Raw genomic sequence first — 57,671 nt, 5'->3', positions numbered from 1 at the left:
GGCACTGTTGGCCCTTCAAGGAAATAAGCATGCTGGAGCAGAATATGTCCCTCCTGAGCCGGGACTGGAGACGAAGCTGATGGATATCTGGCAGGATGTATTGGGACTGCAGCAGTTCAGTGTTTTAGATAGCTTTGTCGACCTCGGTGGACATTCTATTCATGCGCTTACATTAATGTCAAGGATGGAGTGGGCAGGATATCACGTCACTTTAGCAGACATTTATCACTATAAAACGATTCGGGCCCTCGCTGATTACCTTCGTTCAACACAGAATAGTGTTATCGGGTCCCAACAGCAGCAGGGCATCATTAAAACAAGACATCAGCTGATGTCTTGGCTTCACCAAGAAACGGATGGTGTTTTTGAGTGGGTGAAATACCAAGTAAGGGATTTTATTCACGAAGTTAGAGATATTCAGGTGCTTTACTCCGACATGGTGTCTGACGTTAACCATATCTTGCGGATTATGGACGGAAAAGTAGCTCCAGAGCTACTGCCTCACTATATTGTACCACTGCATCTAAGAGCTGAAATGGCTGATCAATACTGGACGATGGATGAAGAGGAATTTTTCCAGCGTCTAGGCTTAAAGAGCATGAATTCGGATCCAGTGGAAAGTTTACGCAAGCAATTGAAAGATGATTATTTGAAAAAAGATCAGTCTCTTAAAAGAGGAGAAGTGGCACAAGAATATCCACTAAGTGGAATTCAACAAATGCAAATTTCGTTTCAAACACCACCAAGTTTAGGTGTATTTAGGCTGGATGAGTGTGTAAATTATAATTTTTTGAATCAGGCCTACAATCATTTTGTCCAAAGTCAAGGATTACTGAGGAGTGTTCCGACCCAAAGAGATGGATGGACTTATTGGAGGGAATACGTACTGCCTAGTGATAATGTGCCAAGACTTAACATTATTGATGTGTCAGCTTACAATCCATGTGGCCCCCTCATGGAAATGATAAATGATTATGTTACAAATACCCGATTCGCCGGAGAGCAAATGTTATTCCACATGTTTGTGCTGAAACGGAACCTGCGTGAACATTATGTCATTACTATTTATCATCATGCGATATGCGACCGGGTGACCTCGGAAGTAGCTGAGCGACAGCTGATTGCTAGCTACAGGAGTCTACTTCAAAATCGCTCCCTTCCTACGGATGAAGTGAAGCCCTATGTGGAGTATGTTAGACAAATCCAAAGTGGACCAAAAGGAATCACGGAACCAGAATTAATATCATCTTTTAATTTGGAAGCGTTCCAAAAAAGCAAGCAATACATCTTCCAAGCCCCGAAGCTTCGAACGAGCACAGAAGCCTACCTGTTTAACGTATGCATTCCCGCTGCAAATCCTTCTTTAGAGCTGGCGCTTTATGTCTATACAAGGGGCCTGCAAACATATTTAGGTATGGATAAGCTGCCATTGTTATTTTTATATGATGGAAGAAGATACGACGAGGAAGCTTATTATAACACGACCGGTGAATTTATTGATTTTGTGCCTATGCTGTTGGATCTGAAGCAAAATCCAGATGAAATGATGCAGTCTGTCAGAAGCAGACTGGATTTATTAAAATACCATACGATCAATTTTATGCATCTTCTTACAAGCCCTGATTACGAAGACAAGTGGAAGCGGACCAGAACACTTGCACAGTTGGGGAAGCAGTATGAGCAACTGGATTTATTCATGTTTAACTATTTAGGAAACAGCACGAAGGCAGGCTCAAAATACAGCAATTATTATGATGATACCGTTATAAAGCAACCGAATCCACTGCCGATCCATTCACTGTTCAATTGCATTGCTTCTTCCTACACGGATGGTCTTATCTTTTCTATACGATGCAGTTACGAGATAGAAGTAGAGGAAGTCAGGACCGCTTTTTATCAAGCTGCTGGTATAGCATCCCGGATAGGGGAGGTACAATAAGTGATAGAGTCATCCACTATACCTAGTCAGAGTGGGTCTGATAGACCACGACGTTATTTGCCTTTATTTTCTCACTCCAGTAGAAATATCTCACAGCCTGCAGGCCACAATCAAGTGCTTTACGGCATTCGTTTGGAGACAAGACAGGTCCAAGCGATTATAGGATTTGTCCAGGATCATCAGATAGGCATGCCTTCCTTTATAATAGCCATATGGTCCGTACTGGTATCCCATTACGCCAATCAATATACTTTGCCTGTTGTATATTCTATGATATCCGACAAAGAAGAAAAAGGAGATCGTCTGGATTATCCGCTACTCATTCATATACAAAGGGAAGATGATCTTTTCTCTTTGATACAAAGGATACAATTGGATTGGAACAAACGACATACCAGCGGCGATTGGAGAGAGGATTCTTCGCAGCAGACTAAAGTCGATCCTCGATCAGGGGGAGAGAAGGATTTCTTCAATGTGGGTATCACAGAAATGTATGATCATTTCCTATCTCCAAGTTCAAATGTGAAAGCACAGGCTCTTTTACAAAGTATAGATCAGCTAGAAATCGCACTCTGCTACCATTATGATGCGGATGTATTGGAGTGCGCAATACAGTATGATGGCAATCGTTTTGGAGAAAGACAAATCGCTAGCTTCGCAGGCCATTTTCAAACATTGCTGGAAAATGCACTCCTTTTTCCGCAGAAAAAGATACTATTTCACCCCATGCTGACCACGGAAGAACGCGAACAGATGCAACAATGGAATGATACAGAACAAGCCTATCCTTTGGATAAAACGGTGGTTCAATTGATCGAGGAGCAAGCTGATCGAACACCCAATGCGATCGCTTTGGAGTTTGGTGAGCAGAAGCTGACTTATTATGAGTTAAATCACCGGGCAAATCAAATCAGCCACATGATTATAGAGTCGCATTTGCTGCAAGGACATGGCTCTCTGCCGGCTGGCACGCTGATTGCTATCATTATGGACAGGAGCGCAGATGTGATCCCGTCAATGCTCGGAGTTATGAAAGCAGGAGCTGCTTACCTTCCGGTCGATCCCCAATATCCTGGAGAGCGGTTGCGATTTATTTTAGAAGATGCACAGGTCCAAATGATTATAACGCACAGTCAATTAGTAAGTAGAATAAATCCATATATTTCTCAACTGGGTATGAAACCACATACGCTGATTTGTGTGGATGAATGCTCGGAGCAACAGGACTGCTATCCTTACGAAAATTTGCAGATCGGGCTGAAACAGAATGATCTGGCTTATGTCATCTACACATCCGGGTCTACCGGAAAACCGAAGGGAACTCTCATTGAACATGCTGGCTTGGTTACGTTGATCCCTTATCTTGTTGAAAAGTTTGGTATTACGTCCGACTCAAGAGTCATGCAATTCGCCTCCATGAGTTTCGACGCTTCGGTCTACGAATGGATCGGCACGTTATCAGTAGGCGGGACTTTGGTTGTCCTTTCAGACGATGAACTACCACCTTATGCAGACATTTCAGATATTCTGGCAGAGAAGAAGATCCATATTGCCATGCTGACGCCATCGGTGCTCCGAACAATGAAACATAGAGAATTGCCCAAATTGCGTACACTTATATCTGCTGGAGAACCCTGTACACCTGATATTGTCGACTATTGGGGAAGAGGAAGACGATTTGTGAACGCTTACGGGCCGACCGAAGTAACGATTATTTGTGCTACTTCTGTCTGCCAGCCAGGAAAAGAAATTACGATTGGCAAACCCGTTTATAACAAACATTTATTCGTCTTGAACTCATTCGGCAATCCTGTGCCTGTCGGCGTTCCCGGCGAACTATGGGTAGGGGGCATTGGGCTTGCCAGAGGATATTTGAATCGTGAGGAACTGACTCGAGAACGATTCGTTCACAAAGAGATTGCAGTCAGCAGTAAATATCCGTCACACAGTGAGCGGTTATATAAAACCGGGGACATTGTGAAATGGACGCCGGATGGAGAACTGGTATTTATAGGGCGTAGTGATGAACAGATTAAAATCAGAGGGTATCGTATCGAACTGGGTGAAATAGAATATCAGCTACGCCAACATCCTGACATCGGTCAATGTGTCGTTCAAATCTGGAAGGACGGGTCATACCATAAACTGGTAGCTTATTATACTGCTCTAGAAGAACTAGAAGAGGCGGAATTGACGCAGCACTTAGGTGCTGTATTACCAGCTTATATGCTTCCTTCATATTTCTGCCATTTGGATTCGTTTCCAGTAAATACTAACGGGAAAATCGACCGCGGGGCTCTCCCTGATCCGAAGAGCATCTTATTTCTTCAAGCTGATGAAGTTGTGGAAGCAGACGAGGATGATCTTGAAAAGCGTCTGCTTAGGATTTGGCGACAGATTTTAAAAAGGGGAGATATCGGAGTTAACGACCATTTTTACGCTGTTGGGGGAGATTCAATTCTTGCCATTCAGGTCGTATCTATGGCCAGAGATCACGGTATGATACTTACTCCAAGACTAGTGGCAGAGCATCCAACTATTAAGAAATTAGCTACTGTTGTTACTTGGACAAACAGTAATCAAACGGAAGAGCTTATGGTTGATTGGTCAGGCGAATTTGGCTTGACACCGATTCAGCAGTGGTTTTTCGAGCAACAGTTTGTAGAGCCGCATTATTTCAATCAATCCCAGCTGTTTGTGCTCCGTGATTTTGATCCTGTGAGATTGGAAACTGCCATTAATCAATTGATTCGATTACATCCAGAGCTTTCGATGGAGATTGTGGTCAGGGAACATGTGTATTCGCAGCGCTATCGAACGGATGCCTCCATTCAACTGGCTAGCTATACCCTTCAACAAATTGATTATCCTGAATCCGAAATTTTAAGCATATGTGATGCGTGGAACAGACAATTGAATTATGAGACCGGCGCTATGATATATGCAGGAGTAATCCAAGGTCATCCTGATGGTAAAGCTCGTTTATTTATGACTATACATCATCTGGTCATTGATGGAGTTTCCTGGAGAATATTGGTTCAGGAATTGTGTCAATTGTATCAGGGGACTGCACTGCCGCCCGTTTTGAATCCATACAAAAAGTGGCACTCTGTATTGATGAGTTATTCTGAACATAAGGATACGTTAAGTCATATTGAGTATTGGAAAATAGTACAGCACCAAGCTGCAGCATTTGTGCTGCCAGTAGACCATTATCCGGCTCATAAAAAGAGCAGTGCATCGTCGGAATTGGTTACGATGCTTACTTTCGACGATACGGAGCTGCTTTTGCACCATTGCTCCCAGGCTTACCATACTGAGATCAACGATGTGCTGCTTACAGCTTGGTCCTTGGCACTCTCCGATTGGTCTGGACAGACAACGATTGCATTTCGCTTAGAAGGTCATGGACGTGAGCATTTTGTATCCGATATAGACCTTACAAGAACTATCGGTTGGTTTACCTCTATGTTTCCGGTATGCATTCGGATTCTGGATAGCGGCTCTTTGGGAGCAACGATTAAATCTGTCAAAGAGCAATTGCGCTATATTCCTCACCGTGGTATGTCATATGGTGCTTTGAGATACTGTCACCCGCACGAAGAAGTCCGTTCCGAGTTAGCAGCTTCTGAACCTCAGGCTCTTTTTAATTACTTGGGCCAATTTGATCAGGGTAATATGAACGAGTCAAAAGAGTGGCTAGAGTTTACACGTGACGCAGCACAGGATTATAGCTCACCGCTTAATCATGGAACAAGCCTATTGGAACTCAATTGTTCCATAGTTCATGGCAAGCTGCATCTGTTTATGAAATATAGCAAATGTCACTATGAAGAAGTAACTATAACTCAATTGCTAGAAGCTTTTGTAACACGTCTGCTTGCTATTATCGAGCATTGCAGCCAGGCTGAACACGAAGAATTCACGCCTAGTGATTTTCCATCCGTGTCCCTGGAACAGCATTCGCTCGATCAGATCGTAAAGACATATCATTTGAAACATGGTCTAGATAAAATGCTGTATCTAAGTCCCTTACAGGAAGGACTACTGTTCCATTACTTGGACCATCCCGCCTCCGATCAATATTTCGTGCAGGTTCATTGGAAATATCATGGCAGGCTAGAGGTAGATCGTTACCGGGAAGCCTGGAACAGCGTCATTGCCGAAAATGATAGCTTGCGGACTTGCTACATTTGGGAGACGTTGGACAAGCCCATACAATGTATTGTCCGAAATGCAGAATTGGAATGGACGTTTTTGGATTTTGAAGCAGAGCAACCAGAGCGGCAACAAGAGCATATCGAACGCTGGATGACAATGGATCGTAATCGCCGTTTTGATCTAACTCAGCCTGCGTTCCGCCTAACCCTAATTCAGATTGCTTCGAACGAATGGACGATGATTTGGAGTTACCACCATATTTTGCTGGACGGTTGGAGCCTGCCGCTACTACTGAATCGGGTACATGAGCTCTATGCTTGCAGCCTGCAAAATCGGATACCTCAACGTAACTTGAACCGTTCTTTTGAATCTTATATTCGTTGGCTAAATAATAAGGATCGCACGGAGGCCGAGACATTCTGGAGGGCATATTTGGCCGACGTAACGGAGCCGACACGACCACCGATAGAAAAAGGTACACTTCCCGATGTACATCAACCGATAGAGAACCAGCAGATCGAAACGCTTATTATCGATTCAAGACGAACCAAGCAGATCGCTGATTTTGTACAGCAAGTACAAGTTTCGCTAAATACACTGGTACAGTTCGCATGGGGCAAAATGCTACAAGTCTATCATGATGCCGATACAACCATTTTTGGCATGGTGGTATCCGGGAGAGGATCGGATCTTGCACAAGCGGATCGGATCACAGGTATGCTGATTAATACGCTGCCTTTAGTCATGCACTGGAATGTGGAGCAAACCATCACGGAGTATGTACAACAGCTGCACCAAACCATTCAGAAACTAAACGACCACAGTTATGTGAGTCTGAACGAATTGAAGAGCTGGTCTGGTATTCAAGGACATGCCATGTTTTATAGCATCGTGGCATTCGAAAATTATTTAAGCGACTATCGGCAACCTGAAAATGAATTGAAGATGTCAGCTATGGAGGAACGAGAGAAAACGAATTATCCAATAACGATCACCGTGGCTCATGACGGGGAACAGATCATCATCAAGTTTATATATGATGCAGATCGACTGAAGCAAGAAACGGTTAGCCGATTGGCAGAACAACTGCAAAATACGGTGCAATATGTGCTGGATTATCCGAATCACACCGTCGGAGACGTTTGCTTCATGAATAAGGATGAATATGATCGAATCGTCTATGACTGGAATAATACGTATACAGCATATCCCAGAGATCGTTCGATTGTTGACTTATTTCAGGAGCAAGCAAAGCTGCGGTCTTCACAGCCAGCAGTAATCGCGCACAATCAGGTTATGTCCTACCAAAGCCTAAACCTCATGTCTCAGCACATTGCCAACAGGTTAGCGGATGATGCTAATGCCAGTAATCATGGAAAGTTTATTGGAGTTTACTTGCCGCGTTCTCTTGAATTCATTGTCTCCATCCTGGCGATCATGAAAGCGGGATATGCCTATGTTCCTATTGATCCTGATTTTCCGGCAGAAAGAACCCGAGAATTAATCAAGGATGCTGGACTGGACACTATCCTCACTTCACAGGAAGGAACAAAACGTATCGCGGAAGCTTGTAAGGGAATCCGTTTAACATTGATTGATACAGAACATTTTGACCAAATTGGAGTTGTACAACAGGAAAAGAAGGAAAATAGGGTTGCTCCCTATGATCTTGCTTATCTCATGTATACTTCTGGATCGACGGGAAAACCGAAAGGCGTTATGGTGGAACATCGCAATGTCATTCGCTTGGTCAAAAACAATTGTTATTTCCCATTTTCCTCTGACATCAGATTACTCTATACGGGTTCGCCTGTTTTTGACGCTTCTACGTTTGAAATTTGGGGGACGTTGCTGAATGGCGGCCAGCTGTTTGTAATTTCCAAAGACGATCTTCTAAATATCCATGTGCTGGAGCAGCGGATAAAGGAGTGGAGAATTAATACCCTATGGTTAAGTTCTGCCCTGTGTAATCACTGGATTGAAGAAAATGAAAAGCTGTTTGCTGGGCTTCAATGGTTGGTCGTAGGTGGGGAAATTTTGTCGGTTAAACATATCAATCGTATCCGGCTCGCCTATCCGCAACTCTCGATTCTCAATGCATACGGTCCTACGGAGAACACCACTTTTTCGACGAGCTACCGGATCGAAAAGCCATTTGAGCAGAATATTCCTATCGGTAAGCCCATAAGTAATTCAACTTGTTATATTTTGGACAAACGGAGCCGTGTTCAGCCTGTCGGAGCAGTCGGGGAATTATACGTGGGAGGAGACGGGGTGGCGAGGGGTTATTGGCAGCAAAACCAATTGACACAGCATGCGTTTACTCCAAATCCACACCGCTCTGCCAAAGATCGTGAAAGAGGCACAAATTTAGTATTATATCGTACGGGAGATCGTGTGAGATGGTTGCCAGACGGGAATATCGAGTATATCGGACGGGCTGATGATCAGGTAAAACTCCGCGGATATCGAATCGAACTCGGAGAAGTCGAGTTCCGTTTAAGTAGCTATCCAGTGGTAAAAGAATGCCTGATCCTTGTCCGGGAGGTTCATGGCGATCTCCGAATGTTCGCTTACTATACAGCGGGAGAGGAAGAACGAGAGGAACAGCTTCATGCTTTTATGGCTGACGTTCTGCCATCATATATGCTGCCGTTTCGTTACATTTGGCTAAAATCGTTCCCATTAACGATTAACGGGAAAATTGATCGCAAAAAGCTTCCTTTGCCTGAAATCCATAGCGATAAAGAAGCAAATGCTGGACCGTGGACTGAATTGGAGCAAACCATAGAAGAAGTTTGGAGCATGGTCCTGAAGCTAGATTACATTGGCAAGAATGAAGACTTTCACACGTTGGGAGGACATTCACTCCATGCATTGCGCATAGCCAGCCTGCTGCAAAAAAGCGGATATCCGGTTACGGTTAACCAGATATTTCGCGAACAGACGATCGAACGTTTGGCACTTTCGTTGAGCAATGCAATGACGGATACAGCGGCTGCCCTCTTTCCAAACATGGATAACCCGTATATTCAGTCTATAAGAAAAACATACCCGTATGACGGATTTCCACTGTCTGCTGTACAAAAACGTTTTTTCCAAAGAGATCTTGTGAATCGCAACATGTTTAATGTACCTTACCTGGCTCTGCTCAAAAATTACATTCCTACAGAATTGCTGAACACGTCGATTGAACAACTATTGAGCAAACATGCGGCGTTACGGCTGTCATTTGCTCAACTGGAGGATGATGAATGGTATCAATTTGAGCAGAAAATAAGTGTACAACAGGTGGTTTCTTACGTGGATTTGCGCATGGTTTCGGTATCTCATGACGCCTATATTTCGGACTACTGCTCGAAAGTGCAGCATGAATTCGATATCAAGGAAGGACCTTTATGGAAGGTTGTATGGTTTGAGCACTATTACGACGAGAGCCAACAGGTGATATTGCTTCTGTTCCATCATTTAATTTTTGACGGAATCTCTATAAACATTTTTTTAGAGGATTTGAGACATCTTCTCTTGCCGGGACAAGGGAGTAATCTGGCGCTACATGTAGAGGAGGGAAGCAGTTATCGGGATTGGTGCATGGCGTTGACGCAATATGCGGCGAAAGACACTTTTTCTAAAGTATTCACTTTTTGGAACAGGATTGTAGAAGGCGGACAATCTTTGCAGGTTGACACGGAATTTGAGGCACAGCCTCTCCATCGCCACATGAAAACTATAACGCTTGATTTACTTGAAGGAGAAGAGCATCTTCAGCTATTAAAGGCATTGGCTGTAAAGCATCAAACTACACCACTGAGCATCCTACTAACGGCATTATCACAGGCTTGTTTTCAATTAAAAAACCAATCGGATTTGCTGCTGCATGTCATGTCTTATCAACGTGAGTCCTTTTTGCCGGGTATTGTGATTGATCGTACTATTGGTTTTTTTGCTGGAGCATATCCCCTTCGTATTCAGATCCCGGCAGGAGATCAGTCGGACAATTGGGAAATGGCACTGAGACATGTCATACACATGTTGCAGCATGTTCCATCTGAAGGCATGGATTACTTTATTTTACGTTATATGATACAGGATGTTTATCCAAATACGAAACCACTGAGAGACGGAACGCACATGCTTTTCCATTACCAATCAGAGGAAATGAACGGAATAGCTGATGATTTGTATGAGCCTTTATCGATTTCTCACGGAAGCACGAATGCGGCGGACAACCCCTCTGCTTACAAGTTAAATATGACGGCAGACCTTAGACGAGATAGATTAAGTTTAACCTGCTATTATAGTTCACTGCATTATAAAGATCAGACGATCGCAGAGCTAATACGCTTTATATCCGAATATCTGTATCGAAGCATTGGTATTCGAACATATAGCATGATAATGGAGGGAGCCTCAGATTATGAAAATATATGAATTTTGCCCTTTTTTCAATGAAAATCGCATTGCAGAGATTAAAATAAAAGAAAATGCCAGCTGGATCGACGAAATGCACGTAATCGAGGCCAACAAGACATTCAGCTATTTGAATAAGCCCTGCAACTTTAATCCAGATTATATAGGTCCCAAGGTCATTCACCATCCATTTCATGCGGATGAACTGTTTCGCGCACCTGAAGAGCATTCATTGTATTTTGATGTGGATCGCTGCGGCGCAGATCACTTTGACCACTGGTACTGGAGTCTGCTCAGTCATAACAGTGCGTTTCACAATGAAGCTTGCCAAAGAAACAGGAGCACCTTTATTTTGCAGGAAAAGGTTGAGGATGATGATGTGATCATCTTGGCTGATTTCGATGAGATCATTGACAGCCGGATGGCGGATCGTATTGTTGCGGAAGTGAAGAAACATCATATTATTACGATAAAAATGCACTATTCTGTATTTTTCCTGAATCTTTTTTGCCAATCTAATCATGGTGCTCCTCATTGGAGCTATCGCGTGTTTGCTATGACCGGACGCTACTTCAAAAGTATGCCTTTCTCACCCGATTATCTCAGGAAAAAGGGGATTGCTGAAGCGTTGTATCATGACATTTATTGTCTGGAGGAGCCGGCTGGATTCCATCATTCGTGGCTTGAATATCAGAAAACTGCACTTCCCAAACTGCAAGCATTTGCCGCCAATGTAGAAGATAAAAGTATTTTGAATGTAGAGTATATTGATCAATGCTTACAAGATAAAAAGCTGTACTATATCGACACCGAACTTTATGTTGATAACTCAAAATCGTTTTTGAGCAGCCTACAGGAGCTCGAAACCGATGATCTTTGGTACAAGTAAAGTGAAAGAGATCAAATAAAAAAACTGCCGACAGGATCGGCAGTTTAGTTTAAAGCCTTCTGATGGTTCAGATTGATTCATCGGAAGGTTATTTTGCTATGTACTTGAAATCAATAGTAGCTGCTGGAGTTCAATGAGCTTATAATAGCAGGCAATAGAGCAACAGCCATAATGATATAGATCACAATTACAATAGCAGCCCAAAGAAGACCTGCCTTAGCGTAGTTCGCTTTGCTCGGATTCGTCGAGCCGCTAAAAGCCCACACAAACAGCATAACAAGCCCAACTACCGGTATAGCCATCAGGAGTAAACTGATCATCCACTCCTTGAATGAAACAGGTGGCGGGTAAACAGGGGCTGGTCTGGATGGTGCTCCTTGTTGATTGTGTTGCGGATTAAACTGGTTAGACAATTGAATCTTCTCCCTACGTGTTTAGTATGTTGTGTTTCCTATATTGACCAAAACATCATACATGATATGACAATAAGCAACAAGCAAAATTCAGTAAACAGTCTAATAGTACTATCATATGATCAAAAATAGGTCTATACACCCTATTGACGAAGCATTATTTATATATTATTGTATTGATATTAACATTTTGTTTTTATCAATTGATTCAAATTAAAATTTACATAAAGCATTCGTTGCTTGCTTGTGAAGCAAAAGCGAGGATGCCCCAAATATGAGCAGGTGGGTGACACAAATGAAAGATAAATTGAAACACAATCACAGTGGCTTGACGGAAGAGCAATTTCTGGCCCTTTATGATGCGAATCAATATGAACGCCCATCCGTAACGGTAGATATGCTGCTATTTACTGTAATGGATCAGCTCCAGCAAAATTACCGTAAGCTACCGGAGAAGACACTTCAGCTTCTATTGATCCAAAGAGGAGAGCACCCTTTTATAGGACAATGGGCGTTGCCTGGTGGTTTTGTAGACATGAATGAAAGCCTCGAAGAAGCTGCACGACGCGAGCTTAAAACCGAAACCAATGTCGATCAGATTTATATGGAGCAGCTGTATACTTGGGGAGATGTGGCACGTGATCCGCGTATGCGGGTGATCAGTTGCGCTTATATGGCGTTAGTTGATCATGAATCCTTGGAGGTACAGGCAGGGGATGATGCCGCAGATGCTCAATGGTTTGAACTGGATTACAGTGTGGCTCAGGAGACGCGGACGAATCAACCGGAAGGTTATACATGGGAGCAAAACATTGACATTACATTGAAGCATGCGGACATCCTCCTGTCAGCCAAAGTGAAAGTAACTGAAATTCTTAAGGGGAAAACCATAGAAATCAAGCGAGAAGTGCTGGAGTCACAGGGAATTGCTTTTGATCATGCCAAAATTATTGCCTATGGTATTGAGCGTCTGCGCAGCAAAATTGAATATACAGATATTGCGTTTCACCTGATGCCAGCTCTGTTTACACTGAGTGAACTTCAGCAGGTGTATGAAATTATTTTAGGTAAGGAGCTGTTGGCCGCAGCTTTTCGTCGCAAAATAGCAGATCTCGTGGAAGAAACCAATGAATACAGGAAGGCGGCCGGACATCGTCCGTCCAAATTATACCGATTTAAGCCACGGTCACGTTTTATATAGCATAAAAGAAAGAAGAAGTGAGGAATATTTATGGAAAATTTTACATTTTTTTATCGCAGTCATTCGCCATTTTCGCAATGGTACCCTTGTGAATTTGTCGTGGATGGGTTGGAGTTTAACTGTGCCGAGCAATATATGATGCTAAAAAAAGCGCAGCTTTTTGGAGACGAAGAGGCAGCCCTGAAAATTATGCAAGCCCCCACCCCAAGGGAGCAAAAAGCCCGTGGTCGCAGTGTGCGCGGATTTGACCAATCCTTGTGGGAAGCAAATTGCCAGCAAATCGTGTATGACGGAAATTATGCCAAGTTCACCCAAAATCAGAATTTGCTCAAGCACCTGCTTAAAACGAAGGGAACTACTCTGGTTGAGGCTAGTCCGACGGACACCATTTGGGGTGTAGGCTTAGCTGAAAATGATGCTCGTATACGGCACCGGAAGCTATGGCGGGGTACGAACTGGCTGGGGGAAATATTGACGAATTTACGTGAGGATCTATTGCAAAAGGAGGATTAGTCACCATGAAAAACACAATGAATTCCCGGAGTAATCGGGATGTTCGATCATATATGGCGCATGAAACACTGTCCATTTTGGAAAATGGGCATTATACGAATACCAAACAGGTACAAGTAAATATAGCAAAAGAGGTAGAAAATGCGGTCACAGGCTCGAAGCTATATAGACCTTCTCAACTGGTAGCCATAAAGCAAGAGGCAGAGCAAAGAATAAAAACTATATGGGTAGATTCTTCCGATGTAGGCGCACAGGCGATCATTGGAAAGCTGGAAGTTACGGGAGAAAGTACGTTGCAGGCCGCACATAGACTCCAGGTCGAGGAGAAGCGGGAACACGTAGCATGTTTGAATTTTGCATCAGCCAAAAACCCAGGAGGTGGATTCCTCGGAGGCAGCCAGGCTCAAGAGGAAAGCTTGGCTCGTTCGTCCGCGCTGTATCCTTGCATTTCACAAATGGAGGAAATGTATCAACATAATCGGAAGCTGCGGAGCTGTTTTTATTCAGATTATATGATTTATTCTCCCCAAGTTCCTGTTTTTCGGGATGATCAGGGAACATTGCTGGAAAATCCGTATTTAGTCGATTTCCTGACCGCGCCTGCTGTGAATGCTGGAGTCGTGCGTGAACGGGAGCCAGAGCAGGTCAATCGGATTGGAGAAGTCATGTTGGAGCGTATCCGTTATATTTTGGGAATGGCCATGCAAAATGGTGTAGAACATCTTGTGCTTGGTGCTTATGGTTGTGGGGTATTCCGCAATAAGCCGGAAGAGGTTGCCGACTGGTTTAAGCAAGTGCTTGTAGCTGAAGGATATGGACTGCTGTTTGAACAGATTGTTTTTGCAGTATTGGACCACAAAACAGAGCAGCGTACTTTAAACAGTTTTAAAAATGCTCTATCCTGATATCAGAGACATATTAACCATTAATACTGATGAAATAGGAGAGTGCTGAATGAACCCATCTTCCAACATTACCTGGCATGTATCAGAAGTGGATAAGCAAGCTCGACAGCTTCTGAACGGACATAAGAGTCCGGTGCTTTGGTTTACGGGGCTGTCTGGCTCGGGAAAGTCAACGGTATCCTCCACACTCGAAAAAGCATTATATGCACGAGGGATACGTACGTTTATTTTGGATGGGGATAATGTTCGGCATGGTTTGAATCGCAATTTGGGTTTCCTACCCGCTGACCGCAAAGAAAATATTCGTCGTATAGCGGAAGTGTCCAAGCTAATGGCACATGCGGGTGTTCTAACAATTTGCGCTACCATTTCGCCTTATCGCGAGGATCGTGAAATGGTAAAGGGCATTTTACAACAGGAAGGCTGCTACGAGATTTATATCCAATGCAGTCTAGAGGAATGTGAACGTCGTGATCCAAAAGGAATGTACAAGAAAGCACGAGCCGGAGAAATTCATCATTTTACGGGGATTGATGCTCCATATGAAGTACCGCTGGAACCTGATTTAATCATATCCACTGAAGGTCGGGAGGTAAGTCAGTCGGTACAGGATATTCTGGACTTTCTCGATAGAAAGCAGCTCCTATTATGATTTTATGATGAATTCCATATGAACATTGTCTGAAAGTCTCCATAACAAAACCTAAGAAGTGATCAATGTAATTATTACAGAACGTAAAAAATTCAAGTCATTTTATTGTAAATAAATAGAGCATTGTACTACGGCAAGCCTTATGGGGCTTGCTTTTTCTTTTTTAAGTTAAACTAATTCTAAATCCTAGATTATAATAATTATAAAAAAGTATTGATTTTTATTTGTGCACAATTTATAGTGAAAAGCACATGGTCAACCAATTCATTCAAGAGGTGATTTCAATTATGAGTAACCAACCAACGAACCTGACTACAAGCTGGGGCGCTCCTGTTGGAGATAATCAGAATTCGATTACAGCAGGCTCACGTGGTCCCACATTAATTCAGGATGTGCATCTGCTGGAGAAACTGGCGCATTTTAACCGGGAGCGTGTGCCGGAACGCGTTGTTCATGCTAAAGGTGCCGGGGCGCACGGATATTTTGAAGTCACTAATGATTTGTCTTCATATACAAAAGCAAGCTTCTTGTCCGAAGTGGGCAAGCGTACACCGATGTTTATCCGTTTTTCTACTGTGGCAGGTGAGTTAGGCTCGTCCGATACTGTACGTGATCCACGTGGATTTGCGGTAAAGTTTTATACAGAAGACGGAAACTATGATCTCGTGGGCAATAATACGCCTGTTTTCTTTATTCGAGATGCCATTAAATTTCCTGACTTTATTCATACGCAAAAACGTCATCCCCAAACGCATCTAAAAAACCCGAATGCGGTCTGGGATTTCTGGTCCCTATCTCCTGAATCACTGCATCAGGTAAGTATCCTGATGTCTGACCGCGGTATTCCCGCTACACTTAGACATATGCATGGTTTTGGCAGCCACACATTCAAGTGGGTAAACGCCCAGGGACAGGCCGTATGGGTGAAATATCATTTTAAAACAGAACAAGGTATACAAAATCTTGATGTGGATTTAGCTGCGAAAATTGCCGGTGAAAACCCGGATTATCATATACAAGATTTGTTTAATGCGATTAAAAAGGGCGATTTCCCGGCATGGAAACTTTATGTGCAGATTATGCCTATAGAAGATGCGGATACGTACCGTTTTGATCCATTCGATGTGACCAAAGTATGGTCTCAAAAGGATTACCCGCTGATCGAGGTAGGACGCATGGTGCTGAATCGCAATCCTGAGAACTACTTTGCTGAGGTAGAGCAGGCGACATTCTCACCGGGTTCATTTGTTCCAGGTATTGAGGCATCCCCGGATAAGATGCTGCAAGGACGCTTGTTTGCCTATGGTGACGCACATCGCTACCGTGTAGGCGCAAACCATAATGCGTTGCCAATCAATCGGCCGCATGCGGAAGTACACAACTACCAACGCGATGGTGCATTGCGCAGTGACAGTAATGGCGGGGGATCTGTCTATTATGAGCCTAATAGTCTCGGTGGACCGAAAGAATCACCAGCTCACAAAATTGCTCCTTTTGAAGTGTCTGGCGAGGCACAAAGTGTAGCCTATGATCATCACGATCACTACACACAACCAGGGGACCTGTACCGCTTGCTCAGTGAAGAGGAGCGCTCACGCCTGGTCCGAAACATCGTAAATGCGATGAAGCCTGTAGAAAGTGATGAAATCAAACTGCGTCAGATCGGTCATTTCTATAAAGCTGATCCTGAATACGGACGTCGTGTAGCGGATGGTCTGGGCTTGACCGTTCCACAAGGCGAGTAGAAGGATTGGTAAACTCCTATCCTAAGAACCGTATGAATAAATAATAAAAGGATGTCCCCACACCACGTACATGGTGGATGGGACATCCTTTGTTTTTGAGATCGATGTAAAGCAGGTGCTGCTAAATCCTCTTCAACCGAGGCAAATAGATCACCAGAAACAGTGACCGTCCCAGGGCAAAGATGATAAAGGATAACCAAAGTCCATGATTCCCAAAATGGGGAACGCACCAGAAGAGAGCGATCAAAAAGCAGACCAGTGAAATCAGCATCGAATTACGGATCGGATACGTTACCGTCATCCCTGTAAATACACCATAGAATACCAGTCCCAGCCCTGCTGCTAGGGGAAAGACCACCAGCCACCCATTGTAAGGAGTTGTCAGGCTAATCACTGTAGCGTTCCCCGTAAATAGCGAGATCAGCGGCTCTTTCAGTGCAAGGTACAATCCTCCCGTCACTACACCGGTAACCAGTGTCCAAAACCAGGACAAATGAATAACTCTTTGCAGCATTTTACGATCTCCGGCACCACGAGCCTGACCCGTCATGATGCTACTGGCGTTGGCGAATCCATCAAAAAAGTAAGCCATAATGTAATGGATCTGCAACAAAATAGCATTTGCCGCCAACTGATCGGTTCCAAAGCTCGCACTGCGCGCCGTAAACAGATTAAACATCGTCAACAGGCAGGCAGTACGAATCATGAGATCAAGGTTCGTCGCCATGACACTTTTCAACTCTGAGGCACCGAACCATTCTCGCCAATTCCTCTGTCCACTGCGCTTCCATTCTCTCCAAATCGGTGAACGGAACACCAGTGCAAGACCCAATACACATGCAAGAGCTTCTGCAATCAGAGTAGCGCTTGCGACCCCAGTGACATTCCAATGCATGATCTGTGTAAATACAAGAGCTAATAGCATATTGATTACATTCATTGATATTTGTAAAAATAATGTAGCTTTCACGCGGGACAATCCCATCAGCCATCCGAGCAGCACATAGTTCACCAATGTAAGGGGTGCTCCCCAAATGCGGATGTTAAAATAAATTGCAGCTTGCTCTGCCACATCCTGAGCTGGACGGATAAGCTGGAGAGAAGCTAGCAAGATGGGCTTCTGCAAGACAATAAATACTGCACTGATGAGTAGAGCTATAGCCAGTGGGCGCATAAGAGCAGCTATGCCTTGGTCGTTATTTTGTGCACCTGCGGCTTGTGCTGTGAAAGCTGACGTACTGACTCGCAGAAAGCCAAACAGCCAATATAAAGTATTGAAAATAAGAGTACCGACTGCCACGCCGCCTAAATAGGCAGACTGGCTCAAATGACCGATTACTGCTGTATCCACCGCACCGAGTAGCGGGGTAGTAATCGTCGAAATAATTAAAGGGATTGCTAAAGCAAGATAGGCTCGGTGGGAAGGCAGCATGTTGAAAAAACCTCCAGTAATGATTGTGTATAGGGAAGCCGATCCGAATGAAATAATGCTTCCTTGGAAAAATGCTCAAGCACACGGCCTTCTTTCATAACCAAGATTCGATCACTCATAAAGTGCACAGCCGCCAGATCATGCGAGATAAACAGATAAGCCAGTCCAAACTCATCCTGCAAATCCTTGAGCAGGTTTAAAACGGTGGCTTGTGTGGTCACATCCAAACTTGCAGTCGGCTCGTCCAATACGATAAATTCCGGTTCTGTACTAATGGCGCGTGCAATGGTTACACGCTGCTTTTCCCCACCGCTGAGCTGATGTGGAAACTTATCCAGGTAGCTTGCCGGAAGCTTTACCATACCTAGCAGTTGTTCTGCTATATTCCAACGTCCAGAGGGCATCCCCGCCATAAAGGAAGGAACATAGCATTTAAGCTGATCCAATGGCTCCAGCAGGGATTGCAAAATGGTTAGTCTGGGGTTCAAAGCTGCGGATGGATGTTGAAATACCGCCCCCAGTCTGCTGCGAATCCGTTTTAATTCACTTCGCTTTAATCCTCGAATGGACTGTCCATCCAGTTTAAGCTCACCTTGATCAAACGTGTCCAATGTCAAAATACAGCGAGCAAGTGTGCTTTTCCCACTGCCGCTTTCTCCGACAACACCCAGACATTCTCCGGGTGAGACCGACAGAGCAACATCGTGCAGTACAGTTTTGCCCCCAGCGTAAGCCTTCGTCAAACCGGAGACGGTAACAACAGGATGGGGGCTGTCTTGCCACTGAGCGCAGGCGGCTTGATTATTCATGTAATATGCTCCTTTCCGGTGCAAGCTGTTCATCGGTGCTGTTGCATGGCAAACGTGAAGGAGCGTCTGGAGACAGCGGCGGAATAGCCGCCAGTAAGCGACGCGTATATGGATGGGCTGGATGGTCCAGCACCGCTTGCGTTTGACCAGCTTCAAGCAAAACACCTGTACGCATTACTGCAACTCGATCCGCATACTTCCGTACATGCCGTAGATCGTGAGTGATCCACAAGACGGAAATCCCCGTTTCCATCCGGATTTGGTCAATGAGCTGGAGTACTCGGTGTGCAGTGAGCGTATCCAGCGCAGTTGTTGGCTCGTCGGCAATGAGCAGCTTTGGCTCTAGAAGCAGTGCAGCTGCAATAGCTGCTCGCTGCAATTGACCGCCGCTGAGCTCGAATGGATAGCTGCGGTACACACGCTCGGCGGGAAGCTGTACGTGCTCCAACACCTCAAGACAGCGCTGCTTACGCGCTTTACGGTCTTGCTTGCCGTGAGCACGCATCAGCTCGTCGAGTTGGCTGCCCACACGCAAAAAAGGGGTAAAAGCCCCGTGATAGTCTTGAAAAACGTAAGATATTTCACTACCAAGCAAGGAACGTCTTTGTTTAACGGGTAGGGCAAGCAAATTCTCGTCATTCCACATTATGATGCCTTCAGCGCTAACAGAAGCGGGGAGAAGACCGCCAATAGCGAACGCAGTCATGCTTTTACCGCTTCCGCTTTCTCCTGCCAGAGCACACCATTCTCCCGGACGAATGGCAAGCTCCAGTTGTTCTACAATCGTTTTCGCTTTTGTCCGAATCGTTAAGTCTTCAATAGTCAGCATGTAGTTCACTCCTCTGACCGGGTTTTAACATCATAACGGTCGCGTAGCTTGTCTCCAAACACGTTCGCTAATAGCACCGTGAGCACGACAGCTATGCCGGGACCCAGCATTAAATGGGGGGCCATTTGAAAATATGCACGCCCTTCATTCAACATCGTGCCCCATTCGGGAATGGGCGGCTGAGGACCTAAGCCCAAAAAAGATAGAGAGGCGATCATTAAAATGATTTTGCCGATATCCAGCGTAGCCAGTACCAGTACATTCCCAATGGCATGGGGCAGAATATGCCGCATGACAATTCGCAGGGAGGAGGTACCCGCGAGTATGGATAACGAAATGTAATCCTTTTGCTTTTCAGCCAGAACGGTACTGCGCACCAGTCGGGCATAACCAACCCATTTTACTGCAGACACCGCAAATATAAGATTTCCTAAGCCTGGTCCGAGCAGGCCGCTTAGTACAATGGCAAAAATATAATCAGGCAAAGTCATGAAGGCATCGACCACACGTTGGAATACACGATCCATCCAGCCTCCAATAAATCCTGACAGCAGACCGAGGGGTACCCCGACAACCAGTGAAACGATCAAAATCAACAAACTGGTTCCGACTGTCGTCCGTAGTCCTGCTATGACCCTCGATAGCACATCTCTACCCAAATGATCGGTTCCCAGCCAGTACATTGCGCTGATCGGTTGAAGTCGACTCCCCATCTGGATATGATACGGATCTTGTGGAGCTAGGAAGGGTATGACTGTAATGGCTGTAAGAATGAACAGGATGGAGAGTGATCCGATCCATGCTTTGGACAATCGTGCCCTGGTGAACTGCCTGTTTTCCGCATGTACGGATTTTATCATGATAAACGTTTCTCCTTCAAAGCAATTTCAGGATTGACCCAACGGTAGGACAGTTCTACCAAGATATTGAGACATATAATGAATATGGCCATAAAAATTGTATAGCCCTGTATAATGGGATAGTCTCTCGCGGCAATTGCATCCACAATCCATTTGCCAAGCCCCGGATAGGCGAACAGCACTTCGATTACCACCGTACCTCCCAGTAGGCTGCCTATGCTCTCACTGAATACCGTTATAAGTGGAATTAAGCTGTGACGGAACATGTGTCTGAAAAAAATGCGAACCGGACTGATTCCACGGGCTTGAGCTGCTTTGATAAAATCCTGTCCCGAGCTTTCAATCAGACTTGCACGAATCATTCGTACATAAACAGCCGCCATTGCCAATCCGAGGGTAAGAGAAGGGAGGACTAAATGAAGAACGGTTCCATCCCCCATAGACGGCAAAATACGCAATTTAACTGCAAACCATTCGATAAACAAAAGCCCCAACCAAAAGCTGGGAATTGAGGAGCCAATTAAGGCAAATACACGGCTGGCACTGTCAATCCAGCGGTTACGGTACAGTGCGGACATTGTGCCCAACGGGAGAGCTATCAGCAGCATAATGAACAGAGAGCCTCCAGTCAGGAGGAGTGTATAAGGCAGCTTTTCTATAAACTCTGTCAAGACTGGACGATGGGTTAGATAAGATTGTCCAAAATCCAACTGTAGCAACTGAACCAGCCACTTACCATATTGCACAGGTAATGGTTGATCCAGCCCCAGTTGGCTGCGCATATCCGCAATTTGCTGATTGGATACAGCTACATCATCTACTCGGAGAATGCTCCGAACGGGATCGCCCGGAACAAGCTTAAGCAGACAGAAGCTCACAAAGGAAAGAATAAGAAAGAACAATATAAGCGTTAGAAACTTTTTGGCAATAGATTGAAGCATGCTAATTCACATCCAAATCCTGGGTCAACAGATAGTATTCACTTTGGCTGGTTACCCAGTTATGTACGTAATTACGATAGGCCACTACGTTGTTTGGATGAACTAGAAAGGATTGCAGATTTTCTTGGTCAATCAGCGTGACAGCCTGCAGCGCTAGCTTGTTGCGTTGCTCCTCATTCACGGTTGTGTTTAGCTGCGTAATCATACTCGCGAGTTCTGGTACATGCACACGACCGTAATTCAATGCTCCCTCCGGCATATAGGCCGCATTCAGGAAATAGCTTGCATCGCCGCGCGGAGCTGTAATGTTACTGTAAGTCGCCAAATCCCAATCCTGATGAGCGGCCAGATATTCATCAATATTATCAACCTGACGGATATCAATCGTGATGCCAAGCTCCTTAGCGTTAGCCTGAATCAGCTGTGAAATGAGTGGAAGCTCCGCTCTCGACTGGTAGGTTAACAATGTAAGATGAAGGGAGGACCCGTCAGAATTCGTAACTTTTCCGTTCTCCACTGTATATCCAGCTTCTTTGAAGCCTTCTCGTGCTGCATTTAAATCAAACTTCTTCGTAATATATTCCGGTGAAAAAGGAAAGTCCGGCAAGAACGGACCTTGAGCAGGGGTTCCCTGACCAGACATAATATCGCTTGCAATCTCATCCCGGTTGATCAGATTATCGAATGCTTTGCGCACAGCTGTTTTTTTTAGATCATGATTGTTCATATTGTAAATAAGTTGGTGTGTCCGCAGGCTAGGAAGTGAGTCAACTTTAATGGTAGAATCAGCTTTCAAGAGCTCCAGACTTTCAACGGGCGGACGATACACAATATCGGCCGTCTTAGCTTGAAAAGCAAGTTGACGTGCATTGGCATCTTCGTTAAACATGAATTTGGCATGTTTCAATTTTACTTCACCGTTCCAATAGTCCTCGTTGCGATCCAGATTCAGTTCACTTCCGGCACGGAAACTGACAACTTTGAACGGCCCCGTTCCTGATGGGAAGTCACCTGTGGCTGTGGTGTCCATAATTGCGGTGTTCGGATGAATCAGCTCAGATACAAATTCCGGGAAGGGCTTGTCCGTCGTAATGCTCAAGATCTGCCCTTCTGCATGAATATCACGTATATGTAGCGCATTTTTAACCGATGGATTGAGCTTTAGTGCTCTTTCCAAAGAGGCTTTGACAGCTGCGGCATCTACGGCTTTACCGCTATGGAATTTCACGCCTGGTCGGATGCTAAAGGTCCAGTGCTGCCCGTCCTTACTGTCCCATTTTTCTGCAAGCCAAGCTTCCAGCTTGAGATCCTTATTCACTTTGATCAGTGTTTCATTTACTCCAGCACGAACGGCTGTGTAATTTATATCTGCATGAGGATCAATAGAAGGGCTTTGCACGTTGAACAATAAGGTGACACTTTTATCTTGTGGTGCCGTAGAGGATGTGGATGAAGATGATGGAGATGTAGCACAGGCTGTCATCATCACCGCCATGACCGCAGGGATAAATAGTTTGAAATATGAACGTTTAAACAACAGGAAACCTCCTTAATAGTAATCGTAATTTTTACGCTTTACTCCGTGAGTCATATCGTAACCAAATGAGGAGGATTTGTAAATATGTAATTATATGAATACCTATCTAGATTCATAAAAAAAGGCTGCTTAACCATAAATGAGATGGTTAGCAGCCTTTAGGTTTATTCAGGTATTACATTTGGAATGAAAATAATAATTAATTAGTGCATGGGTGCTTTAGCAGTGCCATGTTCAACATGAACTCTGCGGATGAAAAACGCAAGGATCAGACCGATCACGCTGATGACCATTGCAAAGAAAAATGAATTCTGAGATCCGATTACCATGGCATTAGCCATTTCATTTACGGATTGAGGCATGCTGGATTGGCTCAAATAGCTGTCCATGCCTTTGGAGAGAATACTTACCGCTACGGCAGTACCGATTGCACCAGCGACTTGCTGGAGCGTACTCATAATAGCCGTTCCATCTGGGTATAGATCCATAGGGAGCTGGTTTAGACCGTTAGTTTGGGCTGGCATCATAATCATAGAAATACCGATCATCAAGCAGCTATGCAGCACAATAATGAGTACGAGCGTGGATGTCGTTGTAATGCCGGACAGGAAAAACAACACAGCGGCCACGATCACAAGTCCTGGAATCACAAGCCATTTGGGACCGAATTTATCGAATAAGGAGCCCATAATAGGCGACAAGAGACCGTTGATAATCCCACCTGGCAGAAGCACCAAACCTGCTGTTAGAGCGGACAAGGCCAGCCCTTTTTGCAAAAAGAGTGGAAGAATCAGCATCGTAGAAAGGATCGTCATCATACATAAGAACACCATGATAACGCCGATCACAAACATTGGATATTTAAATACACGCAAATTCAGCATAGGTGCTTTCATTTTCAACTGTCGTACAGAGAACAGAATCAACGATATCACGCCGATGATCACAGGAAGCAAAACAACCAGGCTGGTCCAGCCTTCGCCACCTTCACCAGATTTACTGAAACCAAACACGACACCGCCGAAGCCAATGGAAGACAGGATAATAGATAATAGATCAATCTTGGGCTTGGTCGGTTCTGAGACGTTCTGCATAAACAAAATACCGCAGATCAGCGAGAGGACCAAGAAAGGAAGAGAGATCCAGAAGATCCAGTGCCAAGATAAATTCTGAAGTACCAGTCCTGCAATGGTAGGTCCTACCGCAGGTGCAAACATAATAACCAATCCGATGATTCCCATAGCCGCGCCTCTCTTTTCAGCTGGGAAGATAATTAAGATCGTGTTAAACATCAACGGCAATAACAGCGCTGTACCCATAGCCTGCAAAATGCGTGCGATCAATAACACTGAAAAGGTAGGGGCAAGCGCTGCAACAAGACAACCAGCTATTGAAAATAGCAACGATGTCACAAACAGCTGTCTTGTGGTAAAGGTTTGAAGCAGCAATCCCGATACAGGCACCAAAATACCAAGTGTCAGCAGATAAGCGGTAGTCAGCCATTGAGCTGTTGCAGTTGTAATATGCAAAATCTGCATCAAATCATTCAACGCAATGTTAAGTGCCGTTTCACTGAACATCCCAATAAAGCCACTAAGGAGCAGGGCAATCATAATAGGTAGCACCTTGAACGTTTTGGGTTCAGAGGGTGAGCTTGTTTGACTCATTGTACTCATGTTGTTTTTGTTCCTCCAATAAATTAATGGGTATTGAATTATAACGATCGGTCTATATATAATAAACATGCTATTATTTTTTTGTCAAAGTAAAAGTTTCAAATATTATATAATGAAGGATGCTGTATATGGCTGCTAAACCCGAATCATATGAGAATATCGTACAAACGGCGTCGAGGCTCTTTTTTCACCAGGGGTATCATGCTACCGGACTGAATCAGATTCTTGCGGAGAGTGGATCACCGAAGGGATCACTTTATTATTATTTTCCACGTGGTAAAGAAGAGTTGGCTTTGGAGTGCATAAGAAGAGGGAATGAGTTTATTAAGCAAAAATTAAAACAGGCACTGAGTGGAAACGAAAATCCTGTAGTAGCCATTCAGGATTTTATTCGTCATACAGCTGAGGAGGCTGACCGTCTTGGCTTTGACAGCTTCATGCCGATTGGCTTCTGGGCTGCCGCGGAAACTTCCTGTATTAGTGAATCACTACGTCATGCCTGTGTGAATACGTTTACAGATTGGCAGCACATCTATATGGAACGCCTTCAGGAATCGGGCTTGGATGAGGAAAAGGCACACAGTCTGGCAGTACTGATCATCTCGATGCTCGAAGGGGCATTAATTTTAGCGGTTACACAACAGAGCAGTGCTCCTATTTATAATATCGTGGATTACATTCCACAGCTGGTCAAATGACTTAGCTGGTCGGTTTTCATGCGCCCCTAATGAGCTCTAACAAGCGACTTTAGAGAGTCGATGTTTTCATTTTTGAGAACTCGGCTTTTTGGTGCATCCTGGAACGTAATTTTACTCACATTACCAGCACCAAATGATGAAAAGTATGGTAAAATGGAATGAATTTGATTTTGCGCGAAAGGAAGAGTGATAGCAAGTGGCAAAAGCGAAGGTACCCAAACGGCCTACTCGGGATGAATTTGTACTGGAGGAAATCGGGAATCAGCTTGTAGAAGCACAACAAGAGCAATCCGAAGTTGTATTGACAGTATGGGGACGCGAAGAAGCAACCCGCGGACAAATCGTTAAAATGGACCCGAGAACAGGCAAGGTTCATGTAGAGAGTAATGGAGAAACGGATAAAGTTCCTTTTATGGATATCATGAGTGTAAATTACCCGAGAGATTAGTTGTGATTACATAAATATAACAGAAAGGGATGAAAGAATGTCAAAGTTAGGCGTCTCCCTTACAATCGGTATTTTTATGATCATCTTTTCAATAATTTTCGGTTTTAAAGTATATATAGCTGTTTCTGCTGCTATGTTCGGACTTTTTGCTTATCTAGCTATAGCAGGATATCTCAAACGTAACAGCCAGGATGATCCGTCAAATGATGGCTATTATGAATTTTTGGAAAATGCCAGGAACTAATAATTATTATTCGTGAATAAAAAAACAACCGAGTGGTTTACAGCCATCGGTTGTTTTTTTTATATTCTACTGTATAAGTGGTAAGGAGAACACCGCATTGCTGCGTTGACCTAGGCCTGGTATGGGTTTATGTAGCTTTGATCGAGCTGGCATGACTGGCACGGGCTTCGGCTTTCTTAAGCACCTTACGATCGAAAATGAAGGGGCCGAACGGCAACAGCGAGGCAATTAAGGCTACAAGCCCTTGCAGTAGCGTAATTTTACGCAAAATCAGCATGACAATAGTGGCAACCACATAAGCCACAAACAGTACCCCATGGATCATTCCCACCCAGCTTACCATTTGCGGCATTCCGGCTGCGTATTTAAGTGGCATGGCAATACACACAAGCAGCAGATAAGAAATCGCTTCAATATTACCAATGGCACCAAACGTCTTAAAAGCATTTTTGAACATAATACACCTCCTTTTTCTATTACTTAAAATTTAATATATCCTATAATGCAATGTTATTAAACGGTAGAAAGTTACGATATATCGAATATTTACAGCTAGCTCTTAATATTTCCTCTGAGACTAGGGTAACAAGGTTTGCTTTGTATGGCTTAGCGCAAGAAAAAAATGTCTAGTTAGCCAAGCTCGAAGGCATTGTGTATATGGACATTTCGAGGTTAACATGTACCCAATTACTAAAGAATGCTAGTGTCAGGTCTAAACATTTGGTATGGAAATTCCGATAACAGTTAAATGAACGTCTGTACGTTATGGTATATATTTTAAAAGCTGGATTACAGCAGAAGGATTTGTGAGTTTACTTATTTATTTTGACAACATAAAATTTCAATACTGGTATCAAGGAGAGCATAAAACATGAATAAAAAACGTTTGCGTCAATGGATGGCTCCGTTCGCAACGGCTACGCTGATTTTGAATACGGGGTATGGCATTTTGGGACCCGATGCAGTGGCTAGCGCGTTGCCGACTGAAAGGCATAACTCAAATCTGACAGGTTTGAACATACCACAATCACATACCAAATTAGCGACCGTTCAAGGACGCCAAATACCGATCACTTCTAGCACGAAATTGACTACATTAACCGGTCAGAAGCCTAATATTAACCAAGTGATGAAATTAATGTCGACCCAATTGGTTACTGCGAATATTGCGCCAGCAGAGATAAGCAATCTGACAGCGATTCCTACAGAAACAACAAAAGTAAATTTGTCCTGGACTAATCCATCGGACATCAATTTTGACCACGTAAAAGTGGTTAATGTCACTAACGATGTATATGTTGATAACATTCGAAGTAACTCTTATATGATGAGTGGTTTACAGCCGAATACGACATATACCTTTCGAGTAAAGACAGTGAATAAGAGCGGCAACGAATCTCTAGGTACGACAGTACAGGTTAAAACAGCTTCCACTGATGCCCCTGTGGATAAGACACCCCCAGGAGAAGTAAGCGGGCTGACAGCGACAAATATAGGATATAATGGATTTACCATCAATTACATACTGCCTAAGGATGCTGACTTAAGCCAAGCGATTATTTATTTAAATGGTACAGAAATTCAGAAAACCACAGGCACGTCTTACACGTTTAATGTGTTAAATGCTGCTACTGCCTACAATGTAACGGTCAAAACGATAGACAAATCCGGAAACTTATCTCAAGGAGTTAGTATTCCGGTTACAACGTCTTCAGTCTCTACCGATATCGTGCCCGAAGTGACAGGTGCTTCAGTGACATCAGTTAATAACTATAGTGTTACTGTTTCCTGGACAAGACCTAGCGGAATTAGTACGGTCAGTCTATATAAGGATGGGCAGCTGGTAACTGATTCAACAGGAACATCCTATACATTTAATAATCTTTCGGCAAGCCAGACATACACGTTCACGATAAAATCCAAGCGGAGCACAGGTGCGTTATCCTCCGGTGTGAAGCTGACTGCAACAACGGACAGTACATCTTCCAATTCGTCAGAAGTGTCTAATCTTGAAGTCGATAGCAAAAGCGACACCTGGATCAAAATCACCTATGATATGCCGAGTCGAGCAGAGAGGGTAAAAATCTATGTTGATGGTGATTATAAGGGAAATACAACCTCAGAATCCTATAAAATAACGGATTTACGAGAAGGACGCTGGTATGAGATTAAAGTCATAACCGTAAATAGTAGTGGAAGGGAATCTAGTGGTGTAAAGATATCCGAACGCACGAATTCGGATGGTTACTACTCTTCGTCCTCTAGTTCATCGAACTATGAGAAAGCGAGAGATTTAATGCGGATTGCGGAGAACAGTCTAAATGCGTCCGACTGGCGTTCTGCCAGAGATGCGATAAGTGATCTGCCAACCGGTACACGTAAAAGCGATCTGCTAGATCGACTGGAGGCTATTCGCAATAGGGCATTAGGCACCAGTAGTTCATCGTCCGGGACGAGTTCAACTACAACAACTTCCGGCACTACGACGAGTTACACGAACAATGCGGTTGCTTCATATACAACATCGTTCACCCTGACACCAGGAGCTAAAACAGCTTATGTTGATGGTCGGGCTACAACGATAGCTCAGGCGCCAAAAATTATAAATGGGGTAACGATGGTCCCGTTACGCTTTATCAGTGAACGGGTGGGTTACGATGTAAACTATGAAAAAGGGACTAAAAAGATCATTCTGAATCGTCCTACAGACGGCAAACAAATAGTACTTCAAGTTAAGAATTCCACCCTTGCTGTATATGAGTTAAACAACTCCCGAAATTATTCGACGAACATCTCTGCTCCGGTTATTGTTAACGGCTATACCCTGGTTCCATTACGAGTCATCAGCGAGCTTTCGGGTTATCAGGTAAACTATAATAGTGTATCCAAACAAATTACGATTACCAAATAAATACTTCTGAAAAAAGAGTTCTAAAGTAAAAACTTTAGAACTCTTTTTGTTAGGAGATGTATGCGGAAAAACGAAAAGGGCGCTTTTAAACGCCCGCATTTATGGAGCGCGAATTGAGAATTATTTACTTTGTAAGCTTGTTATCTTGTTTGAAAATGAGATCGAGCTCCTTGATATCGTCATCTGTTAGTTGAACATCCAGAGTTCGGAGGTTGGATTCGATCTGATCAGGCTTGGTCGCACCGGGGATGATGAGGTTTACAGCTGGACGCGTTAATAGCCAAGCAAGCGCAATTTGTGCAGGTTCTGCGCCCTTATCTTTTGCCAATGCTTTGAATCGATCTACGCGGTCCAGATTCGCCAGAAATGCTTCTTTTTGAAACAAAGGGTTATTCATTCTTGAGGCGTCATTAAAAACATCATCCTTCTTATATTTACCGGCCAACAGACCTGAGGCAAGTGGAAAAAAAGGAATGAGTGAAATGTCGTGTTTCAAACAATAAGGAATAATGTCTGCTTCTGCTTGACGGACCAGTAGTGAATATTCGGCTTGAAGAACATCCAGGTGTTTATCCACATTAAAAGACTGAAGCTGCTCAAAGCTTAAATTTGAAGCGCCAATGGCTTTGATTTTCCCAGACTTCTTCAACTCCGCAAGTGTGTCAGCAGCTTCAGACAGTGGGGTACGGCTGTCAGGAAAATGAAGAAAGAAAATGTCAACATAGTCTGTCTGTAATCTCATCAAGCTGTCATCCACAGCCTTACGTAATGCAACTGGACTGTTGTCGACTTCCAGACGACCTTCTTGATTAAATTGGGGGTTAGAAGAAGCCTTAGTAGAGATTACAAGCTGTTCGCGGCTGCCATATTCCCGGATGGCTTCTCCAATCAGCTCCTCAGAGTGGCCCATTCCGTACAGAAATGCAGTGTCAATGAAATTAATTCCTTTTTTAAGAGCAGTCTTAATTAATTGTCGACTTAGCGTATCATCGACTTTTGGATACATCATTGAATTGCCTACAACACCTGCTCCAAAACCGAGTTTAAAAGCTTTCAATCCTGTTTTGCCAATTGCTATTGTATTATTCAAGTTCATTTGCTCCTCTTTTGTATAATGTGGAATCCAAGGAAGGACTCTTTATTCACATCTTACAACCTGGTGTAAACACAAGGTCAAGCAGAGCAATAGGATTTGAAAACAGATTAAGTTTAGCTCTCCAGTGGTAAAAAGTTATGGCCAAATTTTTGCCCGGTTAGCAATTTCAATTCGATCATATCCTTAATCTCCTGAAGTTCTTGCATTTGCTGATCAATCTTTTTTTGATAATCGTAAAGTCTATCATACCATTTAATGTCGGATATGCTGCTTTCATCTAATTGAAGCTGAATTATAGGTTTCAACTCCTGTAGTGACATTCCTGCTTTTTTTAAACACCTGATCATAAGAAGTGCCTCTTTGTGTGAATTGTTATATATCCTGTGTCCATTATTTTTTCGGGCTACGGGAGGAAGCAGACCTATTTTCTCATAATACCGTAGGGTATCCTCACTGACTTGGAGTTGTTCCATAAGTTCTTTCATTTTAAAGGTTGTTGTCATCTCGCGTCTCCTCCGTAAAAGACTAATTAAATATTCAATCAATTATAATACCTGGAGTTAACACGAGGTCAAGTGAATCCTAGAGACTCAACATCAGACTAATGAAATGCTGGTGTAGTCGAACGAATAAATTTATAAAAGTGAAAAGGATAAGTTGAAAGGGAAGAATACTGCCTTAGAAGATCAGCGGTATTGAGGAGCAGATGATTTTTAAAATGAGCTTGCACCGCTGGTCTTAGCGAGTATTGATTTCTTGCAATATGAAAATCTACGCATTACTGAATATTCGAACAGGCATGAAAGCGAAATTCATGAGGGGTTAATCCACATCGTTCCTTGAAGATTCGATAGAAATATTTCATATCATGAATACCGACTTCAAGTGCGATCGTTTGAACGCTCCAATGAGAATCTAATAGTAAGCTACAACTCTCGTGAATACGAATATCCTGCAGCATTTTGGTGTAGGTCATTCCGCTGGCTTGTTTAAATTTGCGTTGAAATTGCCGTGAGCTAATTAAGAATTGCTTGCAAATTTGGTCAACAGACAACGGATTTTTATAATTTCTGGTTATATCATCAATCGCATACTGAATGGGATCGGTTATGATTGGCTTGGAAACATGAGCTATTTGTTGCATGGCGTGGCTGATATGTTCTAATAAATCGATTAAGTATAAATAAAGTTTATATCTAAATCCGGTGGATTTACATTTTTGCTCCATTTCAATAGTGTACATAATTTTAGCAAATTCTTTTGCATTTTCTCGAACTTGAATATAGTCAGTACATTCCCGAAAAAGAAGAGCCAAACGATAGAAATCCTCTTGAATTTGGCTATCAGCAGGCTCTCCGGGCAATGTTAGTATTTGCTTATCAAAAAGACAGTTCATAACCTCAAGCGGTGTATGATCTGTTGTATTACTCTGAACAAAGAGATGTTCTTTTCCATAAGGGATAAAAATAATATCTCCCTTGGAAACGGACAACGTTTGCGTAGAAAATTTTAGTGTACCGTTACCTTCCTTGATATAAGAAATTTCGTAAAAATTATGAGCATGTTTTTGAATATTTCCCTCTATTTGGATAGGACAAAGAGAAATTGGAGTCCCATTTGTGAAATTATGGTCTAAATAATATGCCTCTTCGCTAACCAATGCGATCCCCTCCTTTGTTGGTAGAAAGCACACCATTTTTTAGTCATAAATTTTATTATATCAATTTTTAAGATGTATTCAATTGGTACAGGTCGTAATTGCCCATAAGCTGTCGCTCATGACCATTTAAGTGATAAATCGAAACTATTAAAATTTTAAATATAAATACAAAGGAGGATGACATGATGAGTGTTAGTTTAACTACAGAACTTCCAGAAGAAAAAATGCCTTATTTACTGCGTAGCGGGGATGGAAGAAAGTATGTATTTGGTCAACAGGTAGCTGCTGTTATTGCCGATTTTAAAAGCACTGGGGATGTACTCGAATTAACGACGATTTCAGGTGGGAAAGGAGAGACCTTTCCGCTGCACAAGCATAAAGATGCTTTTGAATCTATCTATGTAATGGAAGGTAAAATTGAATTTATGCTCGATGGAGTGAACCATTTGTTGACTGCCGGAGACTATGTTCACATACCTCCTGGAATCGCTCATGCATATCGAATGGCTGGACACCGAAATCGCTTTGCTTCCTATTCGATTAAAGGTAATCTCACAGCAATATATGAGCTTTTGGGAGAACCATATTCATACTTTGAACATCCAGTTACAACGATGAATACGTATTCCGAGAGCCAATTGACTGAAGCTTCCAGTAAAGCAGACATTGAATTCCTTCAAGATGCTGTTCAATGGGGAGAGTATAACTCGCCTAAAGGAAGCCATAATCCAAGATGCGTAGCTCCTTATGTTCTGGAAAATGGAGAGGGAGACCGGCTACTCACTGGAGACCAGCTTCACAGAATTTTAGCCACTCAAGAAAATACGAATGGGGAATACATTTTTGTAGCTTCTGATGGCCCGAAAGGGGACCCTATCGTTGAACATTTTCATAACCATCATACGGAAACATTCTTCTGTGTGCAGGGACAAATGACGATGTGGGCAAACGGAGAGGAAGTAAAATTATTTCCTGGAGATTTTCTTCATGTACCTGCAGGAACACTTCATTCATACAGACTGGACTCTCATTATACGAAAGTCGTAGGTATGTTGGTATCTGGATTGTTCGAACCTTTCTTCCGGGCATTGGGTGAGCCGCACGAAGCGTACACCTTTCCAACAGAACCAGGTCCGCTGCGTATGGATCGTGTAATGGCTATTATCGACGAACTTGATCTGAACGTGGTGGCTAAATCTCCGCTCGATCGTAAGTAGGGAGGACGCAGTGTCAGCTAACAGTCGCATCAAACAATCTGAGTCATATGCCATCATCTGGATACTTGCATTTGCAATGGTGATTTCAGTGATGAATTCAACCATGTTTAATGTCGCTCTACCTTCATTACGCCAAGAATTTAAATTATCCTCTTCCCAAGTAAGCTGGGTTGTAACAGCATATATCATTATTTATGCTATCGGATCAGTGGCTTACGGAAAATTGGCGGACATGTTTAGGTTGAAAAACCTAATTACCTTTGGATTATGTTGCTTTGCTCTAGGATCTATAGTTGGCTTTTTTTCTTCTAATTATTGGATGGTTATTGTGAGCAGAATTTTACAATCCATTGGGGCATCTGTTGTTCCGGCCTCTTCTATGTTGATCCCGATTCGCTATATCTCTATCGCAAATCGGGGCAAGGCTTTGGGGATTATTTCTGCTGGAATGGCTTTAGGGACGGCAATAGGTCCAATTATTGCTGGCTTTGTTATTGGTTTTGCAAGCTGGCGTTACCTGTTTTTAATCTCATTTTTAATAATTGTTACAATTCCTCTTTTCAGAAGGTATTTAATAAATGAAACACCTTCAAAAGGAAAAGCTGATCTCATAGGAGGTGTTTTGCTTGCAGCTTCAATTACGCTGCTGCTACTCTCCATTACTGGTCACAGCTTGAGCTATTTCGCGGCTACGATCCTTATATTCGTATTGTTCATTATTCGCATTAACAAAACAAATGAACCCTTTATTGATCCGACCCTTTTTAAAAATACAAGATATACGATAGGGTTGATTATCGCTTGTATGGTTCTTACTCTTAATTTATGTGTTCCGTACTTGATGCCGCAAGTGTTAAGTTCAATACATCACTTATCTTCTGTAAATACAGGACTGGTAATGTTTCCCGGTGCTTTGATTGCTGCATTGCTTGGATTGGTAGGTGGGAAAATCGCGGATGCAAAGGGCAACCGCTTTGTATTCTCATTGGCATTCCTGCTTCAAGTAATCGCATATCTCATCTTAGGTGTATTTATAGACACGGTTCCTACATCTATTTCGATCATCTTAATTCTAGCGAATACTGGATTAACGTTGGCTCAGATTACAATGGCAAATACCATCTCTCGAACATTAAGCGGTAAGCAAACCGGAGTTGGTATGGGCATCTATATGATGGGAAGCTTTATGGCAGGGGCTATCGGAACGTCTATTCTAGGATCCGTGCTTGATCAAGGAGCGCAAAGTCAAAGTGTGTTCAGCTCTATTTTTTGGATTATGGGCATATGGATCATAGGGTTTGCTATTTTTTATTTTACAGTTTTCCGTAAAGAAGCCTCATCCGTTTAGCGGCACATATAGTAATTCCATAACCAATGTTCATTATAATAATCGCCAGGCTGTGCCAAGAGTATTTTCATTCCGATGGCAAAATGATAAAAAGCTACTGACCTTCATATGTCAGTAGCGTTTTAATTGTTTCAATAACAAACGAGGAAGAGGTGTAAGCCTTATGAATCGAACCAAGCTTAATAGCGAATTATTTTTTTCGGTAATTGCTCATTTTGTTGCTAATGAACTGGCGGTATCTCAATGCTTACCTGTCCGCCGCCTGTCTGGGTGGAGTTGGTGATGATCAGCTGTCCGCCATGTAGGTTCACAATGGATTTTGTTATATACAGACCCATGCCGTAATGTCCAGTTAATCTTCTGGACGAGTCGCCCATATAAAATTGCTCCGCGGCCTGTTTGAGGCCTTCAGGAGAGAAGCCTGGGCCTTCGTCTACGATGCTTAAACGAATACACTCTTCGGCAGACTCCGCAGTCAGCCGGATTTCGCTATATTCCGGCGCTTGCTCTACCGCATTAGAAGCAACATTCATGATGGCTCGCTCAAGCAGAACGGGGTCTACATACAACGTACTAGGGAGGTTGTATGTAGCAAATACGACAGATATTTTTCTGACAGCGGCCAGAGCCATTACCTGATCTTTTATCTTAGTTAGATAAAAGTCAGTATCTATCGTTTCCGCCTGCAGGGTGGCTACTGTTTCCGCTTTTGAAATTTCAATAAGAGTCTTAATATACTGCTCCATTTGCCTGGTGCTCTCCGCTATATAATCGGTATAGTTTTTTTGCTCCTCCGATTGATCGGTTTCGGACAGCAACTCTACGTTTCCGCGAACGATAGTGAGTGGTGTTTTGACATCGTGTGCCAGGGCGGATATTTGCTCACGACGGGATTTTTCGAGATTCCATTGTTTCTGAAGCGAAGTCTTTAACGTTTCTTTCATTTTATCCATAGAATGGAGCACCCGATCGATCTCCATCACACCACTGAGCTGAATTGAGAAGTCCAGGTCCTGTGCCTGAATTTGCTTTGTAGCCTGCTGCAATCCACTCATTTTGCGCGTCAGCTTTCGTCCGAAGGAGGAAGCGAGCAGGGCTCCTCCCCCCAGGAAGGCGATACAAAACACGGCAAAAAAGGACAATTCCGCGTTCGGCAGATATTGACGTAGAATAGGAAGTTCAAACTGCGCCGAGACAGAGTAGCGCATCACAGTAACTTCATTATTATGTGAAACTTTTACATAGTTATAGGGAAATTGATAGGCAGTATTGCTCTGCTGCGTAACACTCCAAGCGGCTTGAGTCTGCTTTTCAGAAAGATTTCCCTCAATGTGGCGGCCTTCCGAAGTGAATGACGCGTATCTATATAGTTTCTGCCGAGAATCCGGCTGTAGGGTCTTGCCAGCTTCAAGGATTGCCTTATCCTCCCGTACCTGATTCTCAGCATAGTTCGCGGGAAGAATGGTTCCACAAGACATCAGGATATAGAAGATGAGGACCAGGAACAGCGCTAGCGCAATCGTCCCGATACAGAACATAACTAAATAACCCAGAAAAATGGTTCGCAGTTTGGTTGTCTTATGTGCTTGCTGTATTTTGGCTACTTCCATCGGTACCCGATCCCCCAAACTGTCTCCACTGGCGAAACCTCTACTTTGCCAAGCTTGGCCCGGATATTTTTGATATGCTCCACGATGGTGGCGGAGTCGCTGTCTCCATCAAAGCCGAAGACGGCTTCGTAAATCTGCTCTTTAGAGAACACTTGACCCCAGTTCAGAGCTAGAAACTTACATATCTCATATTCACTTTTGGTAAACGGGATTACAACATTTTGAACGGTGATTTCCTTACCCGACAGATTGAAATGAACTTCCCCGATGCAGAATACATTACGCCGTTCACGATTCTCTCGTCGGAGATGGGCGTTGACTCGAGCGCGCAGCTCTCCAGCCCCAAACGGCTTGACAATATAATCGTCGGCTCCTTCCCCAAGGCCCAACATTACATCGTTCTCCATGGATTTTGCTGTAAGGAACAGGATCGGACAGTCTACCTTGCTGCGAATTTCCCGACAGAGTGTGAATCCGTCCATGCTCGGCATCATCACGTCCAGCAGGATGAGGTCAAAGGCTCCAAGCTGCATGGTGAGAACCTGTGGGGAGGTGGAGACTACCGTGACAACATGGCCATCTTTCTGCAAAATATTTTGAAGTAGTGCCAAAACGGCGGGTTCATCATCAACGGCCAACAAGTTTGCCATGCTTTATTCACTTCCCTTGCTTTCTTTCTCTAATCTTTACTCGGATGAATTTTGTCCTTCCCAACGACCAATCCATAACCCTAATAATACCATGATGACTAAGGTCCCTACTACGCAATATCTGATTCCCAAATCAAGCTGTATAGTTTCAGGGATAGAATCTGCTGAGCTTACGCCGTATTGCACCCAGATCGTGATGAAGCGGGCAGCCCAAGCAGAGGGGATGAATATCCAATTATTATCACCCAGCCCTGTTAGAAGCAAAGCGGACAATAGACTCTCCATGATGCCCAGACCGATAGAAGCTCCTTTACCGAATCGCAAACTAATGAAAAAATGCAGAATATAAAGGAATACACTCGACATAAACAGAATGCAGGCAGCCAACACATAAAACTTCAAGCCATACGGGGACTCTTTCAACAGATATATATAGCCAGCTCCAAAGCCGCCTGAGGCAAGCAGCACACTACCAAATCCCAAGCACAGAAGCAGGCTAAGCTTGCTCAAAAAAGGTAACAACTTCACCGGCGAGGTCAAGAGGTGTTGGAAATTTCCAGCGACTGACTCCTGCTCAACAGCAATGGAGCATACAATACCAATCATGGTAGGAAGAGCCACAGCCAGGACCTGCAAATAGCCGTCTATCTTCGAAATCGGTGAGTATGGAGTGAAGGAATAATAGGCTAGAAAGATTGCTATGCCTAAGAGTGGCACAAGCAGCTGCACCAGCAATAAGGGCTGCCTTCTAAGTTTGAGCACATCAGATTTCAGATTGCGGAAGAAAGATATCATCTTACTTAGCCTCCCGTTTACGGAAAGACATGGCCGTCAGCACTGACAGAATCATGAATAGACATACTGTGATCAACAGGCCGGGAACAATTATGCCTCTATCCAAAAGTGGATCTCCTGAAGGAACGGCAAGCCCATTAGGCAGCACTTGAATGACGGCGCACATCAATCGCGCTGGAATAGCATAGGGTACCGCCCACCATACAGAAGACGTAGCGAACAAGACGGTGCAGGCTACGTTGCCCAGCATGTTGATGATTAGGGTGGCAAACATGCCTATTCTATCCGTTAGGAACAGGCAAAGTGGAACTTGCCACCAAAAGGTGATGAAGAGTAGCAGAGTTGCAGCGACGCTTTCTGCTAGTGTCACGGAAGTTGAGAATACGAATCCGCCAAGAGTTATCCCTATAAATAGGATAATAGAGGAAACCATTAAGAGCCTTACGCAAACCCCGATTTTACCGTACCATACCCGAGCCAAATCTACAGATATGCCAAGGACAGCACGGTATTTCAGCTTCTTGCCATCCTTTTGGATCACTCCTGAGCACATTAAGGTGAGGGCACCTGGTAGCAGCATGAAATACCACCAATTGTAGCTGGCGCTTTGGAGCATACGTCCCCCCATGAGCACGGTACACAGAGTAAGAGTAACGATGGGGGCAAGCCAGACCAACTTTTTCGTGAAGGTGCGCTTTAATTTTAGATGTTCGGCGGCTATGTATTGCTGCATCCTACTCACCTCCCTTTCGATATTTCTGTGCAATCTGCATGAACAACGATTCCAGGTTTTGCCCTGGAGTGACCGTCTCTTGATAAGCTAATACGCCGCCGGCAATGATACCAACATGGTCAACGATTTGTTCGACTTCGGATAAAATATGACTGGAAAGAATTACGGTAATTCCTTGCTTCGGGAAGGAGCGAATTAGCTCACGTTGCTCCTGAATACCAATGGGGTCTAGTCCATTGGTTGGCTCATCTAGGATCAATAGCTTGGGATGATTGAGGAGAGCAATCGCAATGCCCAGCCGTTGCTTCATACCCATCGAGAACTGGCCGGAGCGCTTTTTCCCGGTATGGGTCAAATCAACAATGCTCAGCACTTCATCAATCCGCGAATCAGGTAGTCCAAGCAACGTTGTGCGAACCTTCAGGTTCTCTCTAGCTGTCAAATTCTCATAGAGTGGAGGAGTTTCGATCAGCGCGCCGATCTGAGCAAGATCTTTTCGGGACCAAGGTTTCCCTTGAAATAAAATCTCACCGGCTGTCGGGCGTAGCATACCGGTTAGCATTTTTAAGGTAGTTGATTTTCCTGCCCCATTTGGCCCGAGCAATCCATACACGGAATTCTCCTGAATAGACAACGCGACGTTGTTCACTGCCTGCTGTCGTCCAAAGGTTTTGCAGAGATTTTTAGTCTGTAAAATAATATTATCCATATCAGTTCATCCTTTTCATTCGTTCTGACAACTACTTTACAGATCAATTCTAAGAACTTTATAAGGATTGAAATATTAATGTTTCAAACTTTATGCATTCATGCAGTATTCGCTATAATGGATACAGTGATTTAGGAAAGGGATGTAATCATGGAGAAGGTTATCGTAATCGGATCAGGAATTCTGGGGGCATCGACAGCATACCAGTTAGCAAAAATAGGCGCTGATGTCATTCTTGTAGACCGCAAAGATAAAGGACAGGCGACTGATGCAGCTGCTGGCATTATCTGTCCCTGGCTATCACAGCGACGCAATCAGGCTTGGTACCAGCTAGCCAAAGCGGGCGCACGTTTTTACCCCGGGTTGATTGAAGAACTCAAAAGCGAGGGAGAAACAGAAACTGGCTATGCTCAAGTTGGGGCTCTCAGTATTCACGATGATTTGGAGAAAATCAAAAAAATGCAGGAACGGGCACACTTACGACATACAGATGCACCGGAAATCGGTGAAATTACGCAACTAAATGAAAAGGAAACCCATGAACAGTTTCCTTTATTAGAAGATCGATATCATTCTGTTCATATTAGCGGTGCCGCTCGTATAGATGGTCGTGCGCTACGTGACGCGTTGATCCGATCAGCCCAAAGAAATGGGGCAACCCTTATCCATGGGGATGCTGTGCTTCAATATAATTCCGACCATGTAACCGGAGTAACGGTCGATGGACATAGTTTTTCGTCTGACGTAGTCATTGTTTGTGCTGGTGCATGGGCCAATCAACTGATGCTGCCTTTGGGCATTCGCTTTAAAGTTAGTTTTCAAAAGGCACAAATCATGCATTTGCAGATCCCTGCCGGACAAGATACAGGCACCTGGCCTGTAATCATACCGCCTTCTGACCAGTATTTGTTGGCGTTTGATCAACAGAAGATCGTAATAGGTGCGACTCACGAAAATGAAATCGAAGGCTACGATACAAGAGTAACAGCAGGTGGAATGCAGGAAATCCTAAATAAAGGTTTAGAATTAGCACCTGGTTTGGCAAATAGCACTTTTCAGGAGGTAAGAGTCGGTTTCCGTCCTTTTACCCCCGGTTTTCTACCGGTGCTTGGAGCTGTGCCTGGCTGGAACGGCCTTATAGCTGCCAATGGGCTTGGAGCATCCGGGCTAACCATGGGTCCCTTTATTGGAAGCCAACTGGCAAAGTTAGCACTGGGGATGGCTTTGGATATCAACATCGATGATTATGATATTCGAAATGCTATTGATGAAGATTGATCCTTGAAGCTGGACAACAGTAGATATGCATAAGAAGCCGCCATACTGGCGGCTTTTCTAATAATATAAGTTCTTTTCCTGGCCCAAAGATAGAGCTTATGTCGATTTTTAAGGTTACTCGTTTCTATTTTAGTCTTAGACCTAGTAAAACCCCGCTACGTAGGAACAAGATTAGTGACACACCGAAACAAATCACAGAAAACAGGCTAACGGAAATAAAACCACCGCTGTGCGCGTATAGCATTCCTGCTGTGAAAGAGCCAACCATTGTTCCAAAATACATAGAAGAATTGGCAAGTGATGAAACTGTTCCGCGTGCTGTGGCAGATAAGGTTTGAAGCATACTCATCATAAGCGGGAAAATCATTCCAAGGATAAGGAAGATCAGAAAATATGTAATTTCGACATAGGTCACACTAGGTAAATAGGGCAGAAGCAAATAAAGCAGACCGATGAAAATTACGCCATAGATCAAAGAGTGCTTAGGCCCCACTTTGTTAACTAAGCTACTCCCAAATAAGCTGCTGATCGTATTTCCTAAACCAAGGAATAATATCACTGTGCCAATATTTGCAACATTGAGGCTGAATTTGTCGGACAGCCATGTGCCAATAAAAGAGAAGGCAGCAAAATTTCCGAGTTGGAACAGGAAGTAGGCCAGAAAAGCGACCTTAGGTGTTGACCCCTGCAGCAATGAACGGTATCTGTTCCTAATCGAGAGAGCCTTTTGCTTCTGTATAGAAGGAGGCAAGGCGGGCAAGAGAACAGCAGTCCAAATAACGATCAGGAAGGTGCAGCAACCAATCATAATAAAGGGTGTTTGCCACCCGGCGGTAGCGAGATAGCTGCCAATGGGCACGCCTAGCATTTGGGAAAAAGCTAATCCTGCGGTGACAACTCCCATGGCTTTTAACACTTTATGTGGTTGAACTAACTGAGGAATGGCTGCCCAAACTTGAGGTGAGGCAAAAGCGGCACTAATGCCAGCCAATAAGCGAAAAGCAAACATGGTCCAAAAATCAACGGCAAAGCCGCAAAGTAGAGTGAAGATACCAAAACCAAGTAAGCCGAACAGTAGTACTTTTTTTCGATTCCATGCATCTGACAACGGTCCTGCAATTAAGGCAAACAGAGCATACCCTAAAGCATAGGCTGAAACAATCCAGCCCGATTGTTCGATAGAAATGCCGAAGCTTTCACGAAGAATAGGTAGAAGAGGCGACACAATGAACGTATCTGTACCAATGAAAAACATGATCAAGAAAAACAAGGTGATAATTTTATTCAAAACGAAACCCTCCATTTGTTCTATAGTTCGAATATTTTCGAATAATAGAAATATAGCATTCCAATATGCTATAATGCAACTATAATTCTTTGTTAGGCAGGTGAACGGATCTTGAGAACGCTGTATCATCCCAACGTAATTGAAATTACTCTACCTACAGTTTTATATGCTCTAAGTGACCCCATTCGGCTTAATATCATCCAGATTTTAGCCCAAAAAGGGGAGCAATCCTGTAGCTCGATAGATATTTCAGCTCCAAAGTCAACCTTGTCTCATCATTTTAAGGTTCTTCGGGAATCAGGGGTCATTCATACGAGAATAGAGGGAACCCAACGCTTTATCTCTATCCGTTACGATGATTTGAATGAACGCTTTCCTAGCTTGCTGTCGGCCGTACTGATGGGCTTGAAGCAATAATAGAAAAAGGTCTAGTTAGCATAAAACTAACTAGACCTTTTTTGTCGAAGAACAACCATATATAATTATAAATTGCCGCTTATTTTGCAGTTAGAGAGAAGCTGAACCCTCTACACGTCATTCATCATGTCGTTGAGATGCGAATTCTCCAACGATTGTGTCAGGGTTTGCATATTTTTCAAGTAGTCGATTTTATAGATACAGGAGTAAATCACGTTTAATACATAGTCAAAGGCAATTTGCGACGAAAAAGTACCAATCTTGGCATGCTTTACTTCGTCATTAGGCACCTGGATACATATACTACTTCGTTTGGCCAATTCACTTTGATTGGTAGCTGTAATGGTGATAAAAGGGATGTTCTCACGCGTAAAATGTCGTGCCGCTTTTAAAAAAATCGGTGACTTACCGTGGTAAGTTAAGAAAATAGCGCAATCTTCTGAAGTTAGATTAGCCGTATGGTAAGCCCATTCAGACAGCTCCGTGGCTATAACCACATACTTGTTGATTTTTACTAATTTATTCTGAAAACTTTTTGCTCGGATTTGTGAATCGCCTAACGCATATATAAAGATCCTATTTGCTTGATCCAGTAACTGGGCTGTTTGTGACAGCAAGTGATCATCCATGAATGTAAAGTTTTTTTCAATCGTTTCCTTCATTAATTCAGCAATTTCTTTCGCCACTTGAAGTGGGGTTTCATCAAACCCGAATGGATAGTTGGGGTCTACATTGGAAATATTCTGGGTATCTTGCTGGAATTCCCGAGCGAGTTTTATTATAAACTCCTTGAAGCCGGATAGCCCAAGTTTGTGAATTAATCGATTAATGGCGGAATGCGAAGTATACGTAGCTTTGGCAAGCTCCTGAATATTTAAGTGCAGGATCGATTCCTTGTGGACCAAAATGTAGGAAGCAATACTTTTTTCGTTTGGTGTAAAGTTTTGCATTTCTGATAATTGCATCAGTATTTTCAACAGGTTCCCCCCGGTTCAATTGAAATAACGTTTGATAAAAGATACCCAATAAACATTTTGTTTAAAAACAAGCCGTCATGCTTACAAATATTCGGTTAAATGTACCGTTTTGATGGCAAATTATTTACGATCGACGTTCTTCTACTATAATAAATGAAAAAGAGCCTAGGGGGAATTAATATGCTTACCATCGGTTATATTGGGAATGGCAAAAGCACCAATCGGTATCATCTTCCTTTTTCATTGACCAGAGATCATTTGAAAGTAAAGACGATCTACGCCCGTAATCCAGATAAAGGGGAGTGGGAGAAAATTCCTGGCGTGCAGTATACAGATCATCTTGAATCTTTAATGAACGATAAGGAAATTCAGTTGATTGTTGTCTGTACACCTGTAGAATCCCACTACACTTATGCGAAAATGGCACTCGACCACGGAAAAAATTTACTTATTGAGAAACCCTTTATGTTAACGAAAGAAGAAGCAGTGTCCATCTTCCAATATGCCAAAGAGAAAAATCTGATTATACAGTGCTACCAAAACAGACGATACGATTCGGATTTTCTCACTACCAAGAAGGTCATTGAATCAGGAAAACTCGGTGATTTGTTGGAGGTGGAAATGCATTTTGATTATTACCGCCCTGAAACCCCCAACTCCACCTATCATTTTTCCAAATATAACAGTTACCTCTATGGACATGGCGCTCATACCATTGACCAGGTTCTTTCCTATTTTGGGAAACCTGACACGATCCATTACGACGTGCGCCAATTGCTCGGTTCTGGAAGAATGAATGACTATTTTGATCTGGATTTTTATTATCCCTCACTCAAGGTATCCATTAAATCCAGCTTTTTTCGTTTAAAAGAGCGGCCGAGTTTTGTAGTATACGGCAAAAAAGGCGTTTTTATAAAGCAGACAAAGGATCGTCAGGAGGAGCATCTTAAATTATACTATCTGCCTAAGGGACACGCCGATTTTGGCATCGACCAGCCTGAGCATTATGGCATTTTAACGTACCTGGATGATGATGGTCAGTACCATGAAGAAAAAGTTGTTTCTGAAAAAGGAGATTATGCCCGAGTGTATGACGATCTCTATCATTCGATCATACACGGCAAAGAAAAAGCGATTACAGATGAAGAAACCATAATCTCAATGGAAATACTTGAGAAGGGTATAGAGGAGTGTAACTAGGATGAAATTGGGAATTGTCGGAGCAGGAATGATCGTAGGGGATCTATTGAGCTTTATTCAGGAAATCCCGACGATCTTATTAAAGGCCATTTGTTCTAGGCCTAGCCATGAAGAGAAATTACTAGCTTGGCAACATAGATATGGAATCTCTCAGATTTATTCGGATTACAGCAAAATGCTGATGAATAATGACGTAGATACTGTCTATATTGGTTTGCCTAATCATCTCCATTATTCATATGCCAAAGAAGCATTACTGAGTGGTAAACATGTCATATGTGAGAAGCCTTTTACATCCAATGTGCATGAATTTCTAGAGCTAAAAGAAATTGCTCAGCAAAGAAAACTGGTATTGGTGGAAGCTATTACGAATCAATATTTGAAAAATTATTTGTCCATAAAGGAGTATCTGCCTAAACTTGGCGAGATTAAAATAGTTGAATGCAACTATTCTCAATATTCATCCCGGTATGAGGCTTTTAAAGCGGGAGTAATCCAGCCTGCGTTTAATCCGGAAATGTCTGGCGGAGCCTTGATGGATATCAATTTATACAATATTCATTTTGTTGTTGGCCTCTTCGGGAGCCCTAAGAAGGTAGAATATTTGGCGAACATGGAACGTGGAATTGACACTTCAGGCATACTGCTGCTTGATTACGGCGATTTTAAGTGTGTTTGCATAGGTTCAAAAGACAGTACGGCACCCAATGTAGTGAACATTCAAGGCAATAAAGGCTATGTACACATGGCGAGTTCAGCTAATATATGCGATTATTTTGAATACACTCCTAATAAGGAAACGCCCATCCAGGTGGACCTGAAAGATCATTCGCATCGTATGTATGACGAATTCGTTGAATTCGAACGTATCATCCGAGAAAACGATTTGGAAAAAGTCTCGGATATGCTTGAACATAGCGAAAAGGTCATGAATGTCATCGAGAAGGCCAAACAGTCGGCCAATCTTGTGTTTGGTCCCGATAAACATAATCTTTAATGCTTGTACCTGAAATTGAAGAGGCAACTCGCTCGAGCTGCTTCTGACTCATGGATTTGAGAGTAGCAGATAGATACGTCTGCTACTCTTTTTTTGCCCAGATTCACAATTTCCGGTCCAAAAGCATGCCAATTTGCTCGGCCATCCTCTTTCCGAAGTTCATCTATTACTGGACAAGTACACTGGAGGGAAGGTAAAAGTGAGGGCTTAAACGTAAAAGGACCTGTTTTCGGGTGCCCTCAACCAACTATGATATTTTCCTCAAAATATTCGCACCAAATCCACTGCTTTGGTATGTTTTGACGAGATCACCAAGTCATACAGAAAAGCCCAAGATACCGCTGCCCCTGTTCGTTCCACGGGGGACATCATACCATTGTCCGCTGACTTCCACCGCCCCGGTCGGATCATAAGTCACTTCCCCTTCCAACACATTGGTCCAATTATGACCACTGCCGTTGTCGCTTAATCCTGTCCACCAGATCCTATTGTTATTAAGGTGCCGAATGTAGTACACGCTTCCATCGTTGCCTCGCCAGATTCCCGTCATATCCGGTTCCTGCCGAGTCGCTTGTGCATTAACAAAAGACTCCCGATTGTGCATAAGCCTGCAATGAGTTAGCGTAGGTACCAGATTGTAGTACACAAGTAGCACTCCTCTATTTTTTTTATTTGTTACAACATATGCCGACACAAAACAATTGAACCTAGGCAAATGCGATTTGAGATTAGAAATCTCAATGGTCTGATTCGAATAGTTAGGCGAGAGCAAATTGATGAATGGAATATGATGATTGATATGAACAGCAGAGGGATTTTGTATGGAATTGCAGCTGATTTGCCTGCGATGCGGGAACACAAATCGGGACACATCATTAACTTGTCTTCTATTGCTGGACATAATGTCTACCCAGACAGCACTGTATATTGCGCGATTAGGCATGCAGTCAAGGCTGATGAGTATGAGATATACGGAGGAGTTGGAGAGAAGAACAGGCCTATGATCTAATTCTTCATAGCTGTGGAGATTGAATTGATGGAATACCTTTTTTTCAGAGAGTCGTACCAGGTAAAATCATCGAATTTATACGAAAATGATTTTACCCGGTATGACGTATTTAAGATCAATAGCACCAATCATAGCGTTCTAACTAAAGTCTATCTCTCAATGAAACTTATACATCTCAATCACGAGGAAGTCTCTTTAGTTAGAGTAAATAATTGAGATGAGAAATCATATTTCTCCGCAATATTAAAATCCTGGTCAGCCTTATAAGACGGGGTGAGTATAAGTCCGATGTTCATTAACTCGCTGCCTGTGAAACGTCGATCCAGTTCTTCCACGAAATATACTGCCATTTCGTCCAGTCCGATGAGCTTTAGCCGTGAATAAGCTGCATTGGGGCGTGAGAGTACCTGGTACCAGCCGACGAGAGCATGCTCACGTTCTGCATCAATGGTCATCCAAGCTGTCTCATTTTTTTCAAAGGGACTTAGCAGACGGTAAAACGTTCCCTGGGTAACTAATCGTTGGTGACGTTTATACAGTTGTATTTGCTTTTTGATTATATTGCACTCTTCCTCGGTTAAAGCTAATGGATCAAGTTCGTAACCGAATACACCGAAGTAGGCGACATTTGATCTGGTTTGCAGCGGTGCGGTTCTGCCTACCTGGTGGTTCGGAATGGTTGACACATGAGCACCCATGCTGCTAAGCGGATAGGCCATGGAAGTGCCATACTGAATCTTAAGACGTTCAATAGCTTCGCTATCGTCGCTCGTCCATGTTTGCGGAGCATAATAAAGCATCCCTGGATCAAATCGTCCTCCACCGGAAGCACAGGACTCAAACAAAACCTCAGGGTATTTGGTAATCAGTTTCTCATATAAAGCATAAACGCCTAGGACGTAACGATGGAAAAACTCGCCCTGTCTTTCCTTGCCCAGAGATAATGAATAGGCTTCTGAAATGCAGCGATTCATATCCCATTTTACATATTCGATATGAGCAGAAGAGAGCACGTCATCCATTAACTTAAACAAGTAATCCACAACAGGCGGTTGAGAATAATCAAGAACATACTGATGCCGTCCATGCTTGCGTTTACGCCCGGGTGTTCCCACAACCCAATCCGGATGTTCCCTCATAATATGAGAGTCGGAGTTAACCATTTCCGGCTCAAACCAAAGACCGAATTTCATACCAAGCTCATTGATCTTCTTTGCCAAATTCGAGATTCCGTTCGGTAGCTTTTCACGATTTTCAAACCAGTCACCGAGTGAGGAGGTATCATTGTTTCTTTGACCGAACCAACCGTCATCCAAGACAAAGAGCTCAATCCCTAGTTCACTTGCTTTTTTTGCCATATCCACTATTTTCTTCTCGGTAAAATCAAAGTAGGTACCCTCCCAGTTATTGATCAATACAGGTCGTTCCCGTTCAGCCCAGCTACTACGAATTAAGTGTTTATTGTACAGGCGATGGAACGCCTGGCTCATGCCGTTCAAACCGCTCTGTGAGTAGACCATAACTGCTTCAGGTGAATAAAAACATTCTCCAGGCTTCATAGTCCAGCAGAATTTGTCAGGATGAATACCGAGGCTCAGTCGGGTAGTTGAGTAGCTGTCCACTTCCGCCTGGGCAAGAAAGTTTCCGCTGTAGACGAGATTCACTGCATATATTTCTCCTTGGTGTTCCTGAGATCCCGGTTTGGCAAGCGCCAAGAATGGATTGTGAATATGACTACTAATTCCTCGTGTGCTCCCAATGGACTGAACACCTGGTCTGAGTGGTGTACGCTCCACATGTCGTTCCCTACCCCATGCCCCCGACAAATGAATAATTTCATATTCGGAGTCAGGAAGATCAAGGCTCACGCTCATAAGACGATTGACTCTTAGAATACTATTTCCGGAATTCGTTATGGATACGGATCGCGTGATTACAGGCAGTTCACTGAAGATGGTGTATGCAAGCACGGCAACCGCTCCTGTAAGGGAATCGGTCAGCGTGATCAGGAGTGTCTCTGCTTCATTTGCTTCCTTACAAAACGTAGCAGGGAGATGGGGGATTTTAGGTTTCCCCGTGATGACCTCGTAACGGTCAAAGATGAACTCCATGACATGAGAACCGTCCTCCTGTATGATCTCAACTGCTGGTTCTCTAAAGTCTCCACTTCCCGAAGAAGGGAATTCCTGCTTGATGCTTTCCAATGATGTTACCAAGTCACCATCAAATTCACCGATAGACACAGAGCGGTAGCTTCGTTCAATAAAACGGTCATATTGACCTAGGTACTCCATTTTTTTGCCATAATACAAATGCTCCAATTGCCCGTTCTCCATGACACGGAAAAGATAACTGCAGTATTTGTTCGTTAAGTGAAATGTACGTTCCTTTGGGTTAACTTGTATACTAGCCATGTACATAGCCCCTTTCAAAATATAGCAGACCTGTTGAAAGCGTTATTATCGAATTCAGCATAACAAAGCCAGGGGGAGAAAATACATTACTTTTTTTAAGCGTATTATGGGAAAAACAAAGAAACCTTCAAAGAAAATCTATAGTTAGATCCAACCTTTTTTCTAGGCATTTGTCATCCTTAACTTATGCTATACTGATATATTAACAAACATAGATTCTATATTGGGCAAAGTACGGGGAGGGTGCGAATGGGCCAGAATACGATTCAGGATGTAGATACACAACCCAGTTCAGAGCATGAAAATATATCGGATCTGATTCTATAAAATTGTGGGATAGGCGCATATAGGGAACAATTTCTTTGGTTTTGCTATATTAATCTATAAAAATATTGGTATTTGGAAGCGGTTTTCTTTGCTATCGTAAAATTATTGGTTTTTTCCTGCATGGTATTTTTAACGATTGTAGGAAGAATACTTTTTACGGGAGGAGAACCGCACGTGGATTTCATAACTTCCTTTATTCCAGCTGTCGGCTGGGGAGTCATGCCGATATTGGCGTATATGACTAAAGCCAGTCCCCGAGAACAGCTGACAGGTACCGTTATTGGTGCTGTGCTGTTTGCCCTGTGCTTGTATATCATTCATCCAGCCTCATTAGCACCGATTCCTTTCGTGGTAAGTTTTATATCCGGTATTTTCTGGGCTGCTGGACAATTGCTCCAGTTTCGATCTTTCAAAAAAGTAAGCGTATCCATCGCCATTCCTGTAATTTGCGGTCTACAGTTGATAGGGACGACGTTATTTGCCGCACTTATCTTGGGTGAATGGATAACAGGTTACCAATATGGGATGGGTGTTGGTTCTCTTCTGTGTATTTTAGCGGGAGTTCTATTGACCAGCTATCAGGGCAAGTCTGCTGGGCTGTCTAAGCCTATGCCGTTACGAATTATCATGATGCTGGTTTGCTCCGGGTTAGCGTTAAGCAGTTATGTAGTTATCAATCAGTACTTTAATATATTTGGGCTGTCCGTCATTCTGCCGCAATCGCTCGGGATGTTATGCTCGGCCCTGGTCATAAATTTGAAAGGCAAACATCGGCTACGCTTCTCTCCAGTGCTTCGCAATTTGTTTACAGGATTGGTTTGGAGCATTGCTAATCTAGCACTATTTATTTCCAACGGTCTGATCGGCATGGCGGCTAGTTTTCCGATCTCTCAAGCGAGCATTGCAATTGCTTGTGTCGGCAGCATTTTAATATTTAAGGAAAAGAAAAGTCTTTATGAATGGTTAGCTATACTTGTGGGAATTACGGTGCTGATGATAGGAGTAGGAATGATTAGCCTGCTTAAGCCCTAGAGAGAATTTGTGGAGAAAAAAGCCTATATATCAATAGGGCACGCTTTTCGGGATTGACAGAGGTATAGCAGCATGAGAAAATGTACGCGCGTACATAAAATGATTGGAGGTGGGCAATATCGTTTCGCGCAAGGAAGTAGCAGAACTCGCTGGCGTGTCTGAAGCGACGGTGTCTCGGGTATTGAACGCGACCGGTCCTATCAAGGAAGATACGCGGAAACGGGTCCTGGACGTTGCCAATCAACTTGGATATGTTCCCAGTGCATTGGCCCGCAACTTTGCCCGAAGCAAAAGCGGCCATCTTGGTGTGGTTATGCCTTATGTCCCGAAGGCGCACCTGTTCTCTGCTTATTTTTTCTCCGAGATGCTGAGCGGTATCGGTAACAAGGCCAGAGACAGCGGGCTCGATCTACTACTATTATTCCGAAAACCGGGCGAACGGATGGACTACAGCAGTCTTTTCCGTCAGCAAAAGGTCGACAGTTGTATCATCCTTGGAGCAAGGGATGACCACGATGAGGTGGAGGCTCTGAAGAGACTTCAGCAAGAGGGGCGACCGTTCTGTGTCATGAATCACCATTTTGAAGGGCAGTCGTTCTGTGAAGTGGATGCAGACCATGTAGAAGGAAGCCGGGCGGCTGTAAGTCATCTCATTGAGCAGGGATGCAAGCGGATAGCCTTTCTCAACGGTCCGGATATCTATTCCAACAGTACTGAGCGATTGAAGGGTTATCTCATCGCGCTTCAGGAGGCTGGTATTGAATATGACCATGAGCTGATTCTGGAAGGCAATTACAGTCGTCGAAGCGGGCTCGAAGCGTCGGCTACAATCGCAGACAAATTAGATGATATTGATGCCGTATTTGCGGCGAACGACCGGATGGCCCTCGGTGTAATGCAGGGTCTCCGTGAGCGCGGGCTGGCAGTTGAGCGGTTTCCAGCGTTTGTAGGCTATGATGACTCGGATGCAGCTGAGATGGCTGTTCCGCCACTAAGCAGTGTCCGTGTTCCATTTTATGAGATGGGGGAACTTGCAGCCTCGAAGCTTATACCCGATTCTCAGGATCTCACTCCGGCTCTGGAACTGACTGGGTGCGACTTAATCAGAGAACTCCTGTCCACAGAGCTGATTATTAGGGCGTCATCCATTCGTCAATAACACTATTCATCAATAATTCGTTGAAACTCATACCCATAAGGAGGATCACGACATGTCTAATCGTCTTCGTATTGGAATGGTTGGCTACAAATTTATGGGCAAGGCTCACAGCAACGCTTACCGTAGTCTACCCATGTTCTTCCCAGATGCCCCGCTGCAACCAGAGATGTCCGTTATCTGTGGACGTAACGAGCAGGGGGTTCAGGCAGCTGCCCGCCAGTTCGGCTGGAGCGAAAGTGTTACGAATTGGCGTGATCTAGTGAAACGTAACGATATTGATCTTGTTGACATTAACGCCCCGAGTAATGCCCATAAGAAAATTGTCATTGAGGCTGCCCTCCATGGCAAGCATCTGTTTTGTGAGAAGCCGCTTGCGCTTTCATTGGCGGATTCCCGTGACATGCTGCAAGCAGCAGAGAAAGCAGGGGTCAACCATATGATTGGCTTCAACTACCGCTTTTCTCCGGCTGTCCAGCTGGCGAAGCAGCTCGTCGAAAGCGGTCGCCTGGGCAAGATTTATCATTTCCGTGCCTTTTTCCTTCAAGACTGGATTATGGACCCGTCCTTCCCGCTGGTATGGCGGTTGCAAAAAGAAGTGGCCGGTTCTGGCTCTCATGGCGATCTTGGCGCCCATTTGATTGATCTCGCTCGGTTTCTGGTCGGCGAGTTCCACGAAGTCATCGGCATGAGCGAGACGTTCATCAAACAGCGTCCGCTGGCTACGGAGATGAGCGGATTGAGCTCCAAAAGGAGTACCGAGGCCAATGCACCGATGGGAGAAGTGACGGTTGATGATGCCACGTTGTTCCTAGCACGCTTTGCTGGAGGTGCACTGGGCAGCTTTGAGGCCACACGCTTTGCAGCCGGACATCGGAGCACAAATTCATTCGAAATCAACGGTAGTCTGGGCAGTGTGCGGTTTGATTTTGAGCGGATGAATGAGCTGGAAGTGTATTTCACACAGGATGAGGAAGGCGTTCAGGGCTTCCGCCGCGTGCTCGCCACCGATCCGGCACACAAGTATTCCGAAGCCTGGTGGCCTGCAGGACATACAATTGGATTCGAGCATACCTTCACCCACGAGATGCTTGAGATGTTGAGTGCCATCTCCGAAGGGCGGCAACCTTCGCCGAACTTCCACGACGGGGTCGCTTGTCAGGCTGTGCTTGAAGCAGTAGAACGATCTATAGAGGAACGCCGTTGGGTATCCATTGAAGAAATGTAGGTTAACAACACATTCCGAAAGGTGAGTGGATTACAGATGCGCAAGGCACTGATTGTATGGGGTGGATGGAACGGACATGAACCGGAGCAGGTGGCGGCCATTTTTGAACGCATTATGAAGGAAGAAGGGTTTGAGGTGGAGGTGTCCAGTACCCTTGAAGCGTATCAGGATGCGGAGAAACTGCTTGGCCTGGACCTGATCGTTCCCATGTGGACCATGGGACAGATTGAGCAGGAACTGATCAATCATGTCTCAGCAGCGGTTCAAAGCGGCGTTGGTTTGGCAGGCTGTCACGGTGGCATGTGTGATGCCTTTCGAAACAACGTGGACTGGCAATTCATGACAGGTGGGCAATGGGTTGCACATCCCGGCAATGATGGGGTGGAGTATATGGTAAACATAAAGCGTGGATCGAGCCCGTTGCTGGACCATATTGAGGATTTTCAGGTCAAAAGCGAGCAGTACTACCTCCATGTAGACCCTGCGGTTGAGGTGCTGGCAACCACACGCTTCCCGGTCGTTCAGGGACCTCATTCGGCCAATGGACCAGTGGATATGCCCGTTGTATGGACAAAGCGGTGGGGAAACGGCCGTGTGTTCTACAATTCGCTAGGTCATCACGCAGATATCATAGAAATACCTCAAGTGACCGAGATGATGCGCAACGGATTCCTGTGGACTGCGGCAGGCAAACAGGCGGCGACCAGCCGAGGTAGCTCGCTGGCAGAGGCATACACGGGTATGGCAGACAACCAGCAGCAGTAGCGTGAACAGGATAGTATCCGATGTTATAAAAGAATGCCATTATCCATTTTTTCTGAAGGAGAAGGGAGTCCAGGCATGAAAAAAATGAAAGTGGGCATTATCGGTTGCGGTAAAATTAGCGGAATTTATATGGAAAATTGCCATCGTTTCGACATTCTGGAGCTGTTCGCAGTAGCGGATCTGGACCAAAGTCGGGCAGAGGAGCAGGCGATAGCGTTCAACGTTCCGAACGTATATTCGGTAGATGAGATTTTGGCTGATCCGCAGATCGAACTCATCATTAATTTGACCATTCCGGCCGTTCACGCCGAGGTGTGTCTCAGAGCTCTTGAGGCTGGCAAGCATGTCTATGTGGAGAAGCCACTTGCCGTCACTCGTGAGCAGGGCCAGGCTGTCTTGGATCTTGCTCATCAAAAGGGACTACTTGTTGGCTGCGCACCGGAGACCTTCTTCGGCTCCGGTATACAGACATCATTGAAGTTGATTGAAGACGGAGTCATTGGGAATCCGGTAGCTGCTACGGCTTTCATGATGAGCCGTGGACATGAACATTGGCATCCCGATCCTGAATTTTATTATACAGTCGGCGGTGGCCCGATGTTTGATATGGGCCCTTATTATTTGACAGCTCTGGTGCAATTGCTGGGACCGATTGCCACCATTTCGGGCATGACAAGCAAGGCGATAGATCAGCGAACGATTACGAGCGAGAAAAAGAGAGGCCAGACTATCCCAGTCGATATTCCAACCCATGTGGCTGGATTGTTGCGCTTCAAGCAGGGAGCTGTCGGTACGATGATTACCAGCTTTGACATTTTTGGAGGTAGCACTCTGCCACCGATCGAGGTGTATGGTACGCATGGCACGTTGCAGGTACCTGACCCGAACACATTCGGAGGGCCAGTTCGCTTCAGGCTGCTAGGCGAGCACAATTGGACAGAGGTACCGCTGCTGCCAGGTTACCAGGAAAATACACGGGGTATCGGAGTTGCCGATATGGCCTATGCTATCCGCAACGGACGACCTCACCGCGCCAGCGGGGAACTGGCCTACCATGTGCTGGAAGCGATGTGGGCGTTCCATGATTCTTCCGATCAGCAGACCTTTTATACGATGCAGAGCACATGTCAGCGCCCGGCGGCTTTACCGGAAAACCTGCCCTTATATGCGTTAGATGTATAAAACAAGTACCAGCCTGAAGCTGACCTGCAGCATACAAGAATTATAAGACTGGAGGGGCTGTCCCAAAAGTCGGTCTGGGGATTTGCGCATTCTGCTTTGATATTAAAAGAAGGCTCCAGCTGTGCTTTGACTGCGGCTTTGGAGTCTTCTTAGTTAACTTTTGAAACATCATGCTACATAATTTTGCGCCTTGAACAAGATCTTAATGCTATAAAAATAACATCACTACTGCGAGGAATGCGCTAGAATGGACCTTTTAGCTTGATTAGTTCTATAGTGTCGTTCTAATATAAAAGAAACATCAGCTTGACATCTATGTACTCTTAATACTACGGTGATGTGAATGTATTTTTAATTTTTCAAAAATAGATTTATAGATTGCTAAATTTTGAGCGAAAAAAATCAGACCAATTGAAATTTTTGAGGAGGGTGAAAATATGTGTAGATATGCAATGTACGGTCCATACAAAGATATCTTTGCCTGCTTTGCTTGTAGGAAGGTATATAAGCAAACATCCCGCTTTGAGATTCCAAAGGAAGAATATGAGGGGATTGTCCATGTATGTCCGCAATGCCAGACGCCCATGCATGACATGGGGCATGATTTTCAGGCCCCGAAGCAAACGGATATCAAGCAGTGGAAAAAGGTAGTGCTTTTGTACCAAAACGGATACTCTTACCATTCCTGCGGATGTGACGGTCCTGGGTACAGACCTTCCCGGCTACAAGATGTTCCTGGATTCCTGAAGGAACAGCGAAGGTTTGAGAATGAGGGAGAGGCATTACTGCATCGGCTTTTGCAGAGTTAATTGAATCGAGCAAGTAACAAACATGGACTATTCGTAGTGTTGCCATAAGGAGGTCATCATGAGAAATTGTGCACTATACAGCTCCACCTTTGATCTGGATCAGGTTGAGAGACTATTAGAGTCGATTTATCCCAATAACAAGATACACGTGAATGAAAGCAAAACTAGAGTTGAGGTCAAAAGCAAGGGCTGGTTTAATAAGAAAGTCAAAGGCTTTAACATAATGACCAGCAAAACGAATCCGGAGGAGTTTGCCTCCATGCTTAACGGAATGATAAATTTTTTCAGTCAGATTCCTGCTGAAAACGAACAGTTGCAGCAAAAGTTGCTGATCAAGATGAGTACGCTAAATATGGTGATTGGTGTGGAGACCGAGGAGGATATATCTGAAGCCTTTTTTGCCGAATTACTTGATATCATAAATTCGTTGGACGGGCTGATGTTCTGGGGTGGCGGTAATTTGCTTGCACCTGATGGAAGTCTGTTATTAGATGTCAATGGGCGTTCGGAAGTGGAAGATTATACAGTTACTGCTCATGTCAGTTATTTGCACGGAGAGGACCCAATTACCGAATCCGGGATGGAGCGGAAGCTGCGGTCGGAAAAGAAATTGGTCGATCAAGGCTTTACGCAAATGCCGCCGATCCCAGGCAGGCTAGGAGATGAAGCAGCAGACAGCATCCGTTCTCTCAAGGAAGTGGCTGGCCGTGCCGTTGCTTTGTGTATTGTAGCACTGAAAGGCGAGTGTATCGGTGCGGGCGAAAGCAAGGATGATACGAAACGGATGATAAATCAAGTGACTGATCAGTATGGCGCGGACCGTTTCTTTTCACCGGAAGAGAAGAGGTTCTTATCCAATGATGATGTCGATGAGTCGGAGGGCATCCAGTTCTCCTGGCGTTATGAAGGCTTTTGGACTCTGTTATGGGCTTTGGGCCATCTTGAGAAGCTAGGTGACCCAACTGGGATTTGCGACGTGCCGTTGTCTGTTTCAAAGCTGCAGCAATTCGACTCATTTGAGACTTTTCTGTCAAGCTCAAGACTGCGCAGCAGCAAGGAAATTTTAGATGAAGCGGATTTAATTTGTCGTTACGATTGGATGTGTGTGGATAGCCGCATTCATAAACAGCCAGCCCCTGGAAATCTGGATGATGGTGTAGTGTATGAACGTCATCGTGTGCTTAAATGGCTCACCAGTTACATGGGACAGGATTGGGATGATGTGCGCACAGATACATAATAGGAAGTCTAGAAACATCAATCCTCTACCAAATAGGTAGAGGATTGTTTGGTGTGGGGCACTTTACTTAAAATTCATGACGTTGACCGTAAATTCGTAATTCACTGATCTCAACATCGTACTTTGCGGCTCAATCATGGCCAGCTTGAAGAAGCGGAAAGGAGTGTTTTTATATTCATCCCTCACGTAGTAGACGCAGATAGCATTTTTACAAAGTTGAGGCCTCCATCCGGCAAAGCGATGTTTAGAAGATCTAATCTTTCTACTGGCAGGCGGGTCATGGGACGCTGGTCGAAACGCAGCATGGGGAATGGTATATGGCCCATATATGTACTCGGCTTTTTCCTGGTACTTCTTTAATGAATCCACTCGGCAGGGAAACAGCGATTCAGAAGTGTATATGGACTGAAGACGGCTGGCTGCGCCTGAGTCATGGCGGCAAGTTACCGACTCTGGAGACAGAAGCTCCGAACTTGCCGATCCATCTTTTTCCAGCCGAAGAACCTAGAGACCACTTCATCATCAATCCATCATTTACGGCGATTAATTTTTCATAGAGGCTATATTCAAGCTCAAGGGTAGCGATTTATATTTCTGTTAAACAAGATTACAATCTTGAGAATAACGAGTTGAATCGACAATTATACAAATATAAAAATACTAGACAAGACAACTGCTGGGAGAAAGTTGTCTTGTTTTGCACTTTTAGGACCCATGCTATGGAGTTAGGAAAACAGATTTTAAAACTTTTTAAACATCAAGGAATAGTACTGGAAAACAAAAATATATATGCTTTAGGTCGCTTTGATAAAATCTCATCACTGGGAATGATACAGAAAATCTATTAAAGCGAAATAATTGCAGTTGTAAAAGAAAGCGGTTACTTTAGGATTGTTCTACGTTTGTTTGTTTTGGTCCCAATTATGATCGGAAAGGAGAAGACTTTACCGTGCCTCAGGGATGGAGAATGGAATTGAAATCTATGAGAATGCAGGGGTAACCAATTAGCTATTTATGATGGTAAATAGGAGGCTTGGGAATGAAAAAAACCATAACATGCTTGATTTTGTTTGGACTGCTGATGAGTATGTTGCCGTTCAAAAATGTGAGCGCTTTCGAAAATGCTAGGCTTACCCAATCGGCAACCGCAAGCTCCGTCGAAGATTCAAGTAAAGCGGCTGATTTTGCGATTGATGGTGACCCGCAAACTAGATGGTCCTCACAATATTCAGATCCGCAGTGGATAAGTGTAGATCTCGGTAGCACCACCAAAATCAATGGCGTTACGCTCAACTGGGAAGCCGCTTATGCGAAGTCCTAC

The 57,671-nt window shown here is 44.0% G+C and carries 48 protein-coding genes and 1 pseudogene (2 of these 49 cut by a window edge); 28 read left to right on the top strand and 21 right to left on the bottom strand.

Translation table 11 applies throughout. The features are described from left to right. The 3 genes in view from KSP24_RS17160 to KSP24_RS17150 are tightly spaced (each overlapping or abutting the next) and all read left to right on the top strand, a layout consistent with a single transcriptional unit that may run on beyond the window. Positions 1-1,939: the 3' portion of a non-ribosomal peptide synthetase gene (locus KSP24_RS17160; protein ID WP_216975964.1), read on the top strand. It extends 1,493 nt beyond the left edge of the window; 1,939 of the gene's 3,432 nt are visible here — the last part of the coding sequence; its start codon lies beyond the left edge, outside the window; its stop codon occupies positions 1,937-1,939. Continuing rightward, on the top strand, positions 1,940-10,531 hold the full coding sequence (locus KSP24_RS17155) for a non-ribosomal peptide synthetase (RefSeq protein ID WP_216975963.1): 8,592 nt from the start codon (positions 1,940-1,942) through the stop codon (positions 10,529-10,531). It begins immediately after the preceding gene. Further along, a complete protein-coding gene (locus KSP24_RS17150) occupies positions 10,518-11,399 on the top strand; it encodes a glycosyltransferase family 17 protein (RefSeq protein WP_216975961.1) in 882 nt (293 codons plus the stop codon). Before KSP24_RS17155 ends, KSP24_RS17150 begins: the two co-directional genes overlap by 14 nt. 110 nt (positions 11,400-11,509) lie before the next feature. On the opposite strand, the gene KSP24_RS17145 is transcribed toward KSP24_RS17150, so the two are convergent. Beyond that, the gene (locus tag KSP24_RS17145; protein WP_043885972.1) at positions 11,510-11,812 is read right to left on the bottom strand and encodes a hypothetical protein; all 303 of its coding nucleotides are present in this window, start codon (positions 11,810-11,812) and stop codon (positions 11,510-11,512) included. Positions 11,813-12,107: 295 nt separating this feature from the next. Here KSP24_RS17145 and KSP24_RS17140 point away from each other — a divergent pair, with 295 nt between their 5' ends. From KSP24_RS17140 to katA, 5 genes are all read left to right on the top strand, one after another. Then, positions 12,108-13,013, top strand: a complete 906-nt coding sequence (locus KSP24_RS17140) for an NUDIX hydrolase (RefSeq protein WP_058830842.1) — start codon at positions 12,108-12,110, stop codon at positions 13,011-13,013. Positions 13,014-13,043: 30 nt separating this feature from the next. Then, positions 13,044-13,526, top strand: coding sequence for a riboflavin biosynthesis intermediates N-glycosidase (locus KSP24_RS17135; RefSeq protein ID WP_216975959.1), 483 nt, complete (start codon positions 13,044-13,046; stop codon positions 13,524-13,526). A 5-nt stretch (positions 13,527-13,531) separates the two neighbouring features. Next, complete coding sequence (locus KSP24_RS17130) at positions 13,532-14,431, top strand: TIGR02452 family protein (RefSeq protein ID WP_064964138.1); 900 nt, start codon at positions 13,532-13,534, stop codon at positions 14,429-14,431. Positions 14,432-14,480: 49 nt separating this feature from the next. Beyond that, positions 14,481-15,083, top strand: coding sequence for an adenylyl-sulfate kinase (cysC, locus tag KSP24_RS17125; protein ID WP_216975951.1), 603 nt, complete (start codon positions 14,481-14,483; stop codon positions 15,081-15,083). 287 nt (positions 15,084-15,370) lie between these two features. After that, positions 15,371-16,828, top strand: a complete 1,458-nt coding sequence (gene katA, locus KSP24_RS17120; protein ID WP_216975949.1) for a catalase KatA — start codon at positions 15,371-15,373, stop codon at positions 16,826-16,828. Between the two features lie 121 nt (positions 16,829-16,949). On the opposite strand, the gene KSP24_RS17115 is transcribed toward katA, so the two are convergent. The 7 genes from KSP24_RS17115 to KSP24_RS17085 form a co-directional block, all read right to left on the bottom strand. Next, positions 16,950-18,260, bottom strand: a complete 1,311-nt coding sequence (locus KSP24_RS17115) for an MATE family efflux transporter (RefSeq protein WP_058830840.1) — start codon at positions 18,258-18,260, stop codon at positions 16,950-16,952. Then, positions 18,227-19,069, bottom strand: coding sequence for an ABC transporter ATP-binding protein (locus tag KSP24_RS17110; protein ID WP_013371352.1), 843 nt, complete (start codon positions 19,067-19,069; stop codon positions 18,227-18,229). The genes KSP24_RS17115 and KSP24_RS17110 overlap by 34 nt, the downstream gene beginning before the upstream one ends. Then, entirely contained in the window at positions 19,062-19,898 is an 837-nt protein-coding gene (locus KSP24_RS17105; protein WP_013371351.1) for an ATP-binding cassette domain-containing protein, read from the bottom strand. The genes KSP24_RS17110 and KSP24_RS17105 overlap by 8 nt, the downstream gene beginning before the upstream one ends. Before the next feature lie 5 nt (positions 19,899-19,903). After that, on the bottom strand, positions 19,904-20,758 hold the full coding sequence (gene nikC / locus KSP24_RS17100) for a nickel transporter permease (protein ID WP_013371350.1): 855 nt from the start codon (positions 20,756-20,758) through the stop codon (positions 19,904-19,906). Then, positions 20,755-21,699 (bottom strand): nickel ABC transporter permease, encoded by a 945-nt coding sequence (gene nikB, locus KSP24_RS17095; protein ID WP_137078580.1) that lies wholly within the window; start codon positions 21,697-21,699, stop codon positions 20,755-20,757. Before nikB ends, nikC begins: the two co-directional genes overlap by 4 nt. A 1-nt stretch (position 21,700) precedes the next feature. Next, the gene (nikA, locus tag KSP24_RS17090) at positions 21,701-23,236 is read right to left on the bottom strand and encodes a nickel ABC transporter substrate-binding protein (RefSeq protein ID WP_216975947.1); all 1,536 of its coding nucleotides are present in this window, start codon (positions 23,234-23,236) and stop codon (positions 21,701-21,703) included. A gap of 203 nt (positions 23,237-23,439) precedes the next feature. After that, entirely contained in the window at positions 23,440-24,903 is a 1,464-nt protein-coding gene (locus KSP24_RS17085) for a DHA2 family efflux MFS transporter permease subunit (RefSeq protein ID WP_064964240.1), read from the bottom strand. A 137-nt stretch (positions 24,904-25,040) separates the two neighbouring features. Here KSP24_RS17085 and KSP24_RS17080 point away from each other — a divergent pair, with 137 nt between their 5' ends. The 3 genes from KSP24_RS17080 (at position 25,041) to KSP24_RS17070 (ending at position 26,302) form a co-directional block, all read left to right on the top strand. After that, a complete protein-coding gene (locus tag KSP24_RS17080; protein ID WP_216975945.1) occupies positions 25,041-25,610 on the top strand; it encodes a TetR/AcrR family transcriptional regulator in 570 nt (189 codons plus the stop codon). Positions 25,611-25,806: 196 nt separating this feature from the next. Then, positions 25,807-26,058 carry a YolD-like family protein gene (locus KSP24_RS17075; protein ID WP_025364962.1) on the top strand — a complete coding sequence of 84 codons (252 nt, stop codon included), beginning with the start codon at positions 25,807-25,809 and terminating at the stop codon, positions 26,056-26,058. A 37-nt stretch (positions 26,059-26,095) separates the two neighbouring features. Then, positions 26,096-26,302 (top strand): hypothetical protein, encoded by a 207-nt coding sequence (locus tag KSP24_RS17070; protein ID WP_216975943.1) that lies wholly within the window; start codon positions 26,096-26,098, stop codon positions 26,300-26,302. A 127-nt stretch (positions 26,303-26,429) separates the two neighbouring features. Here KSP24_RS17070 and KSP24_RS17065 read toward each other — a convergent pair whose 3' ends face one another. Continuing rightward, positions 26,430-26,759 (bottom strand): DUF3817 domain-containing protein, encoded by a 330-nt coding sequence (locus tag KSP24_RS17065; RefSeq protein WP_216975941.1) that lies wholly within the window; start codon positions 26,757-26,759, stop codon positions 26,430-26,432. A 414-nt stretch (positions 26,760-27,173) separates the two neighbouring features. Between KSP24_RS17065 and KSP24_RS17060 the strand changes: the two genes are divergently transcribed. After that, positions 27,174-29,213 (top strand): fibronectin type III domain-containing protein, encoded by a 2,040-nt coding sequence (locus tag KSP24_RS17060; RefSeq protein ID WP_216975939.1) that lies wholly within the window; start codon positions 27,174-27,176, stop codon positions 29,211-29,213. A 124-nt stretch (positions 29,214-29,337) separates the two neighbouring features. On the opposite strand, the gene KSP24_RS17055 is transcribed toward KSP24_RS17060, so the two are convergent. From KSP24_RS17055 to KSP24_RS17045, 3 genes are all read right to left on the bottom strand, one after another. Beyond that, a complete protein-coding gene (locus tag KSP24_RS17055; RefSeq protein WP_064964239.1) occupies positions 29,338-30,303 on the bottom strand; it encodes an aldo/keto reductase in 966 nt (321 codons plus the stop codon). 119 nt (positions 30,304-30,422) lie between these two features. Next, positions 30,423-30,812: a MerR family transcriptional regulator gene (locus tag KSP24_RS17050; protein WP_216975937.1), complete on the bottom strand. Its 390-nt coding sequence runs from the start codon at positions 30,810-30,812 to the stop codon at positions 30,423-30,425. 275 nt (positions 30,813-31,087) lie between these two features. Beyond that, positions 31,088-31,969 carry a helix-turn-helix domain-containing protein gene (locus KSP24_RS17045; protein ID WP_216975935.1) on the bottom strand — a complete coding sequence of 294 codons (882 nt, stop codon included), beginning with the start codon at positions 31,967-31,969 and terminating at the stop codon, positions 31,088-31,090. A gap of 185 nt (positions 31,970-32,154) precedes the next feature. Between KSP24_RS17045 and KSP24_RS17040 the strand changes: the two genes are divergently transcribed. Then, entirely contained in the window at positions 32,155-33,186 is a 1,032-nt protein-coding gene (locus KSP24_RS17040) for a quercetin 2,3-dioxygenase (RefSeq protein WP_216975933.1), read from the top strand. 10 nt (positions 33,187-33,196) lie between these two features. Next, entirely contained in the window at positions 33,197-34,534 is a 1,338-nt protein-coding gene (locus tag KSP24_RS17035; RefSeq protein WP_216975930.1) for an MFS transporter, read from the top strand. A gap of 221 nt (positions 34,535-34,755) precedes the next feature. Here KSP24_RS17035 and KSP24_RS17030 read toward each other — a convergent pair whose 3' ends face one another. Genes KSP24_RS17030 through KSP24_RS17010 form a run of 5 tightly spaced genes read right to left on the bottom strand, consistent with a single transcriptional unit; the run spans position 34,756 to position 39,031 of the window. Continuing rightward, on the bottom strand, positions 34,756-36,144 hold the full coding sequence (locus tag KSP24_RS17030; RefSeq protein ID WP_216975928.1) for a HAMP domain-containing sensor histidine kinase: 1,389 nt from the start codon (positions 36,142-36,144) through the stop codon (positions 34,756-34,758). Further along, on the bottom strand, positions 36,135-36,794 hold the full coding sequence (locus tag KSP24_RS17025; RefSeq protein WP_064964122.1) for a response regulator transcription factor: 660 nt from the start codon (positions 36,792-36,794) through the stop codon (positions 36,135-36,137). The genes KSP24_RS17030 and KSP24_RS17025 overlap by 10 nt, the downstream gene beginning before the upstream one ends. Before the next feature lie 36 nt (positions 36,795-36,830). Further along, complete coding sequence (locus KSP24_RS17020; RefSeq protein ID WP_216975926.1) at positions 36,831-37,589, bottom strand: lantibiotic immunity ABC transporter MutG family permease subunit; 759 nt, start codon at positions 37,587-37,589, stop codon at positions 36,831-36,833. Position 37,590: 1 nt separating this feature from the next. Then, a complete protein-coding gene (locus tag KSP24_RS17015) occupies positions 37,591-38,322 on the bottom strand; it encodes a lantibiotic immunity ABC transporter MutE/EpiE family permease subunit (RefSeq protein ID WP_064964120.1) in 732 nt (243 codons plus the stop codon). A gap of 1 nt (position 38,323) precedes the next feature. Then, positions 38,324-39,031, bottom strand: a complete 708-nt coding sequence (locus tag KSP24_RS17010) for a lantibiotic protection ABC transporter ATP-binding protein (protein ID WP_064964119.1) — start codon at positions 39,029-39,031, stop codon at positions 38,324-38,326. A 150-nt stretch (positions 39,032-39,181) separates the two neighbouring features. Here KSP24_RS17010 and KSP24_RS17005 point away from each other — a divergent pair, with 150 nt between their 5' ends. Then, positions 39,182-40,309 carry an NAD(P)/FAD-dependent oxidoreductase gene (locus KSP24_RS17005; protein WP_058830831.1) on the top strand — a complete coding sequence of 376 codons (1,128 nt, stop codon included), beginning with the start codon at positions 39,182-39,184 and terminating at the stop codon, positions 40,307-40,309. 124 nt (positions 40,310-40,433) lie between these two features. Here KSP24_RS17005 and KSP24_RS17000 read toward each other — a convergent pair whose 3' ends face one another. Continuing rightward, positions 40,434-41,597, bottom strand: coding sequence for an MFS transporter (locus KSP24_RS17000; RefSeq protein WP_064964118.1), 1,164 nt, complete (start codon positions 41,595-41,597; stop codon positions 40,434-40,436). Positions 41,598-41,708: 111 nt separating this feature from the next. Between KSP24_RS17000 and KSP24_RS16995 the strand changes: the two genes are divergently transcribed. Then, positions 41,709-42,014 (top strand): ArsR/SmtB family transcription factor, encoded by a 306-nt coding sequence (locus KSP24_RS16995; RefSeq protein WP_216975924.1) that lies wholly within the window; start codon positions 41,709-41,711, stop codon positions 42,012-42,014. Positions 42,015-42,124: 110 nt separating this feature from the next. On the opposite strand, the gene KSP24_RS16990 is transcribed toward KSP24_RS16995, so the two are convergent. After that, the gene (locus KSP24_RS16990) at positions 42,125-42,991 is read right to left on the bottom strand and encodes a MurR/RpiR family transcriptional regulator (protein WP_013371333.1); all 867 of its coding nucleotides are present in this window, start codon (positions 42,989-42,991) and stop codon (positions 42,125-42,127) included. A gap of 180 nt (positions 42,992-43,171) precedes the next feature. Between KSP24_RS16990 and KSP24_RS16985 the strand changes: the two genes are divergently transcribed. Together KSP24_RS16985 and KSP24_RS16980 are read left to right on the top strand one after the other, a co-directional pair. Further along, positions 43,172-44,191: a Gfo/Idh/MocA family oxidoreductase gene (locus tag KSP24_RS16985; protein WP_216975922.1), complete on the top strand. Its 1,020-nt coding sequence runs from the start codon at positions 43,172-43,174 to the stop codon at positions 44,189-44,191. Between the two features lies 1 nt (position 44,192). After that, the gene (locus tag KSP24_RS16980; RefSeq protein ID WP_216975920.1) at positions 44,193-45,188 is read left to right on the top strand and encodes a Gfo/Idh/MocA family protein; all 996 of its coding nucleotides are present in this window, start codon (positions 44,193-44,195) and stop codon (positions 45,186-45,188) included. A gap of 316 nt (positions 45,189-45,504) precedes the next feature. Here KSP24_RS16980 and KSP24_RS16975 read toward each other — a convergent pair whose 3' ends face one another. Next, positions 45,505-45,834, bottom strand: a complete 330-nt coding sequence (locus tag KSP24_RS16975) for a hypothetical protein (protein WP_064964114.1) — start codon at positions 45,832-45,834, stop codon at positions 45,505-45,507. Positions 45,835-45,903: 69 nt separating this feature from the next. Between KSP24_RS16975 and KSP24_RS16970 the strand changes: the two genes are divergently transcribed. Further along, entirely contained in the window at positions 45,904-46,197 is a 294-nt protein-coding gene (locus KSP24_RS16970; RefSeq protein ID WP_025678519.1) for an SDR family oxidoreductase, read from the top strand. 179 nt (positions 46,198-46,376) lie between these two features. Here the strand turns inward: KSP24_RS16970 and KSP24_RS16965 are convergent, their stop codons facing one another. Continuing rightward, positions 46,377-48,611 carry an alpha-galactosidase gene (locus KSP24_RS16965; RefSeq protein WP_216975918.1) on the bottom strand — a complete coding sequence of 745 codons (2,235 nt, stop codon included), beginning with the start codon at positions 48,609-48,611 and terminating at the stop codon, positions 46,377-46,379. Between the two features lie 501 nt (positions 48,612-49,112). On the opposite strand from KSP24_RS16965, the gene KSP24_RS16960 reads away from it, so the two are divergent. The 9 genes and pseudogenes from KSP24_RS16960 to KSP24_RS16920 all read left to right on the top strand — a co-directional run. Further along, entirely contained in the window at positions 49,113-49,970 is an 858-nt protein-coding gene (locus KSP24_RS16960) for a GRP family sugar transporter (protein WP_216975916.1), read from the top strand. Between the two features lie 103 nt (positions 49,971-50,073). Then, positions 50,074-51,129, top strand: coding sequence for a LacI family DNA-binding transcriptional regulator (locus KSP24_RS16955; RefSeq protein ID WP_080683406.1), 1,056 nt, complete (start codon positions 50,074-50,076; stop codon positions 51,127-51,129). A 52-nt stretch (positions 51,130-51,181) separates the two neighbouring features. Further along, entirely contained in the window at positions 51,182-52,354 is a 1,173-nt protein-coding gene (locus KSP24_RS16950) for a Gfo/Idh/MocA family protein (protein WP_216975914.1), read from the top strand. A gap of 36 nt (positions 52,355-52,390) precedes the next feature. Beyond that, positions 52,391-53,119 (top strand): ThuA domain-containing protein, encoded by a 729-nt coding sequence (locus KSP24_RS16945; protein ID WP_216975912.1) that lies wholly within the window; start codon positions 52,391-52,393, stop codon positions 53,117-53,119. A 75-nt stretch (positions 53,120-53,194) separates the two neighbouring features. After that, positions 53,195-54,301, top strand: a complete 1,107-nt coding sequence (locus tag KSP24_RS16940; protein WP_216975910.1) for a Gfo/Idh/MocA family protein — start codon at positions 53,195-53,197, stop codon at positions 54,299-54,301. A gap of 437 nt (positions 54,302-54,738) precedes the next feature. Next, positions 54,739-55,110 (top strand): hypothetical protein, encoded by a 372-nt coding sequence (locus KSP24_RS16935; protein WP_216975909.1) that lies wholly within the window; start codon positions 54,739-54,741, stop codon positions 55,108-55,110. Positions 55,111-55,168: 58 nt separating this feature from the next. Continuing rightward, the gene (locus tag KSP24_RS16930; RefSeq protein WP_216975907.1) at positions 55,169-56,350 is read left to right on the top strand and encodes a DUF4272 domain-containing protein; all 1,182 of its coding nucleotides are present in this window, start codon (positions 55,169-55,171) and stop codon (positions 56,348-56,350) included. Positions 56,351-56,625: 275 nt separating this feature from the next. Continuing rightward, a pseudogene (locus tag KSP24_RS16925) lies at positions 56,626-56,907 on the top strand (family 43 glycosylhydrolase); the annotation flags it as partial. A 482-nt stretch (positions 56,908-57,389) separates the two neighbouring features. Further along, positions 57,390-57,671, top strand: the start of a protein-coding gene (locus KSP24_RS16920) for a cellulase family glycosylhydrolase (RefSeq protein ID WP_216975905.1). Its footprint extends 2,127 nt past the window's final position; only the first 282 of its 2,409 coding nucleotides appear in the window; the start codon lies at positions 57,390-57,392; the stop codon falls past the right edge of the window.

The organism is Paenibacillus sp. AK121, from assembly GCF_019042715.1.
Taxonomy (GTDB): domain Bacteria; phylum Bacillota; class Bacilli; order Paenibacillales; family Paenibacillaceae; genus Paenibacillus; species Paenibacillus polymyxa_C.
The sequence above is the reverse complement of the archived record's forward strand: the minus strand, read 5'-3'. Positions and strand labels throughout refer to the sequence as shown.

Excerpts from the sequence above, each read along its gene's own strand:
- KSP24_RS17025 (WP_064964122.1), bottom strand. The coding sequence starts at position 36,794 with ATGGCAAACTTGTTGGCCGTTGATGATGAACCCGCCGTTTTGGCACTA.
- KSP24_RS17080 (WP_216975945.1), top strand. The coding sequence starts at position 25,041 with ATGGCTGCTAAACCCGAATCATATGAGAATATCGTACAAACGGCGTCG.
- KSP24_RS16950 (WP_216975914.1), top strand. The coding sequence starts at position 51,182 with ATGTCTAATCGTCTTCGTATTGGAATGGTTGGCTACAAATTTATGGGC.
- KSP24_RS17105 (WP_013371351.1), bottom strand. The coding sequence starts at position 19,898 with ATGCTGACTATTGAAGACTTAACGATTCGGACAAAAGCGAAAACGATT.
- nikB (WP_137078580.1), bottom strand. The coding sequence starts at position 21,699 with ATGCTTCAATCTATTGCCAAAAAGTTTCTAACGCTTATATTGTTCTTT.
- KSP24_RS17010 (WP_064964119.1), bottom strand. The coding sequence starts at position 39,031 with ATGGATAATATTATTTTACAGACTAAAAATCTCTGCAAAACCTTTGGA.
- nikC (WP_013371350.1), bottom strand. The coding sequence starts at position 20,758 with ATGATAAAATCCGTACATGCGGAAAACAGGCAGTTCACCAGGGCACGA.
- KSP24_RS16935 (WP_216975909.1), top strand. The coding sequence starts at position 54,739 with ATGTGTAGATATGCAATGTACGGTCCATACAAAGATATCTTTGCCTGC.
- katA (WP_216975949.1), top strand. The coding sequence starts at position 15,371 with ATGAGTAACCAACCAACGAACCTGACTACAAGCTGGGGCGCTCCTGTT.
- cysC (WP_216975951.1), top strand. The coding sequence starts at position 14,481 with ATGAACCCATCTTCCAACATTACCTGGCATGTATCAGAAGTGGATAAG.
- KSP24_RS16970 (WP_025678519.1), top strand. The coding sequence starts at position 45,904 with ATGCGATTTGAGATTAGAAATCTCAATGGTCTGATTCGAATAGTTAGG.
- KSP24_RS16985 (WP_216975922.1), top strand. The coding sequence starts at position 43,172 with ATGCTTACCATCGGTTATATTGGGAATGGCAAAAGCACCAATCGGTAT.
- KSP24_RS16965 (WP_216975918.1), bottom strand. The coding sequence starts at position 48,611 with ATGGCTAGTATACAAGTTAACCCAAAGGAACGTACATTTCACTTAACG.
- KSP24_RS17110 (WP_013371352.1), bottom strand. The coding sequence starts at position 19,069 with ATGAATAATCAAGCCGCCTGCGCTCAGTGGCAAGACAGCCCCCATCCT.
- KSP24_RS17130 (WP_064964138.1), top strand. The coding sequence starts at position 13,532 with ATGAAAAACACAATGAATTCCCGGAGTAATCGGGATGTTCGATCATAT.
- KSP24_RS16930 (WP_216975907.1), top strand. The coding sequence starts at position 55,169 with ATGAGAAATTGTGCACTATACAGCTCCACCTTTGATCTGGATCAGGTT.
- KSP24_RS17020 (WP_216975926.1), bottom strand. The coding sequence starts at position 37,589 with ATGATATCTTTCTTCCGCAATCTGAAATCTGATGTGCTCAAACTTAGA.
- KSP24_RS17085 (WP_064964240.1), bottom strand. The coding sequence starts at position 24,903 with ATGAGTCAAACAAGCTCACCCTCTGAACCCAAAACGTTCAAGGTGCTA.
- KSP24_RS17015 (WP_064964120.1), bottom strand. The coding sequence starts at position 38,322 with ATGCAGCAATACATAGCCGCCGAACATCTAAAATTAAAGCGCACCTTC.
- KSP24_RS17135 (WP_216975959.1), top strand. The coding sequence starts at position 13,044 with ATGGAAAATTTTACATTTTTTTATCGCAGTCATTCGCCATTTTCGCAA.
- KSP24_RS17060 (WP_216975939.1), top strand. The coding sequence starts at position 27,174 with ATGAATAAAAAACGTTTGCGTCAATGGATGGCTCCGTTCGCAACGGCT.
- KSP24_RS17040 (WP_216975933.1), top strand. The coding sequence starts at position 32,155 with ATGAGTGTTAGTTTAACTACAGAACTTCCAGAAGAAAAAATGCCTTAT.
- KSP24_RS17005 (WP_058830831.1), top strand. The coding sequence starts at position 39,182 with ATGGAGAAGGTTATCGTAATCGGATCAGGAATTCTGGGGGCATCGACA.
- KSP24_RS16940 (WP_216975910.1), top strand. The coding sequence starts at position 53,195 with ATGAAAAAAATGAAAGTGGGCATTATCGGTTGCGGTAAAATTAGCGGA.
- KSP24_RS17115 (WP_058830840.1), bottom strand. The coding sequence starts at position 18,260 with ATGCTGCCTTCCCACCGAGCCTATCTTGCTTTAGCAATCCCTTTAATT.
- KSP24_RS17030 (WP_216975928.1), bottom strand. The coding sequence starts at position 36,144 with ATGGAAGTAGCCAAAATACAGCAAGCACATAAGACAACCAAACTGCGA.
- KSP24_RS16980 (WP_216975920.1), top strand. The coding sequence starts at position 44,193 with ATGAAATTGGGAATTGTCGGAGCAGGAATGATCGTAGGGGATCTATTG.
- KSP24_RS17065 (WP_216975941.1), bottom strand. The coding sequence starts at position 26,759 with ATGTTCAAAAATGCTTTTAAGACGTTTGGTGCCATTGGTAATATTGAA.
- KSP24_RS17050 (WP_216975937.1), bottom strand. The coding sequence starts at position 30,812 with ATGACAACAACCTTTAAAATGAAAGAACTTATGGAACAACTCCAAGTC.
- KSP24_RS17150 (WP_216975961.1), top strand. The coding sequence starts at position 10,518 with ATGAAAATATATGAATTTTGCCCTTTTTTCAATGAAAATCGCATTGCA.
- KSP24_RS16945 (WP_216975912.1), top strand. The coding sequence starts at position 52,391 with ATGCGCAAGGCACTGATTGTATGGGGTGGATGGAACGGACATGAACCG.
- KSP24_RS17140 (WP_058830842.1), top strand. The coding sequence starts at position 12,108 with ATGAAAGATAAATTGAAACACAATCACAGTGGCTTGACGGAAGAGCAA.
- KSP24_RS17070 (WP_216975943.1), top strand. The coding sequence starts at position 26,096 with ATGTCAAAGTTAGGCGTCTCCCTTACAATCGGTATTTTTATGATCATC.